This window comes from Streptomyces kunmingensis, from assembly GCF_039533535.1.
Lineage (GTDB): Bacteria > Actinomycetota > Actinomycetes > Streptomycetales > Streptomycetaceae > Streptomyces > Streptomyces kunmingensis.
In genome coordinates this window covers 331,885-381,503 of sequence record NZ_BAAATS010000018.1, presented here as the reverse complement: position 1 = coordinate 381,503, position 49,619 = coordinate 331,885, and the positions used below count along the sequence as shown (strand labels likewise).

At 70.4% G+C, this 49,619-nt stretch carries 39 protein-coding genes and 2 pseudogenes; 20 read left to right on the top strand and 21 right to left on the bottom strand.

The genetic code is table 11. The annotated features are described in order from the left end of the window. Window positions 1-41: 41 nt before the first annotated feature. The 5 genes and pseudogenes from ABD366_RS23335 to ABD366_RS23315 form a co-directional block, all read right to left on the bottom strand. Entirely contained in the window at window positions 42-2,051 is a 2,010-nt protein-coding gene (locus ABD366_RS23335; protein ID WP_324771735.1) for an ATP-binding SpoIIE family protein phosphatase, read from the bottom strand. Between the two features lie 37 nt (window positions 2,052-2,088). After that, window positions 2,089-2,319, bottom strand: a pseudogene (locus ABD366_RS23330) (SAM-dependent methyltransferase); the annotation flags it as partial. Between the two features lie 247 nt (window positions 2,320-2,566). Further along, entirely contained in the window at window positions 2,567-3,247 is a 681-nt protein-coding gene (gene fomD, locus ABD366_RS23325) for a cytidylyl-2-hydroxypropylphosphonate hydrolase (RefSeq protein ID WP_324771734.1), read from the bottom strand. Between the two features lie 73 nt (window positions 3,248-3,320). Beyond that, on the bottom strand, window positions 3,321-4,706 hold the full coding sequence (locus ABD366_RS23320) for a class II fumarate hydratase (protein ID WP_324771733.1): 1,386 nt from the start codon (window positions 4,704-4,706) through the stop codon (window positions 3,321-3,323). Window positions 4,707-4,791: 85 nt separating this feature from the next. Further along, on the bottom strand, window positions 4,792-6,462 hold the full coding sequence (locus ABD366_RS23315) for a fumarate hydratase (RefSeq protein ID WP_324771732.1): 1,671 nt from the start codon (window positions 6,460-6,462) through the stop codon (window positions 4,792-4,794). 188 nt (window positions 6,463-6,650) lie between these two features. On the opposite strand from ABD366_RS23315, the gene ABD366_RS23310 reads away from it, so the two are divergent. Together ABD366_RS23310 and ABD366_RS23305 are read left to right on the top strand one after the other, a co-directional pair. Beyond that, window positions 6,651-7,349, top strand: a complete 699-nt coding sequence (locus ABD366_RS23310) for a DUF1707 SHOCT-like domain-containing protein (protein WP_324771731.1) — start codon at window positions 6,651-6,653, stop codon at window positions 7,347-7,349. Window positions 7,350-7,498: 149 nt separating this feature from the next. Continuing rightward, window positions 7,499-7,867: a WhiB family transcriptional regulator gene (locus tag ABD366_RS23305; RefSeq protein ID WP_324771730.1), complete on the top strand. Its 369-nt coding sequence runs from the start codon at window positions 7,499-7,501 to the stop codon at window positions 7,865-7,867. 84 nt (window positions 7,868-7,951) lie between these two features. Here ABD366_RS23305 and glpX read toward each other — a convergent pair whose 3' ends face one another. Beyond that, window positions 7,952-8,986: a class II fructose-bisphosphatase gene (gene glpX, locus ABD366_RS23300; protein WP_324771729.1), complete on the bottom strand. Its 1,035-nt coding sequence runs from the start codon at window positions 8,984-8,986 to the stop codon at window positions 7,952-7,954. A gap of 245 nt (window positions 8,987-9,231) precedes the next feature. Here glpX and ABD366_RS23295 point away from each other — a divergent pair, with 245 nt between their 5' ends. Next, window positions 9,232-9,768 carry a DUF4245 domain-containing protein gene (locus ABD366_RS23295; RefSeq protein ID WP_324771728.1) on the top strand — a complete coding sequence of 179 codons (537 nt, stop codon included), beginning with the start codon at window positions 9,232-9,234 and terminating at the stop codon, window positions 9,766-9,768. An 81-nt stretch (window positions 9,769-9,849) separates the two neighbouring features. Here ABD366_RS23295 and ABD366_RS23290 read toward each other — a convergent pair whose 3' ends face one another. From ABD366_RS23290 to xseA, 3 genes are all read right to left on the bottom strand, one after another. Then, the gene (locus ABD366_RS23290) at window positions 9,850-10,440 is read right to left on the bottom strand and encodes a malonic semialdehyde reductase (RefSeq protein ID WP_324771727.1); all 591 of its coding nucleotides are present in this window, start codon (window positions 10,438-10,440) and stop codon (window positions 9,850-9,852) included. A 119-nt stretch (window positions 10,441-10,559) separates the two neighbouring features. Continuing rightward, on the bottom strand, window positions 10,560-10,808 hold the full coding sequence (locus tag ABD366_RS23285) for an exodeoxyribonuclease VII small subunit (RefSeq protein ID WP_324771726.1): 249 nt from the start codon (window positions 10,806-10,808) through the stop codon (window positions 10,560-10,562). Beyond that, window positions 10,805-12,067, bottom strand: coding sequence for an exodeoxyribonuclease VII large subunit (gene xseA / locus ABD366_RS23280; RefSeq protein WP_324771725.1), 1,263 nt, complete (start codon window positions 12,065-12,067; stop codon window positions 10,805-10,807). The genes ABD366_RS23285 and xseA overlap by 4 nt, the downstream gene beginning before the upstream one ends. Window positions 12,068-12,181: 114 nt before the next feature. Here xseA and ABD366_RS23275 point away from each other — a divergent pair, with 114 nt between their 5' ends. Then, complete coding sequence (locus tag ABD366_RS23275; RefSeq protein WP_324771724.1) at window positions 12,182-13,591, top strand: collagen-binding domain-containing protein; 1,410 nt, start codon at window positions 12,182-12,184, stop codon at window positions 13,589-13,591. Between the two features lie 38 nt (window positions 13,592-13,629). Here ABD366_RS23275 and ABD366_RS23270 read toward each other — a convergent pair whose 3' ends face one another. After that, window positions 13,630-14,985 (bottom strand): APC family permease, encoded by a 1,356-nt coding sequence (locus ABD366_RS23270; protein ID WP_324771723.1) that lies wholly within the window; start codon window positions 14,983-14,985, stop codon window positions 13,630-13,632. Between the two features lie 82 nt (window positions 14,986-15,067). On the opposite strand from ABD366_RS23270, the gene ABD366_RS23265 reads away from it, so the two are divergent. Together ABD366_RS23265 and ppgK are read left to right on the top strand one after the other, a co-directional pair. Beyond that, a complete protein-coding gene (locus ABD366_RS23265) occupies window positions 15,068-16,066 on the top strand; it encodes a 4-hydroxy-3-methylbut-2-enyl diphosphate reductase (RefSeq protein ID WP_324771722.1) in 999 nt (332 codons plus the stop codon). Window positions 16,067-16,096: 30 nt separating this feature from the next. After that, on the top strand, window positions 16,097-16,843 hold the full coding sequence (gene ppgK / locus ABD366_RS23260; RefSeq protein WP_324771721.1) for a polyphosphate--glucose phosphotransferase: 747 nt from the start codon (window positions 16,097-16,099) through the stop codon (window positions 16,841-16,843). A 27-nt stretch (window positions 16,844-16,870) separates the two neighbouring features. On the opposite strand, the gene ABD366_RS23255 is transcribed toward ppgK, so the two are convergent. Beyond that, on the bottom strand, window positions 16,871-17,491 hold the full coding sequence (locus tag ABD366_RS23255) for a DUF6542 domain-containing protein (RefSeq protein ID WP_324771720.1): 621 nt from the start codon (window positions 17,489-17,491) through the stop codon (window positions 16,871-16,873). Between the two features lie 225 nt (window positions 17,492-17,716). Here ABD366_RS23255 and ychF point away from each other — a divergent pair, with 225 nt between their 5' ends. Beyond that, window positions 17,717-18,805, top strand: a complete 1,089-nt coding sequence (ychF, locus tag ABD366_RS23250; RefSeq protein WP_324771719.1) for a redox-regulated ATPase YchF — start codon at window positions 17,717-17,719, stop codon at window positions 18,803-18,805. A 98-nt stretch (window positions 18,806-18,903) separates the two neighbouring features. Here the strand turns inward: ychF and ABD366_RS23245 are convergent, their stop codons facing one another. Further along, window positions 18,904-19,923 (bottom strand): ABC transporter permease, encoded by a 1,020-nt coding sequence (locus ABD366_RS23245; RefSeq protein WP_324771718.1) that lies wholly within the window; start codon window positions 19,921-19,923, stop codon window positions 18,904-18,906. Then, window positions 19,920-20,945 carry an ABC transporter ATP-binding protein gene (locus tag ABD366_RS23240; protein WP_324771717.1) on the bottom strand — a complete coding sequence of 342 codons (1,026 nt, stop codon included), beginning with the start codon at window positions 20,943-20,945 and terminating at the stop codon, window positions 19,920-19,922. Before ABD366_RS23240 ends, ABD366_RS23245 begins: the two co-directional genes overlap by 4 nt. Window positions 20,946-21,204: 259 nt before the next feature. Here ABD366_RS23240 and ABD366_RS23235 point away from each other — a divergent pair, with 259 nt between their 5' ends. Further along, window positions 21,205-22,443 (top strand): sensor histidine kinase, encoded by a 1,239-nt coding sequence (locus tag ABD366_RS23235; protein WP_324771874.1) that lies wholly within the window; start codon window positions 21,205-21,207, stop codon window positions 22,441-22,443. Then, window positions 22,440-23,096: a response regulator transcription factor gene (locus ABD366_RS23230; protein ID WP_324771716.1), complete on the top strand. Its 657-nt coding sequence runs from the start codon at window positions 22,440-22,442 to the stop codon at window positions 23,094-23,096. The genes ABD366_RS23235 and ABD366_RS23230 overlap by 4 nt, the downstream gene beginning before the upstream one ends. Before the next feature lie 30 nt (window positions 23,097-23,126). Here ABD366_RS23230 and ABD366_RS23225 read toward each other — a convergent pair whose 3' ends face one another. Both ABD366_RS23225 and ABD366_RS23220 read right to left on the bottom strand, forming a co-directional pair. Beyond that, on the bottom strand, window positions 23,127-23,930 hold the full coding sequence (locus ABD366_RS23225) for a hypothetical protein (protein ID WP_324771715.1): 804 nt from the start codon (window positions 23,928-23,930) through the stop codon (window positions 23,127-23,129). A gap of 100 nt (window positions 23,931-24,030) precedes the next feature. After that, entirely contained in the window at window positions 24,031-26,706 is a 2,676-nt protein-coding gene (locus ABD366_RS23220) for a glycosyl hydrolase family 65 domain-containing protein (protein WP_344442375.1), read from the bottom strand. A 345-nt stretch (window positions 26,707-27,051) separates the two neighbouring features. On the opposite strand from ABD366_RS23220, the gene ABD366_RS23215 reads away from it, so the two are divergent. The 7 genes from ABD366_RS23215 (at window position 27,052) to ABD366_RS23185 (ending at window position 35,254) form a co-directional block, all read left to right on the top strand. Further along, complete coding sequence (locus ABD366_RS23215; protein WP_324769809.1) at window positions 27,052-28,185, top strand: pyridoxal-phosphate dependent enzyme; 1,134 nt, start codon at window positions 27,052-27,054, stop codon at window positions 28,183-28,185. A gap of 192 nt (window positions 28,186-28,377) precedes the next feature. Beyond that, window positions 28,378-29,130: a GntR family transcriptional regulator gene (locus ABD366_RS23210; protein WP_324769808.1), complete on the top strand. Its 753-nt coding sequence runs from the start codon at window positions 28,378-28,380 to the stop codon at window positions 29,128-29,130. A gap of 121 nt (window positions 29,131-29,251) precedes the next feature. Next, entirely contained in the window at window positions 29,252-30,961 is a 1,710-nt protein-coding gene (locus ABD366_RS23205) for a purine-cytosine permease family protein (RefSeq protein ID WP_324769806.1), read from the top strand. A 219-nt stretch (window positions 30,962-31,180) separates the two neighbouring features. Further along, complete coding sequence (locus ABD366_RS23200) at window positions 31,181-31,390, top strand: SPOR domain-containing protein (RefSeq protein ID WP_324769804.1); 210 nt, start codon at window positions 31,181-31,183, stop codon at window positions 31,388-31,390. A 21-nt stretch (window positions 31,391-31,411) separates the two neighbouring features. Then, window positions 31,412-31,828 carry a (deoxy)nucleoside triphosphate pyrophosphohydrolase gene (locus tag ABD366_RS23195; RefSeq protein WP_324769803.1) on the top strand — a complete coding sequence of 139 codons (417 nt, stop codon included), beginning with the start codon at window positions 31,412-31,414 and terminating at the stop codon, window positions 31,826-31,828. A 161-nt stretch (window positions 31,829-31,989) separates the two neighbouring features. After that, complete coding sequence (locus ABD366_RS23190; protein WP_324769801.1) at window positions 31,990-32,415, top strand: ATP-binding protein; 426 nt, start codon at window positions 31,990-31,992, stop codon at window positions 32,413-32,415. A 208-nt stretch (window positions 32,416-32,623) separates the two neighbouring features. Continuing rightward, window positions 32,624-35,254 (top strand): SpoIIE family protein phosphatase, encoded by a 2,631-nt coding sequence (locus ABD366_RS23185; protein ID WP_324769799.1) that lies wholly within the window; start codon window positions 32,624-32,626, stop codon window positions 35,252-35,254. Between the two features lie 14 nt (window positions 35,255-35,268). Here the strand turns inward: ABD366_RS23185 and ABD366_RS23180 are convergent, their stop codons facing one another. The 6 genes from ABD366_RS23180 to ABD366_RS23155 all read right to left on the bottom strand — a co-directional run bounded on the left by ABD366_RS23180 (window position 35,269) and on the right by ABD366_RS23155 (window position 42,246). Further along, window positions 35,269-35,979, bottom strand: coding sequence for a PspA/IM30 family protein (locus ABD366_RS23180; protein WP_324769798.1), 711 nt, complete (start codon window positions 35,977-35,979; stop codon window positions 35,269-35,271). Between the two features lie 50 nt (window positions 35,980-36,029). After that, complete coding sequence (locus ABD366_RS23175) at window positions 36,030-38,126, bottom strand: TPM domain-containing protein (RefSeq protein ID WP_344442371.1); 2,097 nt, start codon at window positions 38,124-38,126, stop codon at window positions 36,030-36,032. Window positions 38,127-38,351: 225 nt separating this feature from the next. Continuing rightward, the gene (locus ABD366_RS23170; protein WP_324773879.1) at window positions 38,352-39,125 is read right to left on the bottom strand and encodes a succinate dehydrogenase/fumarate reductase iron-sulfur subunit; all 774 of its coding nucleotides are present in this window, start codon (window positions 39,123-39,125) and stop codon (window positions 38,352-38,354) included. Then, the gene (locus ABD366_RS23165; RefSeq protein WP_324773881.1) at window positions 39,122-41,056 is read right to left on the bottom strand and encodes a fumarate reductase/succinate dehydrogenase flavoprotein subunit; all 1,935 of its coding nucleotides are present in this window, start codon (window positions 41,054-41,056) and stop codon (window positions 39,122-39,124) included. Before ABD366_RS23165 ends, ABD366_RS23170 begins: the two co-directional genes overlap by 4 nt. A gap of 25 nt (window positions 41,057-41,081) precedes the next feature. Beyond that, a complete protein-coding gene (locus tag ABD366_RS23160; protein ID WP_324773883.1) occupies window positions 41,082-41,918 on the bottom strand; it encodes a hypothetical protein in 837 nt (278 codons plus the stop codon). Between the two features lie 34 nt (window positions 41,919-41,952). Then, window positions 41,953-42,246, bottom strand: coding sequence for a hypothetical protein (locus tag ABD366_RS23155; protein ID WP_324773958.1), 294 nt, complete (start codon window positions 42,244-42,246; stop codon window positions 41,953-41,955). A 745-nt stretch (window positions 42,247-42,991) separates the two neighbouring features. Here ABD366_RS23155 and ABD366_RS23150 point away from each other — a divergent pair. From ABD366_RS23150 to ABD366_RS23135, 4 genes and pseudogenes are all read left to right on the top strand, one after another. Continuing rightward, window positions 42,992-45,244 carry an ABC transporter family substrate-binding protein gene (locus ABD366_RS23150; protein ID WP_324773960.1) on the top strand — a complete coding sequence of 751 codons (2,253 nt, stop codon included), beginning with the start codon at window positions 42,992-42,994 and terminating at the stop codon, window positions 45,242-45,244. 271 nt (window positions 45,245-45,515) lie between these two features. After that, the gene (gene typA / locus ABD366_RS23145) at window positions 45,516-47,423 is read left to right on the top strand and encodes a translational GTPase TypA (RefSeq protein WP_324773885.1); all 1,908 of its coding nucleotides are present in this window, start codon (window positions 45,516-45,518) and stop codon (window positions 47,421-47,423) included. A 780-nt stretch (window positions 47,424-48,203) separates the two neighbouring features. Beyond that, on the top strand, window positions 48,204-49,235 hold the full coding sequence (locus tag ABD366_RS23140) for an ABC transporter permease (protein ID WP_324773887.1): 1,032 nt from the start codon (window positions 48,204-48,206) through the stop codon (window positions 49,233-49,235). Between the two features lie 106 nt (window positions 49,236-49,341). Then, window positions 49,342-49,619 (top strand): annotated as a pseudogene (locus ABD366_RS23135) (ABC transporter substrate-binding protein); the annotation flags it as partial.

Sequence of the window (49,619 nt, the reverse complement as noted above, 5' to 3'; positions counted from 1 at the left end):
AGGTTCCCGGCGCCCCTCACGCGTACGTTCCGCCTCTGCGGCTAGCCCGCGGGCCGGGCCAGTTCGAACCAGACGACCTTGCCGGTCGAGAGCCGTGTCGCTCCCCACCGCCGGGCCAGCCGGTTCACCAGGAACAGGCCGCGCCCGCCCTCGTCGGTGGCCCGGGCCTGGCGCTGGCGCGGCAACTGCGGCACGTCGTCGCCGACCTCGCAGCGCAGCACATCGGTGCGCAGCAGACGCAGCGTCACCGGCTTGGAGGCGTAGCGCACCGCGTTGGTGACGACCTCGCTCACCAGCAGCTCGACGGAGTCCGTCATCTCCTCGAGTCCCCAACGGGACAGGGCGCTGCGGGCGAGGCGGCGCGCCCGGCCCGGCGCCGCGTCCTCCGGGTCCAGGAACCAGTACGCGACATCGCTCGGCGCGATCCCGTCGAAGCGGGCCGCGAGCAGCGCGATGTCGTCGTCCCGGTCGCCGGGGCCGAGCATGTCGAGCACGTCGTCGCAGAGCGCCTCCAGCGGCGGCGAATGGTCCGGCCCGGTCAGCTGCGCGGTCGCGGCGAGCCGCTCCCGCAGCTGCTCTATACCGGTCCACACGTCACGCAGCCGCGATTCGACCAGGCCGTCGGTGTACAACAGCAGCGTGGCGCCCGCCGGGGCGTCCAGCTCGACCGCCTCGAAGTCGACGCCGCCCACCCCGATCGGCGCCCCCGGCGGGACGCGCAGCACCTCGGCGCGGCCGCCCAGGTGCAGCAGAACGGGCGGCGGATGCCCGGCGTTGGCGATGGTGATGCGATGCGCGACCGGGTCGTACACGGCGTACAGGCAGGTCGCCATCCGGTCCGTGCCGAGCCGCTGAGCCTGCTCGTCGAGGTGGTGCAGGACCTCCTGCGGCGGCAGGTCGAGGCCGGCCAGCGTCTGCGCGGTCGTACGCAGCTGGCCCATGATCGCGGCCGAGGTCATCGAGTGCCCCATGACATCGCCGACGACGAGGGCGACCCGGCTGCCCGGCAGCGGGATCGCGTCGTACCAGTCGCCGCCGACCCGCGCCGTCTCCGCCGCCGGCAGATAGCGCGAGGCGAGCCGCACCCCGGTCGGGCGCGGCAGCGTCTCGGGGAGCATCGTGCGCTGCAACTCGTCCGCGATGTACGCCTCGCGCCCGTACAGCACCGCCTTGTCGATGCCCAGCGCGCTGTGCGTGGCGAGCTGTCCGGCGACCAGCAGATCGTCCCCGTCGAACGCCGCCCGGTTCGCGTGCCGCAGGAAGACCGCCGCGCCGATCACCCGGCGGCGTCCCCGCAGCGGCGCCAGGATCGCGCGGCGCCCGGTCGGCACCGCCCGGTCGCCGCCGAGCAGTTCGGGCAGCGCGGCCTGGGCCGCGGGCGAGTCCGCGAAGACGGGCCGTACCCCGCGCAGCACCTCGGCGAGCGCGCCACCGGCCCGTACCTCGCACAACTCGATGCTGTCCGGAGCCAGTTCGATCGGCGGGATGATGACGGTCGCCGCGGGGACGGCGTCCGACTCCGGATCGTCGACGGCGTCGGGGATCCGGTCGCTGCGGCGCAGCCGCAGCACCATCGGACCGGCCGGGCGCTCGTCACCGACCGGAAGGGGCTCGCGCAGATAGACCAGTATCGCGTCCGAGAACGTCGGCACCGTCGCCCGGCACAGCCCCATCACGATCTCGTCGAGGTCGATACCGCGCGCGATCCGCCGGGTCGCCGCCCCGACGAAGCGCAGCCGGTCACCGTCGCGGCGCATCGCCGTCGGCTGTCCGGCCGGACGCGGCTGTCCGGAGCGCCGGTCGCCGTCCGGCGGACCCGGAGGGCGCACCGGCTCGGGTGAGGGCGACTGCGGCTGTGAGTGCTCCGCGTCCGCCGAGGCCGAGGCCGAGGCCGGGGTGGGGGCGGGGGTGCGGCGCGGCTGCTGCGGTAAACCGTCGCCGGCGGGGGCCACGGAGGCCTGCGGGGTACGCCTGAGAGCCCCGCGGGGATCGGCGGGGCGGGCCGCCGTGCCGTGGTGGCGGCCTTCGTGGGAGGTCGGGTGCTCCGTCACGCGTGTCGAATCCGTCCGTCCGGGGCTGCGCGCCGTGTCACTGGCCAGTGCGTCGGCAGTTGAGGAACAGCTGGTACTCGGGTGGGGCGTCGGCGCTCGCGGGAGCGTACGCCTCCGTCTCCTCCCCGGTGATCTCGAAGTCCGCGTCGCGCGTGACCTGGCGCAGTTCGTCCCGCAGAAAACCCGATACCCGGATTGTGTGCCCCGGGAACGGAATTTCCGCGTCGGCCGGTCCGGCCCCGACCATGGACAGCGCCAACCAGCCACCAAGTCACGGCGGTGAGCGCGGCAGCCGCAGCACGCCCGGGACCGGACACGTCCGACCCGCTCGTTGCCTGCGCTCCACCCACGTTCACGGTCCCGCCGCCCCTCAATGACCACGTTGACATCGTGTCAGACCTATTGAGTACGCGAAGAGTTGCAGTTGAAGAAGGTTTTTGTACGTCTCTTCGCGTCACTGTGCGCTGTTGCGGAGGACGATCCTACGTTTTCCCCCCGGGGGCGCATCAAGGGTCTCATGACGACACGTGCGCGGGCGTACGGTCCCAGTCCGCGGGCAGCTCCGGGACCGGCCACGCCGGGTCGGGCCGCCAGTGCTCCCAGCCGTCCGAGAACGGCTGCCCCCACTCCTCGATGACCTCGACCGCCCGGCGTCCGGCGGCCCGCACCCCGGCCGCCCGCGCGGCGCTCATCAGGCCCGCGGCCTGCGCCTGGGCGAACTCGTCCTCGTCGTGCCAGCGCCAGCTGCGGTCCTGGTACACCGACAGGTCCAGGAAGTGGTCCTCGGAGTCGACGCCCCCGGACCACCGCGCGCGGGGCTCCTCCAGGTTCACGTACCAGTTGCGGAACGACCAGTCCGGCTCCCAGAACAGCCACACCGACCAGGGCTCGCCCGGCCGCGCCAGCTTCAGCACGCCCGCGCCGGTCCAGCGGTCGCGGCGCAGGGCGCGCGGTTTGGTGTAGCGGGTGGCGAGTGGCTCGCGGTGCACCGGGGTGCCGTCCGCGATGACCGGTTTCACGCACTCGGTGCCCGGCGCCATCCACACGGCGAGCAGCTCGGCCGTGTCCTGGACGACGGTGACGGGACGACAGATGTGAAAGCCTTCGCTCCCGTTGGCGCGATAGCGCCACAGGATCGGCTCCCCGGGCATCCATCGCCCGCCACTCCCGCCGTCGGTCCGGCCGTCGTCTGTCATGCGCAGATATTAGGTGCCAGTGGCATACGACGCTGCGGTACGGGGCGTGAATACGTCATCCGGCCATGTCTTGTCAGGGGCGGGTCATCCGCAGGACATTTAGCGCCTCGTCGAGCTGTTCCTCCGTCAGATCGCCGCGCTCCACATAGCCGCCCTCGAGTACGACTTCACGGATCGTCCGGCGTTCCGCGAGCGACTTCTTGGCGACCTTGGCGGCCTCCTCGTAGCCGATGTACTTATTCAGCGGTGTGACGACGGACGGGGAGGACTCGGCGTACTCGCGGGCCCGCTCGCGGTTGGCGGTGATGCCGTCGACCGTGCGGTCGGCCAGCAGCCGGGACACGTTGGAGAGCAGCCGGATCGACTCCAGGACGTTCTTGGCGATGACCGGCAGCATCACGTTAAGCTCGAAGTTGCCCGCCGCGCCCGCCGTGGCCACCGTCGCGTCGTTGCCGATGACCTGCGCCGCGGCCATCAGGGTGGCCTCGGGGATCACCGGGTTCACCTTGCCCGGCATGATCGACGAGCCGGGCTGCAGGTCAGGCAGGTTGATCTCGGCCAGTCCCGTGCGCGGACCCGACGCCGCCCAGCGCAGATCGTTGGAGATCTTGGTCAGGCCGACCGCGATGGTCCGCAGCTGCCCGCTGGTCTCCACGATCCCGTCGCGCGCGCCCTGCGCCTCGAAGTGGTCGCGGGCCTCGGTCAGCGGCAGCCCCGTGGCCCGTGCGACCTCGGCGATGACGGCGGCCGAGAAGCCCGCGGGGGTGTTGATCCCGGTGCCGACCGCCGTGCCGCCCAGCGGGAGTTCGGCCAGCCGGGGCAGCGAGGCGGTGAGCCGCTCCACGCCGTAGCGGACCTGCGCCGCATAGCCCCCGAACTCCTGGCCGAGAGTCACCGGCGTCGCGTCCATCAGGTGCGTGCGCCCGGACTTCACGACATCGGAGAACTCGGCCGACTTGCGCTCCAGGGACGCCGCGAGATGCTCCAGGGCGGGGATCAGATCGTGGGTCACGGCGGCCGTGGCCGCGATGTGGATCGACGAAGGGAAGACGTCGTTCGACGACTGCGAGGCGTTGACGTGGTCGTTCGGGTGGACGGACCGGCCGAGGCGCTCGGTGGCGAGGGTGGCGAGCACCTCGTTGGCGTTCATGTTGGAGGAGGTGCCGGATCCTGTCTGAAAAACGTCTACCGGGAACTGCTCGTCCCAGCGGCCCTCGGCGACCTCGGCGGCCGCGTCGGCGATCGCCCGGGCGATGTCCTTGTCGAGGACGCCAAGGTCCGCGTTGACATGGGCGGCCGCCGCCTTGATACGGGCGAGCGCCTCGATGTGGGCGCGCTCGAGGCGCTGCCCGGAGACGGGGAAGTTCTCCACCGCGCGCTGCGTCTGGGCCCGCCACTTGGCGTCGGCGGGCACCCGCACCTCGCCCATGGAGTCGTGTTCGATCCGGTAGTCGCTCATACCCCGTACAGCACGGGGGAGCGCGAGGGTGTTCCCGGAGAAACGCCGGACGGGCCGAGAGATTCAGCCCGTCCGGCGGGTACGGCTACTGCAGGCCGGGGCCGCGCACGGGGATGTGCGTGAACGTCGGCTCGGGCGCCGGGTTCTGGAAGAAGTCGTTGCCCTTGTCGTCGACGACGACGAACGCCGGGAAGTTCTCGACCTCGATCTTCCAGACGGCCTCCATGCCGAGCTCCTCGTACTCGACGACCTCGACCTTCTTGATGCAGTCCTGGGCGAGGCGCGCGGCCGGGCCGCCGATGGAGCCGAGGTAGAAGCCGCCGTGCGCGTCACAGGCGTCGGTGACCTGCTGCGAGCGGTTGCCCTTGGCGAGCATCACCTTGGAGCCGCCCGCGGCCTGGAACTGCTCGACGTAGGAGTCCATGCGGCCGGCCGTCGTCGGGCCGAACGAGCCCGACGCGTACCCCTCCGGCGTCTTGGCCGGACCGGCGTAGTACACCGGGTGGTTTTTCAGGTACTGCGGCATCTCCTCGCCCGCGTCGAGCCGCTCCTTGATCTTGGCGTGCGCGATGTCGCGGGCCACGACCAGCGGGCCGGTCAGCGAGAGGCGGGTCTTCACCGGGTACTTGGTGAGCTCGGCGAGGATCACGTCCATCGGCTGGTTGAGGTCGATGTTCACGACGTCGCCGGCCTCATCGAGGTGCTCGTCGGTGGTCTCGGGGAGGAAGCGCGCCGGGTCCCTCTCCAGCTGCTCAAGGAAGACGCCCTCGGCGGTGATCTTCGCGACGGCCTGGCGGTCGGCCGAGCAGGACACGGCGATGGCCACCGGGCAGGACGCGCCGTGCCGCGGCAGCCGCACCACGCGTACGTCGTGGCAGAAGTACTTGCCGCCGAACTGCGCGCCGATCCCGATCTTCTGGGTCAGCTCGAAGACCTTCTCCTCCAGATCCTTGTCACGGAAGCCGTGGCCGAGCTCGGAGCCCTCGGAGGGGATCTCGTCGTAGTAGTGCGCGGAGGCGTACTTCGCGGTCTTCAGCGCGTACTCGGCGGACGTACCGCCCACCACGATCGCCAGGTGGTACGGCGGGCACGCGGCCGTGCCCAGCGAACGGATCTTCTGCTCCAGGAACTTCATCATGGAGGACTCGTTCAGAACGGCCTTCGTCTCCTGGTACAGGAACGACTTGTTGGCCGAGCCGCCGCCCTTCGCCATGAAGAGGAACTTGTAGGCGCCGCCGTCGGTCGCGTACAGCTCGATCTGGGCCGGGAGGTTCGAGCCGGTGTTCTTCTCGTCCCACATGGTCAGCGGGGCCATCTGCGAGTACCGCAGGTTCAGGTTCTTGTACGCGTCGTAGATGCCCTTGGAGAGCGCCTTCTCGTCCTCGCCTTCGGTGAGGACGTTCTGGCCGCGCTTGCCCATCACGATCGCCGTGCCCGTGTCCTGGCACATCGGGAGCACACCGGCCGCCGCGATGTTCGCGTTCTTCAGCAGGTCGAGCGCGACGAACTTGTCGTTGCTCGACGCCTCCGGGTCGTCCACGATGCGGCGCAGCTGCGCGAGGTGGGCCGGGCGCAGGTAGTGCTGGATGTCGTGGATGGCCTCCGCGGCGAGCGCGCGCAGCGCCTCCGGCTCGACCTTCAGGAACGTACGGCCGTCCGGCCCCTCGGCGGTGGAGACACCCTCCGAGGTCACCAGGCGGTACGGCGTGGTGTCCTCGCCCTGGGGGAGCAGATCGGTGTACGCGAACTCAGGCATCTCGCCCATTCCTCACTCGACAGACAGCGGCTGGCATTCGTTGGCAGCGCCGACCAGCGTAGAACCTGGTGACACGGGCGCCGCTGTGAGGTAAGGCTCACTTCGCCGACGTCGGTGTCCACATCGGTGTCCACATCGATGTCCACAGGGCCTAGTCGCGATCTATCGCGTTTGGGTACGCTGCTGTCGTGGACCTTGAGAAGCGCCCCCAGCAGAGCGCCCCCGCGGCGGAGCCGGCCGACCTGCGCGCCTCCGACGCCGATCGCGACCGCATCGCGGACATCCTGCGCGAGGCGCTCGCCGAGGGCCGGCTCGACGCGGAGGAGCACGCCGAGCGGATCGACGGTGTGTACCGCGCCAAGACGCTGGGCGAGCTGGAGCCGCTGGTCAGGGACCTGCCCGGCGCGCAGTCGCCCCGCCCCGCGGCCACCGCGGGCCCCTCGCCCGACCAGCCGGCGCCGGGCACCATCCCGGCCGTCCCCGGCGAGAACCTGGTGGCGGTGTTCAGCTCCACCACCCGCAGAGGCCGCTGGCGCGTGGGCCGCCGCACGCACGCGTACGCCGTGTTCGGCAACATCGAGATCGACCTCAGCGAGGCGATCTTCGAGCACCCGCAGGTCTACATCCGGGCGGTCTCGGTCTTCGGCAACGTCGAGATCCGCGTCCCCGAGAACATCTCGCTGCGCGGCAGCGGCGGCGGCGTCCTCGGCAACTTCGAGGTGGACACCCTGGACGCCACGGAACCGGCGGCGCCCGTCGTCTACGTGGACGGCGTCGCGGTCCTCGGCAACATCGAGGCGAAGCCCAAGCGCGGGAAGATCATCCAGGACCTGCACAAGTACGTCGGCAGATACGTCGACAAACGTTTGCGGAAGCACCTCGACTGACCGCACGCGCACCGACGGCGAACTCCCGTGCGCGGGTGGGCACTTCCGCGCTTCGGAACTCAGTGCATAGGCGTCGACACAGCGGGTAGAGCTTGCTGCATCGTCTCTCGCTCGCGAAAGCCGTCGTAAGCCGTCGTCAGGAGTAGACCGTGCTGCATCCGCCGCATCAGTCCCTGCAGGTCGCCGCTGTACCGCCCCAGCGGGTGCCGGTGCAGGACAGGGACCAGGACGCACCATGGCACACGGAGGCCGTGTGCAGGCGCGACGAGGCGGGACTCTTCTTCGCCCCATCCAAAGAGCCGACCGCCGCGCGACTGTCGCGCGAGGAGGCGGCCAAGCGGGTCTGTGCCCGCTGCCCGGTGATGGTCGAATGCCGCGAGCACGCCCTGCTCCAGCCGGAGCCGTACGGGGTGTGGGGCGGGCTCACCGCCGCCGAGCGCCGCGTGGTCCTCGCGCGCAGGCGCCGCCGCGAGGTCGAGCTGCAGAAGTCGGCCCGTACGGTGGCGGCCGCCGGATAGTTCTTGCGCGTGTACGAGACCGGGGGCGCCCCTGCGCAAGGGGCGCCCCCGATCACGTACCCACGAAGAACCGCTCGCCGGCGGCTACTTGGCCCGGTCGAAGTCGACCGCGCTGTACGCCCGGAGCTTGCTCAGCCGGTGCTGGGAGTCGATCTGCCGGATCGTGCCGGACTTGGACCGCATCACCAGGGACGACGTGATCGCCGTCTCGGAGCTGTAGCGCACCCCGCGCAGCAGTTCGCCGTCGGTGATGCCGGTGGCGACGAAGAACACGTTCTCCCCGGAGACCAGGTCGTCCGTGGACAGGACGCGGTCCAGGTCGTGCCCGGCGTCGAGCGCCCGCTGCCGCTCCGCGTCGTCCTTCGGCCACAGCTTGCCCTGGATGACACCGCCCAGGCACTTGATCGCGCAGGCCGAGATGATGCCCTCGGGGGTGCCTCCGATGCCCAGGAGCAGGTCGACGCCGGAGTCCTCGCGCACCGCGAGCACCGAGCCCGCGACGTCGCCGTCGGAGATCAGCTTGATCCGGGCGCCGGTCTCCCGGACCTCCTTGATGATGCCCTCGTGGCGCGGCCGGTCGAGGATGACGACGGTGACGTCCTCGGGCGCGGCCTTCTTCGCCTTGGCGACCCGGCGGATGTTCACCGACACCGGCGCGTTGATGTCCACGTAGTCGGCGGCCTCGGGCCCGGCCACCAGCTTGTCCATGTAGAAGACGGCGGACGGGTCGAACATCGTGCCGCGGTCGGCGGCGGCGAGCACGGCGATCGCGTTCGGCATGCCCTTCGCGCAGAGCGTCGTGCCGTCGATCGGGTCGACGGCGATGTCGCACTCGGCGCCCGTGCCGTCCCCCACCTGCTCGCCGTTGAACAGCATCGGCGCCTCGTCCTTCTCGCCCTCGCCGATGACGACGACGCCGTCCATCGACACGGTGGAGACGAGGGTGCGCATGGCCCGCACGGCCGCGCCGTCCGCGCCGTTCTTGTCGCCGCGGCCGACCCAGCGGCCGGCGGCCATGGCCGCGGCCTCGGTGACGCGGACGAGCTCCAGGGCGAGGTTGCGGTCCGGGGCCTCGGAGGGGACCTCGAGTTCGGACGGAAGCTGGTGATGCTCGGTCATCGAGACGCACCTTTCTGTTCCGGATTTCACCGGGATACGACAAATAAGGAGGGGCGCCCGAAGGGCTCTTCGGAAGGGCGGGGGCGGGAGACGGGCGGGCGGATGAGGGTTGACAGGGGCGACTCTATCGCCAGTACGACAATCTGAGCAGAGCACCCCACGGATGAGCGGACCTGTCCGTGTCGGGCGGCGCATACCGGGACCTCACGGCGGAGATCATTCGGCGACCTGCGACGATGGGGCGCGTGGCAGGAAGAAATGGCAAGAAGACGGTCGGCAGCCTGGTCCTCTCGCTCGGCGTCTGCGTCGTCGCGGCCGGTGTCGCGTACGCGTTCATCCCGCACGACGCCTCCAAGGAGACGCCGGTCAAGCGCGTGGACTACCGGATCGAGCTGCTGACGGCCCGGCGCGCGGCCTCGTACCCGGTGGCCGCCCCCACGGGGCTGCCGAAGGCCTGGAAGCCGACGTCCGTGCGCTACCAGGGCGAGCCGAACGAGGCCTGGCACCTCGGTTTCCTCGACCCCGACGGCGAGTACGTCGCGGTCGAGCAGTCGACCGACAAGCCGGTCCGGTTCATCGACGACGCGAGCCAGGGCGCCGAGGAGACCAACCGCACGCAGACCATCGGCGGCGAGAAGTGGCAGCGCTACGAGGGCGAGAAGTACGACGCCCTGGTGCTGAAGAGCAAGGGCTCCACGACCCTGGTGACCGGCACGGCCGGCTTCGGGCAGCTGGCGAAGATGGCCGGGGCGCTGGAGATGAAGCAGGACGAGAGCGCATAGCGGCGTCCCTGCGCATACGCCCGTAATACGCGAAAGGGCCCCGGCGGATGCCGGGGCCCTTTCACCTGCGTGCGGGGGAACTCAGACGGTCGTGATGACCTGGTCGAGCTCGAGGCGCGGGGAGCGCGGGAACCAGGCGTCCTCGCCCGGCTTGCCGATGTTGATGACCATCAGCGGGGTGTGGTCGTCGTCCAGGAACTCCTTCTGGACACCGGCGAAGTCGAACCCGGTCATCGGGCCCGCGGCCAGACCGGCGGCGCGCACGCCGACGATGAAGTAGCCGGCCTGCAGCGTGGCGTTGACCAGCGCGGCCTGCTCACGGACCGGGCGCTCGGAGAAGAAGGCGTCCTTGGCGGCCGGGAAGTGCGGGAGGAGCGCCGGGAGCTCCTCGTGGAACTCGTTGTCCGCGGAGAGGATCGCGACCAGCGGGGCGGCGGCGGTCTTCGGCCGGTTGCCCTCGGCCATGTGCGCCACGAGGCGCTCGCGGGCCTCGGGGGAGCGGACCAGCGTGATGCGCAGCGGCGACTGGTTGAAGGCGGTCGGGCCGTACTTGACCAGGTCGTAGATCGCCTGAACCTGCTCGTCGGTCACCGGCTCGTCGGTGAAGGTGTTCGCGGTGCGGGCCTCACGGAAGAGCAGGTCCTGGGCGGCGGGGTCAAGAACGAGAGACATCGATCAACCTTCTCGGTACGGACGTACGGCTGCGGTGATCCGATCCGTCCGGATCAGCCGGTACCCACGACAGTACGCGGATGAGGTTCAACTTTCAACCAAACCCTTCGTGACCCTGTTCACTCCTCTTCCGGGTCGGCCTCCTCGGCCAGCGCCGCGTCGAGCCTGGCCCGCGCGCCGTCAAGCCAGCGGCGGCACACCTTCGCCAGCTCCTCGCCGCGCTCCCACAGAGCGAGGGACTCCTCCAGAGAGGTGCCGCCGGTCTCCAACCGCCGTACGACATCGATCAGTTCGTCCCGCGCCTGCTCATAGCCGAGGGTCTCGTCGGCCGTCTTCGTCGTCGTCATCGTGGTCTCGTCCGTCCTCATGCTTCGTTGTCCGTGGCTGGTGCCGGGGCTGCGGCTTCTTCCGCGGCGGCTTCTTCTGCGACTTCTACGGTGAACTCGCCTTCGGAGACCCGGGCCCGCAGCCGCTCGCCGGGCGGCGCCTCGTCCGGGGCGCGGACCACATGGCCGTCCGCCTTCTGAAGGACCGCGTACCCGCGCTTGAGCGTGGCCGCGGGGGAGAGGGCGACCACGCGCGCGTGCGTGTGCGTCAGGTCCGACTCGGCGCGGTCCAGCAGATGGCCGAGCGTGCGACGGGCCCGCTCGGTGAGCGCCGCGACCTGCTCCTCGCGCTCGTCGACCATGCGGTGCGGGTCCTCTATCGACGGCCGGGAGAGCGCCGCGGCCAGGCCCCGCTCCTCGCGGTCCAGGAACGCCTCGACGCTGCGCCGGGCCCGGTCGCGCAACCAGCGCACCCGCTCGTACTCCTCACCGACGTCCGGCACGACCTTCTTCGCCGCGTCGGTCGGTGTCGAGGCGCGCAGATCGGCGACCAGGTCGAGCAGCGGACTGTCCGGCTCATGGCCGATCGCCGAGACGACCGGGGTACGGCAGGCGGCGACCGCCCGCACCAGCTGCTCGTCGGAGAACGGCAGCAGATCCTCCACGCTGCCGCCGCCGCGCGCGACGATGATCACGTCCACGTCGTCCAGCGCGTCCAGCTCCTTGACCGCCTGGACCACCTGCGGCACGGCGTGCACCCCCTGCACCGGCACGTTGCGCACCTCGAAGCGGACGGCGGGCCAGCGGTGCCGCGCGTTCTCCAGCACGTCACGCTCAGCCGCCGACGCCCGCCCGCAGACCAGGCCGACGAGCTGCGGCAAAAACGGCAACGGTTTCTTGCGGTCGGCCGCGAAGAGCCCCTCCTGCGCGAGCGACTTCTTCAGCTGCTCCAGGCGCGCGAGCAGTTCACCGACGCCGACCGGGCGGATCTCCGCCGCGCGCAGGGAGAGCTGCCCGCGCGGCGCGTACCACTCCGGCTTCGCGTGCACGACGACCCGGGAGCCCTCGCGCACCACGTCCGCCACCGCCTCGAACACCTGCCGGTAGCAGGTGACCGCGACCGAGATGTCGTGCGAGGGATCGCGCAGCGTCAGGAACACCAGGCCGGCGCCGGGTCTGCGGGACAGCTGGGTGATCTGGCCCTCGACCCACACGGCGCCGAGCCGCTCGATCCATCCGCCGATCAGGCGGGAGACCTCGCCCACGGGGAGCGGGGCGTCCGGGGACGTGTTGGCAGCCATGCCGCGAGGGTAGCCGCCGCCACCGACAGTCATGTGGGGCAGTTGGGTAGTTCTGCCTCGGGCGGCGGCGTGACCTCCCCGGCTCCGGGAGCGGCGTCCCTAGCCTCAACCGGTATGACAAAAGTGATCAAAACAGCATTTCCGGTCGCGGCGACCTGTGCCGCGTGCGCGGGCGGGCTGCTGCTGACGGCGGGCCCGGTGAGCTCCGCGCCCGTCGCCGCCCCGCGCGCCGCCGTGGTCATCGGCAACCCCGTCGCCGGCAACAACGGCTTCGGCGTCGTCACCGAGGAGGACGCCCACCTCGGCAGCACCGAATCGGAGGGCCCGGTCGCGGTCGGCGGCGACCTGCGCTTCGGCGCCGGCTACAACGTCTCCCTGAACACCCCCGGCACCTTCACCGCCCCTGGCGACTCCCGGCCCACGGCGCTGCTCGTCGGCGGCCGGGTCCGTTACGACGAGAGCGACCCGGCCGGGGTCCTCAAGGTCCTGCAGAACGGGTACGTGAAGATCGGCGACATGGCCGGCGGCCACGCCCTCGACACCGACAGCAACGGCGCCACCGTCAATACACGCGTCGTCCCGGCCACCGATCCCTACGACACCACGCCCCGGATCGAGCTGAGCACGCACCAGGACGCCGGGAACGTCGGACCGGCCAACCTGATGGACTTCCCCGGCCTGTTCACGACGTACCGGGACCGCGCACAGCAGATGGCGACCTGCGCGAACAACGTCACCCTGCTCGACGGCAACGGCGACCCGCTGCCCGACCAGACGACCGTCGCGCCGAACTCCCAGATCAAGCTCCGCCTGGACCTCGGCCGCACCAACGTGGTGCATCTCACCGGCGAGATGCTGGACAACATCTCGACCCTGACGCTGCTCGACCAGCCCACGGCCGCCGCCCCCCTGGTGTTCGTGGTCGACACCAGCGCCGAGGGCGGGGACCACACCTGGCACGCGCCGACGATGGCCGGGGTCGGCAGCTCCCAGACGCACATCCTGTGGGACTTCCCCGACGCCACCCGGATCACCAACCCCGACGGCGACCAGATCGAGGGCACGGTCTACGCGCCGAGCGCGGAGTTCATCGACCTCGACCCGTCGAACATCGAGGGCGACGTCATCGTGAAATCGCTGGTCCAGGGCTCGACGGCAGCCGTCGGGGGCGACGCGACGAACGCGGGGGAGATCCACTACCACCCGTTCGACGGCAATGTTCAGTGCGACGACGAGCCATCACCGACGCCCACACCCACGCCTTCGCCGACGAAGTCGCCGACGCCGACTCCGACCCCCACGCCGACACGCAGCGGGGGAACGCCCACGTCGCCCGCACCCTCCTCCACGACCCCCGCCCCGACGAAGCCGGCCAGTCCCAGCCCCAGCGGTCCGGGACTCGCCGACACCGGCTCCGACCGGCGGACCTACGAGCTCCTCGGCGGCATCGCCGCGGCCCTCATGGCCACGGGCGCCGGAGCCGTCGCCTTCGGCCGGCTGCGCAGGAACGGACGCCACCGCTGACCCGCTGACCCGCACGGGGTGGACGGGCGGCGGTCGCGTCACGCCGGGTCCGCCGCCCGTCCCCGCTGCGCCACCAGCACCACGAGCCCCACGACCAGCCAGATCGCGCCGACCACCTGCGCCGCGCCCGACGCCTCCACGATCACCGCGACCGTGATCGCCGCGCCGAGCACCGGGATCAGGAGGTGCCGCCACCAGCTCACGGCCTCTCCCCGACGACGTACCGCGAAATAGCCGACGACGCTGGCGTGCAGCAGCGTGAACGCGGTGAGGGCGCCGATGTCGACGACCGAGACCAGATGGTCCATGCCGTCGTCGCGCCGCGCCGCCCACACCGCCGCGACCAGCGTGATCACCGCCGCGATGAGCAGCGCCGCACGCGGGACACCCGAGTTCGTCCGCGACAGGGCCTTCGGCAGCCGCCGGTCGCGGGCCATCGCGAACAGCAGCCGGCCCGCCGCGGCCTGCCCGGCCAGCGCCGCGAACGCCGCGCCGATCGCCTTGCTCACCGCCACCAGATCGTGCAGCCACCCGCCGACCGACACGTCCACGGCGTCGTAGAACGCGGACCCCTGCTTGCCCGGATCGGCCGCCAGCTGCGCCGAGGTCGTCGGTTCGAGGAGCGCCACCAGATACGTCTGCACGACGAACAGCACACCCGTGAACGCCAGACAGAACAGCACCGCCCGCGCCACCTTCGCCGAGCCGCCCGTCACCTCCTCGGCGAACGTGGCGATCGCGTCGAAGCCCAGATACGACAGGACCGCCACCGACACCGCGCCGAGCACCGCCGACAGGGCGAACGCGCCCTGCGTCCCGTCACCCGTCAGCGGCGACAGCCAGTCCCGCTGCGCGCCGTCCCTGGCAAGCACCACGATCGCGGAGACCACGAAGACCAGCAGCACCACGATCTCCAGCGCCAGGACCGCGAAGCCGACCCGGGCCGCCGCCCGCACGCCCCACAGGTTCAGCAGCGTCGTGATCAGCACCGCGAGCGCCGTCCACACCCAGCGCGACACCGAGGGCACCAGCGCGTTCATGGCGATGCCCGAGAAGAGGTAGGCCACCGCCGGGATCAGCAGATAGTCCAGCATCGCCATCCAGCCCGCGATGAAACCCGGCCCCTTGCCGAGCCCCACGCGCGCGTAGGCGTACACGGAGCCCGCCCGTGGAGCTACCCGCACCATCTGCGCGTAGCTGAAAGCGGTGAACGCCATCGCGACGGTCGCCACGAGATAGACGAGCGCGACCGCGCCGTGCGATTTCGCGTCCAGGGTGCCGAAGACGCCGACCGGCGCCATGGGGGCGATGAAGAGCAGCCCGTAGACGACGAGGTCCCGGAAGTCGAGACTGCGCCGCAGTCCCGCCTCTTCATGCGTGATCTCGGCGGACATCCTGCCTCCGTGGGTCGCGGGGTACCCAGTCTTCCCAGACGGCGGATCTTCGGCCTCCCGGACGCGCCCTTACGATGGAGGCATGACTGCTACGACTGGCTCCCGCCGCGTCCTGCTCGCCGCCCCCCGTGGCTACTGCGCCGGTGTGGACCGTGCCGTGATCGCCGTCGAGAAAGCCCTGGAGCAGTACGGCGCCCCGATCTATGTCCGCCACGAGATCGTGCACAACAAGTACGTCGTGCAGACCCTGGAGCGGAAGGGCGCGGTCTTCGTCGAGCAGACGGAGGAAGTGCCGGAGGGCGCCATCGTGATGTTCTCCGCGCACGGCGTCGCCCCGACCGTGCACGAGGAGGCCGAGCGCGGCAGGCTCGCCACCATCGACGCGACCTGCCCCCTGGTCACCAAGGTCCACAAGGAAGCGATCCGCTACGCCAACGACGACTTCGACATCCTCCTGATCGGCCACGAGGGCCACGAGGAGGTCATCGGCACCTCCGGCGAGGCCCCCGACCACATCACGCTGGTCGACGGACCCGAGGACGTCGCCAAGGTCGAGGTCCGCGACCCGTCCAAGGTCGTCTGGCTCTCCCAGACCACGCTCTCCGTCGACGAGACGATGGAGACGGTCGACGCCCTGAAGACCAAGTTCCCCGGCCTCGTCTCGCCGCCCAGCGACGACATCTGCTACGCCACGCAGAACCGTCAGCTCGCCGTGAAGCAGATGGGCGCCGAGTCGGAGCTCGTCATCGTCGTCGGCTCGCGCAACTCCTCGAACTCGGTGCGCCTCGTCGAGGTCGCCAAGCTGGCCGGCGCGAAGGACGCGTACCTCGTGGACTTCGCCTCCGAGATCGACGAGGCCTGGCTGGACGGCGTCACGACCGTCGGCGTCACCTCGGGCGCCTCCGTCCCCGACGTCCTCGTCGAGGAGGTCCTGGAGTACCTGTCGCAGCGCGGCTACGCGGACGTGGAGATCGTCAAGGCGGCCGAGGAGTCCATCACCTTCTCGCTGCCCAAGGAGCTCCGCCGCGATCTGCGCGCCGAGGCCGCCGCTCTGATGCAGGGTTCCCGCGTCGAGAAGTGACCCGGCCCCCGGCGTCGTACGGTGGTGCCCATGCAGATCTTCGGTGTGGACATCGGCGGATCCGGGATCAAGGGCGCCCCGGTCGATCTGGAGCGCGGTGATCTCGCGCAGGAGCGGTTCAAGGTGCTGACCCCGCAACCGGCCACGCCCGACGCGGTGGCCAAGGGCGTCAAGGAGGTCGTCGACAGCTTCGGCGCCCGCCCCGACCGGGTCGGCATCACCTTCCCCGGCGTGGTCACCGGCGGCTCGACGATCCGGACCGCCGCCAACGTCGACAAGAGCTGGGTCGACGTGGACGCGCGCGCCCTGCTCGGCGCGGAGCTCGACGGCCTGCCCGTCACGGTCCTCAACGACGCGGACGCGGCCGGCGTCGCCGAGATGCAGTTCGGCGCGGGCCGCGACCACAAGGGCACGGTGCTGCTGCTCACCTTCGGCACCGGCATCGGCAGCGCCCTGTTCAGCGACGGCGTCCTCGTGCCCAACACCGAGCTGGGCCACCTCGAGCTCGACGGGCACGACGCCGAGCACCGCGCCTCCACCAAGGCCAAGGAGGACCACGACATGAGCTGGGAACACTGGGCACGCCGCGTCCAGAAGTACCTGGCCCACGTGGAGATGCTGTTCTCGCCCGACCTGTTCGTCATCGGCGGCGGCGTCAGCCGCAAGGCGCACAAGTTCCTGCCGCTGATCGAAGGCATCAAGGCGGAGATCGTTCCGGCGCAGCTGCAGAACAACGCGGGGATCGTGGGAGCGGCGATGGCGGCATCGCGCGCGTAGCCGCCTGCCGCATCTCTCGTAGCTGTCCTACGCGGTACGCCCGCGGGGCGCCGGGGCGGCGGACGACGACACAGACTGACCGGCCCGCCGCTGCGCCGCCCGGCGGGCCATCAGCCGCACCTTGCGCACGGTCACGACGAGGCCGGCGAGGAGCGTGCCGGCGTACAGCCAGCCCGCGTTCAGGGCGAGCATGGTGAAGACCCCCATCAGCTGCGCGCCGGGCCCGCCGGACCCACCCCCGATCGGCATCGCCCCGACGGCGAACGAGATGGGCACCGCGACCGGCGCCGTCACCAGGTCCGCCTTCCGCACCCACCCGGCCGTGAGACCGCTGACCAGCAGGAACAGCACGCCGTACACGGCCGCCGCCCCGTCGAACAGCAGCAGGTCCAGGAAGCCGGCCAGCAGCATCGCGACGGTGCAGAACAACCCGCTGCCGAGCCCCGTCAGCCGCGGGTTCGGGAACCGGAACCGGCGCAGTGCATGCACGATCGGCGGCAGCCGGCGGCCCTGGCGGGCGGCACCGTAGACAGCGGCGGACCCGGCGGCCGTGCCGGCCCGCGCGTCTCTGCCGCCCTGCGCCTGCGGCGGCAGCGGGGCCGTGCGGCGGGGGCGGGGTTGCGGGGAACGCGTCCTGGGTTGCTCCACCCGCCCAACATAGGTGGGCTTATGTGCGGAATAGGCCGTGGGACACGCGCTTTGACCGAGCTTGACTGTCGGGTCGCACATTCTGGCTCGTCCGTGGCCGGGAGTGGCTGGTCGGGTGTTCGATACGTCGCCGGGCGGGGTGAGGCCAGGCCGTAGACTGGTGGACTGCCCACCCCCATAACCATCCATGGCCATCAGCGCCCACCACGTACGGGAAGTCGCAACGTGTCGCTCACGATCGGAATCGTCGGTCTGCCGAATGTCGGCAAGTCGACCCTGTTCAACGCCCTGACCAAGAACGACGTGCTCGCGGCCAACTACCCGTTCGCCACGATCGAGCCGAACGTGGGCGTGGTCGGTGTCCCCGACACCCGCCTCACCAAGCTGGCCGAGATCTTCAGCTCGCAGAAGATCCTCCCGGCGACGGTCGACTTCGTCGACATCGCGGGCATCGTGCGGGGAGCCTCCGAGGGCGAGGGCCTGGGCAACAAGTTCCTGGCGAACATCCGTGAGTCCGACGCGATCTGCCAGGTCATCCGTGCCTTCAAGGACGAGAACGTCGTGCACGTCGACGGCAAGGTCTCGCCCAAGGACGACATCGAGACGATCAACACCGAGCTGATCCTCGCCGACCTCCAGACCATCGAGAAGGTCCTGCCGCGCCTCCAGAAGGAGTCGCGCATCAAGAAGGACGTCGGGCCGAAGGTGAAGGCGATCGAGGAGGCCCAGGCGATCCTGGAGAAGGGCGACACCCTCTTCTCCCAGGGCATCGTCCAGGGCTCCGGCAACGAGGAGCTCCTACACGACCTGCACCTCCTCACCACCAAGCCCTTCCTCTACGTCTTCAACGTGGACGAGGACGAGCTGGTCGACGAGACCTTCAAGACCGAGCAGCGCGCCCTGGTCGCCCCGGCCGAGGCGATCTTCCTCAACGCCAAGCTGGAGCAGGACCTCGCCGAGCTCGACGAGGCCGACGCCATGGAACTCCTGGAGTCGGTCGGCGCCGAGGAGCCCGGCCTCGCCACCCTCGCCCGCGTCGGCTTCAACACGCTCGGCCTCCAGACCTACCTGACGGCCGGCCCCAAGGAATCCCGCGCCTGGACCATCAAGAAGGGCGCCACGGCCCCCGAGGCGGCCGGCGTCATCCACACCGACTTCCAAAAGGGCTTCATCAAGGCGGAGGTCATCTCCTTCGACGACCTGGTCGAAACGGGCTCGGTCGCGGACGCCCGCTCGGCGGGCAAGGCCCGCATGGAGGGCAAGGAGTATGTGATGCAGGACGGGGACGTGGTGGAGTTCAGGTTCAACGTGTAGCGGCTGACACGCCACCACGCGCCTGACCTCGTAACCACGCAGGTCATCAGGGGCCCGACCACCAAAGGTCGGGCCCCTCGCCTTTTCGTGTCGGGCTGTCACAGCAGACGCTTGCGGCCCCAGAGCATGATGAAGGTGACGACGGCCGCCGTCAGCGCGAGCATGATGCCCGCTCCCAGCCACTGCATCGTGTGCATCTGGGAGAGCGGGAGGTAGTCCATGGACCGGCCGATGACGTGCTGGGACTCGAGGCAGGCGGTGTGCGCCCGGTCGTTGTCGATCGTGTCGAGGCAGGTGGTCCAGTCCAGGCGGGCTCCGGAGTCGGTGAGGAAGTAGGTGCCCTGGCCCTGCTGCACCGCTCCGGCGGGCAGCTCCGGCAGTGTCGCGTCGGGGCCGACGCCGTTGTCGGTGCTGACCGACTGGATGTTCCCGAGGCTCAGCCGGAACCGGTCCCAGACGACCTGGATCGCCACGACGATGCCGAGCGTGACCACCATCGACACCAGCGTGCGGCGCAGCAGCATGCCGGCCGCCGCGCCCACGGCGAACGTGAGCAGGGCGTAGGCGACGGGCATGACCCACGTGACGTCGAAGAACATGCCGCTGGTCCACTCCAGCGTCTCGCCGCGCCCCTTGATCGGGCTCCACCACCAGTCGAAGACGGCGGCGAGCACCGCGGTGGACAGGGCGATCAGCGCGGCGGGCATGGCCAGCTTCATGGTGAGCCAGCGCAGCCGGCTGACGGACTGCGAGGTCACCAGCTTGGCCGTGCCGGTCTCCAGGTCGCCCGCGACGAGCGGGGCGCCGAGCAGGACGCCCGTGAGGAGAGGGACGTAGCCGAGGTATCCGCCGAAGCTGGAGAGCCGGTCGATGTACCCCTCGAAGTCGGGCGGCAGGCTGCCGGACTTGTGCGGGGTCGAGTCCAGGTAGTCCGTCATCTGGCCGCGCAGGTAGACCATGACGAGCACGCACAGGGCGGTCAGGGCGATCAGGGTCCAGAACGCGGCGCGGTGCTGGCGCCAGACGAGCCAGGCCGGGCCGCCGAGGCGGGGACCCCGGGCGCCGCGCGGCTGCTCTTCGGGCGTCGTACGGGCCGGGTCGTAAGTGAGCGTCGTCATGCCGTCACAGCCTTCTGCCGGTCGCGGGTGAGGATGTCGTGGATGTCGCCGACCCGGGCACCGGGGGCGATCAGCGCGGGCGCGTCGGGCGAGCGCAGATAGGCGAGCAGCAGCTCCTCCAGGGTGGGCGGCTCGGCCGGGCCGCCGTACTGGATCGGCGCGCCGAGACGCACCAGGACGCCCGGCCGGCCCTCGCCGCGGTGGGCCTCGATGACCGTGTGCGGGGCGACGTCGGGGACCGGGCCGGGGGCGGAACCGCCATGGGGGAGGTCGAGCAGGGCGTGTGCGGCGCGCAGCTCGTTCACCTCGCCCGCGAGTCGCAGACCGCCGTTGGCGATGACGAGGAGGAAGTCGCAGATGTACTCCAGCTCGGCGAGCATGTGCGACGACACCAGGACCGTCGTGCCGTGCTGCGCGGCCTCCTCCCGCAGCGTGGTCATCAGCTCCCGGCGGACCAGCGGGTCCAGATCGGACATCGGCTCGTCCAGGATCAGCAGATCGGGCCGCTTGCCGAAAGCCAGCGCGAAGGCGACGCGGGTGCGCTGCCCGCCGGAGAGCGTGCCGATCTTCGCGTGCAGCGGCACCTGGCCCGCGTGGACGATCCCCTCGGCGACCGCCTGGTCCCAGCGGGGGTTGAGCTCCCGGCCGAGGCGCAGCGTCTCGGCCACGGTGAAGCGCCGGAACAGCGGCTTCTCCTGGGTGAGGAACGCCGTGTGCAGCACCGCCTCCATCGACCCGGGTGCGCTGCCGAATACGCGCAGGGCGCCGGTCGTCGGCCGGATCATATGGGTGGCCAGGCCCATCAGCGTGCTCTTGCCGGCGCCGTTCGGCCCGACCAGGCCGCACACCCGCCCGGCCGACAGCCGGAACGAGACGTCCCGCAGCGCCCAGCCCCGCCGGTACTTCTTGCCGAGACCCTGGGCCTCGATCGCCGATGCACCCGTGGCGTGCGCCGGGTGCGCGGGCCGCGCGAAGCCCGCTCCGCCACCGCCGTGGCCGTATCGGGTCTCTGCGTCGTCCATGTGTGGCTCCTGTACGTGTGGAGGGCGGGCCGTGTAGGGGAGAGCGGCCTCGCCGACGTGGGGGCCGGAGCCTCCGAAAGACCGCACTAAGGTGACGTGGACCGTGATCGGGACGAGGTTCTCGACCGATGCACGGTGAGCGCCGCCCGGTGGACACCACTCTGTCCGCGCCGCACCCCGCGGCGGATCGGGCGAAAGACAGATCATGCGCGGCCGGCTCCGACTTTCGGCCGGTCGGGCCGGAGGGACGGTGACAGAGATGCTGGAGGCGGCGAAAGCGGCGGCCACGGCCACAGCCAGGGCCACAGCCACGGCCACGGAGGGGAAGGGCCTGTCGCGGAACCTGCCCAGATCGGTGTGGCTGCTGCTGTTCGGGGGCCTGGCCGGCCTCGTCCTGCTCGACTCGGTGGGCGGTCTCTACTACATCGAGGCCTTCGGCCCCGGCAAGCTGATCGGCGCTCTGGTGGCCGTCGGGTTCGTCGCCGCTTCGCCCCGGCTCGACAGCCGGGCGCTGCCGATGGCCGCCTGCGTACTCGCGGGCGTCTCGCTGTGCGTGTCGTTCTGGATGCACCTGGAGATGCGGGCGAGCGGCCTTGCGATGGGATTCGCCGAACTGGCCGCGCTGACATGGCTCCTGCTGGTGGTCGCCCGGCGGGGCAAGCCGTCGTGGGCGGCGCTCGCCGTCCCTCTGCTGGGTATGGCGATCATCGTGCGGCCGGTGTCGACCTCGACGCGGCAGTCCACCATCATCATGGCGCTCCTCTGGGCCCTGGCAGCCGTCACCGCGCTCGGCATCGGCCTCGGGATGCGCCTGCTCCTGGCGGACCGGCGCCGGCAGGCCGCGGCCCTGCGCCTCGAGCAGCGGACGGAGTTCGCCCGCGACCTGCACGACTTCGTCGCCCACCACGTGACCGGCATCGTCGTCCAGGCGCAGGGAGCCCAGGCGATGGCGGGCCGCAAGCCCGAACTGGTACCGCCCGCGCTGCAACGGATCGAACAGGCCGGCTCGGAGGCGCTGACCTCCATGCGGCACATGGTGGGAATGCTGCGCGACGCCGACGGAGAAGTGACCCTGACACCGCTGGCGGGAATCGGCGAAGTACGCACGCTCGTCGAGGAGTTCGCGGCCGTCGGCGGCGCCCGGGCCCGGCTCGAACTGGAAGGGACCTTCGACGACCTGCCGGTGGAGGTGTCCACCACCGCGCACCGGGTCGTGATGGAAGCCCTCACCAACGTACGCAAACACGCCCAGGGTTGCTCCGAGGTGCGGGTGCGCGTGGAGCGCTCGGGGGACCGGCTCACCGTGCGGGTCAGTGACGACGGACGGCCGCGGCACGTCTCCCAGAGCGGCTTCGGGCTGAAGGGCCTGGCGGAGCGGGTGGGGCTGATCGGCGGAAGCGTCCAGGCGGGACCGGCGACGGGCGGCGGCTGGGGCGTCGAGGCGACGCTTCCCGTGGCCCCGGCGAAGGTGCTCACCGCGAAGGGGGCCGCCTCATGACCATCCGGGTACTGATCGCCGACGACCAGGCCATGGTCCGCGCCGGGTTCACGATGATCCTCGGCGCGGAGGACGACATCGACGTCGTCGCCGAGGCCGCGGACGGGGTGCAGGCCGTGGAACTCGCCGAACTCCACCGGCCCGACGTCGTGCTCATGGACATCCGCATGCCCCGTATGGACGGGCTCGAGGCGCTGCGCAGACTGACGCGGCCCGGCACCGTGAACCCGCCGAAGGTCGTCGTGGTGACGACCTTCGACGACGACGAGTACGTGCAGCGCGCCCTCGGCGAAGGCGCCTCCGGGTTCCTGATCAAGGACTCCGGGCCCGCCCTGCTGGTCGAGGCCATCAGGGCGGCCGCCTCCGGCGAGGCGCTGGTCAGCCCCGCCATCACCGTCCGGCTGCTGCGGCATCTGCACAGCACCGCGCCCACGAGCCGGGAGCCGCACACCGCGCTCTCCGCGCGGGAGGAGGACCTGGTGCGCCTTGTGGCCAGGGGGCTGACCAACGCCGAGATCGCCGGCGAACTCGTCATCTCGGTGGGCACGGTCAAGACCCATCTCGGCAACGTGCAGAGCAAGCTGTCCGCCCGCAACCGCGTGGAGATCGCCGCCTGGGCCTGGGAGTCCGGACTCGTCGACGGGCGGGGCTGAGGTCTGCTCGTCGGCTGGGGGCGGACGGGGTCAGCCCAGCTTGGCGGCCTGGGCATCGATGACCGCCGTCGGCTGCTCGTACTTCTCGCCCCGGGTGACCGACGCGATGTTGAAGGACGAGAACCCGGCGAGCGTGTTGCCCTCCCGGAACACGACGACCTTGGTGTCGGCCTCGGTGCCGTCCTGCTTGGTCCCCACCGTCCAGGCGACCGCGTCCTGACCGGCCGAGATCTTCTCCTCGCTGACCTTCGTGACCTGCTGCTTCTCCCCGTCGGTCGTCACGGTGAAGCCGCCCGCGCACTTCTTCGCGGACTCGCGCAGAGCCGTCAGGGACTGCTCGGCGCCCTCGGCGTCGTAGGACCAGAGGGACACGAGGGTCTTGGTGATGTCGAGGGAGTCGATCGTCGCCTCCTCGACCTCCTTCTCCGTCATCTCCCCCATCTCCTCCACCGAGGGCATGCCCTTCTTGGCCGCCGCGGACTCCTCGACGACGAGCCGCTGGACCGTCGCCGCCGGCTTGCCCGTCGCCAGGGCCGACAACGCCTGCGCCACGGGCTCGCACTCGGACTTGTCGACGCTGAACGCACCCGGCTCCTGGACGTCGTCCTTGCCCGGCTTCTTGATCTCCTGGCCCTTGACGTCGCCCTGGGCGATCATGCGCTTCTCCAGCTCGGCCGCGGTGAGCGTCTTCGCCGCGGGCTTGTCGGACTTCGCGGCGCCACCCGCCTTCTTGTCCTCGCCGTCCTGGTCACCGCCGCCGCACGCGGTGACCAGAAGAGCGAGGGAGACCGCGGAGACGGTCAGGGCGGAACGACGGACGGCGGTGGCTCGCACGGTGCTACTTCTCCTCAAGATCAACGCCCGGCGACCGAGGGAGGGGGCCGGGTATGTGATCAAGACCGTTGTGGGGGGCCGAAGGTTGTACGCCGCGTTGTCATCGGACCGTCAGTTCTCCGATCGGCTCCGCCGCCTTCCCGGTCTCCGTCACCCGTACGAAGCGCCCCGGCCCGCCCGCCGCCAACGGCCGCCAGTCGTACCCGTCCGTCGAGGTGCGGACCCGGTACGACCGCGCACCCGACACCGTCACCCGGGACAACGGCAGCTCCGCGCCCAGGTCCACCGTCAGCGCTGCTCCGGGACGCGCCGGCAGCCATGTCGTCGCCGGGTTGCCGTCGACCGCCGCGCCCGCGTACTGGCCCGGATCCTCGGACGTCGCCGTCGCCGGGCGGCAGCGCGCCAGATCGGACGTCGGGGTGAGGTCCGGGCGCCGGGTCCGCAGCGTGACACCTGCCTCCGTCACCGTCCCGCGGCCCTGGGGCGTGTCCACTGTGAACGGAGCACCCGACGTGAGCCGCACCGTCGTCCGCTCCGCGCCGATCGCCACGTCGTAGGTGCGGCCGCGCCACCGAAGTCCCCTGACCTTGACGCCCGTCGAGAGCTGCGGCGGCAGCATCGGATCCAGGTGCACCGCGTCGTCGTCCCTGAGCCGGAGACCCGTCAGGCCGTGCGTGAAGACCTGGAGAAAGCCGCCCTTGCCGGTCAGGAAGTCCTGCGCCGGTGACCCCGCCAGCGCGTCCCCGGCACCCGCCTTCGTACCGCGCGCCTCCGAGAACGTACCGAACGGGCCGCGGAAGAACGGCCGCGACGCCCTCTCCAGGAACGTGTACGCCGCACAGCCCGGCTCGCCGATCGCCGCCGCCGCGACCGCGTGCACCGAGTCCGTCATCGCCGGGCCGTCCCGGTCCGTGTGCGCCGCGTAGTGGTCGAGCGTCGCGGCAGCCGCGCCCCGCGGCATCGGGCGCCAGTCCAGGGGGTACAGCAGCAGGACGGCGTCCGCCTGCTTGATGTCGCCGGCCTTGCCGTCGAGGTCGTAGCCCTCGTACTGGAGGAAGACCTTGCGGCGTGCGTCGTACGGGATGCGGAGGCCGTCGGCGATGCGGGGCCAGGCCGGGTCCGGGTGTTCGCCGAGGAGGCGGGCCGCATTGGACGCCGCGCGTAGTGACATCGCTGCCACCGCGTTCGTGTAGACGCCGTCGTCCACGCCGTTGCTGTATTCGTCCGGGCCCGCGATGTCTTTGATCGAATAGCTGGTTCGTCCGTGAGGATCCGTGGAATGCTTGGTTTCGCTGGTGTTCCGCGTGACTCTTGAAGTCCAGTACTTGGCCAGGCCCTTGAGCAGCGGCCAGCCCCTTTCCCGTAGCCATGTGCGGTCGCCCGTCGCCTGGTAGTACTGCCAGGCCGCCAGCGCGATATCACCCTGTAGGTGGTTCTGGGTCACGCAGTGCGGTGGGTTCCAGCTTTGGCATTCGCTCCAGAGTCTGCCCGAACTCGCGCTGGTCCATGGGTACATGAGGCCGCCCACGGACGTTTTGCGGGCGTTTTCCGCTGCCGCCGCGCGGGTGCGGTAGCGGTATTCCAGGATGGGTTCCGCCAGGTGCGGGCGGGTGGCCAGGAGCGCCGGGAACATCCATGTCTCCGCGTCCCAGAACACCATGCCCGCGTAGTTGTCGCTGCTCAGGCCCGTCGGCGCGATGCTGTTCGCCGTGCCGCGGCGGAGGGAGGCCAGCAGGCCGTACTGCGCCGCGCGTACCTGTTTCTGGAGGGTTGCGTTTCCCGGGAGTTCGATGTCCGATGCCCAGAGCTTTTGCCAGGCATTGGTGTGTTCGGAATTCAGGGTGGGCCAGCCTGCTGCCGCGGCGCGTTGGGATGCCGTGGTCGCGTCCGCTTGGGGAGCCTTTGAGGTCAGGGTCGTGTCTACGCCTACGTATTTGGTTACTTCGTAGGTGGTGTTTCGCGTGGCGTTGAAGTCCGCCGTTTGGTGTGTTGACAGTTGCGTCGTGCGGGCTGCCGGGTGGGTTCGGCCCGGGGCGATGAGGGTGGATGCCACTGTGCCGGTTGTATTCGGGCCGGTCGTGGTGAAGTTTGTTCTCGTTGTCTTTTTGCCTGCCGGGCCCGAACCCGTCGGGGTGAGGCGGCGGGCGCCTCTCGCGTCGATGCGGTCGGTGATTCTGACCTTGCCGGTCCAGTGCGGGGTCACCCGTAGGCGGACCGCTCCTACGTGTGGGCGTGCCCTGTCCGTGAGTACCTCGTACGTCAGGTCTGTGCTGCCGCCGTTCCTGTGCAGCCAGGTGAGTGAGGTGGTGATGGTGCCGCAGCGTAGGTCGAGGCTCTGGTTGTAGTTCTTGATGCGGCTGGTCGGGCCGTACGTTTCGCCGTTCGCCGTCACGTCCAGGGTCGTCCAGGTGGGGAGGGCGGCCAGGGCCTCGCGGTGGGCGGTGTGGGCGGGGCCGCGGGCGTAGAGGCCGGAGACGAAGGCGCCGTCGTACGGGGGTGTGTACAGCGGCCAGCCCGTTTTGGCGTCCGGGGCGCCGGGGGTGGCGTAGCCGGTGCCGGGCGGGGGGACGCGGACTCCCAGGTAGCCGTTGGCCGTGTAGGCGTGGAACGGGTCCTTGGGCGGGGCGGGGGTGTGGGTCGAGAGGGTCCAGGCGGGGGCGTTGCAGGGTGGGGTGGTGGGGCGGGATGTGGCCGAGGCGGGTGGGGGAGTCAGTAGGGGGGTGAGCAGGGCGGAGGTGAGGGTGAGGGTGGTGAGGAGGTGGGGGGCCGGGGTCATGCGTTGAGGGTGCTGCGTGGGAGGTGCGGTGTGTCGCATGCGCGCCGGGGGGGCGAGTGGGTATGCCCTGAAGGGAGGGTGGCCGTCCGGTTTTCGTTGGCGGCTTTCCGTTGAGTCCTACAGGTGTGTGGGTGGGTGCGGGGCCGGTCGGGGTATGTCCGTGCTCGCCATCTTGTAGGCGTCCATCGTTGCGTCGGGTGCCGTCGCTTTGCGCAGGGGTGCTGCGCGCGGACATACCCCGACCGGCCCCTCCCGTCGTCTCGTACCTGACTGAACGGTGGTGGCGCCTTGGAAACGCCGCTCTCGCGGCGGGGCGGGCGTCCTCTGTGTGTCTAGGGTGCCCTCATGAGCGTCCTTCCCGACTGTTACTGCCCCGTCGACGGGACCCGCGTTCCCTCCGGGGCGCTCGACTGGTGTTGTCCCGCCTGCCGGGGGCCGCTCGATCTCGATTACTCGCCCACTCCCGCGCCGCTCAAGTCCCTTGCCGGGCGCGTCAATTCGTTGTGGCGATACGCGGAATGCCTGCCGCTGGGCGAGGCGGAGTGCACTTTGGGGGAAGGGCGTACTCCGGTGGTGCGGCTGACCGAGAAGGTGTCGGCCAAGCTGGATTTCCTGATGCCCACCTTGTCTTTCAAGGATCGTGGGGCCGTCATGCTTGCCGCTCTTGCCGGACGGCTGCGGCCCGAGCGGGTTGTCGCCGACAGCAGTGGGAATGCCGGGGCCGCCGTTGCGGCCTACTGCGCTCGCGCTCAGTTGCCGTGCACTGTTTTTGTTCCTGAGGGGACGTCGGCGAAGAAGCTCGAGCAGATCGGGGCGCATGGTGCCCGGCTGGAAGTCGTCGCCGGGGATCGTGAGGCCGCGGCGGTGGCGGCTCGGGCGGTGGCGGACGAGAGTGGCGTTTTTTATGCCAGTCACGTTCACAATCCGTATTTCTTGCATGGCACCAAGACCTATGTGCATGAGCTTTGGGAGGATCTCGGGGGGCGGCTTCCCGATGTTCTGGTCGTGCCTGTCGGCAACGGCACGCTTCTTCTCGGTGCCGCTCTTGCCGTCGCCGAACTGCACACCGCGGGGCTGATCGACCGGCGGCCCGCGCTGCATGCTGTACAGGCCGCCGCGGTTGCGCCGCTGGCCGCCGCCTGGCAGGCCGGAGCGGATGATCTGGGCGATGACGTGGTTGCTGTGGTTCCTACGTTCGCCGAGGGCATCGCCATTCCCCGGCCTCCTCGGGCCCGGCAGATCCTCCGGGCCGTACGGGAATCGGGTGGGGCCTTCCATACGGTGAGCGAGGATCAGATCCGGCACGCTCAACTCGATCTGGCGTCGCGGGGGTTGTACGTCGAGTCGACCGGCGTCGCCTGCTGGGCGGCGACGCGTGAGGGCGGGTCCGTCGCCGCGGTCCTCAACGGGCGGGCCGCGGTCGTCCCGCTGTGCGGTGCAGGTGCGAAGACGGGACTGGCGGTCTCACGCTCTGTGTGACCTCGTGCGCGTACTCGATCTACCTCTCGATGTGTGAAGAGTGCACTACCTGGAGAAAGTTGCTGCGTGAAGGCCTCGTGCATGGACTGTCATCACTTCGAGTGATTCCGTGGCCTTTGCTTGCACCGCTCAACCCACGGTTGCCACGCTGTCGCTATCTGTCAATCGATGGGGATCCGAGGGGAAGTACAAGTGACATTCGGGGAGCAGCCGGCGTACCTGCGCGTTGCGGGAGACCTGCGCAGGAAGATCGTCAATGGCTCGCTGCCGCCGCTCACACGTCTCCCCTCACAGGCCAGGATCCGTGAGGAGTACGGGGTTTCGGACACGGTCGCCCTGGAGGCGCGCAAGGTCCTCATGGCCGAGGGGCTCGTCGAGGGCCGGTCCGGGTCGGGGACGTATGTGCGCGAGCGACCCGTGCCGCGCCGTGTGGCCCGCTCCGGATATCAGGCGGGCGGGGGCTCCACTCCGTTCCGCCAGGAGCAGTCCGATCCCGCCGCCCGTGGCACCTGGGAGTCGCGCAGCGAGCAGGCCGACGCGGACGGCGACGTCGCCGAGCGGCTCGGTGTCCGCGTCGGCGACCGCGTGATGTGTACGAGATACGTGTACCGGGACGCGGGCGAGACGGTGATGCTGGCGACATCGTGGGAGCCGCTGGCCGTCACGGGCCGCACTCCGGTGATGCTCCCCGAAGAGGGACCGCTGGGCGGCTGCGGCGTCGTCGAGCGCATGGCGGCGATCGACGTGATCGTGGACAACGTGACGGAGGAGGTCGCCGCCCGCCCCGGCCTCGCCGAGGAGTTGAGCGCGCTCGGGGGCGTCCCTGGCCATGTCGTCCTCGTCATCCACCGGACCTTCTTCGCCTCGGGCAGGCCCGTGGAGACGGCCGATGTCGTGGTTCCCGCCGATCGTTACCGCATCGCGTACCACTTGCCGGTGAAGTGAGTTCTTCGTAACCCTCAGGCAATCCCGCGCTGCAACGACTTGTCATGTACGGCTCCTACCTTCCGTCTGCGTACCGGCCGCACCGGTATTCCGCTGACGGATGGACGAACGGACGCCGACGATGACCGACACCGCCCTGCCCACCGCCGAACCGGCGGCCCCCGAGCCTCCCGACGGGAGTGCGCCCCAGCGCAGTTACGCCAGGCTGGCGGCCGACGAGTCCCGTGAGGACTTCTCGCTGCGCTACGCCCCGCACTCCTACCGGCGCTGGTCGCCGACGATGGTCGCGTCCACCGCGCTCGGCGGCATCGCCTACCTCGCCGACTTCGCGATCGGGGCGTCGATCGTGTTCACGTACGGGTTCACCAGCGGTCTCGCCTCGATCCTGTGCGCGGCGACGATCATCTTCCTGACCGGCATCCCGATCGCCCGGGCCTGTGCCAAGTACGGCCTGGACATGGACCTCATCACGCGCGGCGCGGGCTTCGGCTACTTCGGTTCGACGCTCACCTCGCTGATCTACGCCTCGTTCACGTTCATCTTCTTCGCGCTCGAAGGCTCGATCATGGCGCAGGCCATGCACGAGGTCGTCGGACTGCCGCTGCCCGTCGGGTACTTGCTGACGACGCTCATCGTCATCCCGATCGTGTTCCGCGGCATGGGCGCGCTCGCCAAGGTGCAGGCGTGGACGCAGCCGGTCTGGCTGATCGGCCTCGTCCTGCCGTTCCTGATCCTGCTGTTCCACTCGCCGGGCTCCTTCGGCGACTTCACGCACTTCGGCGGCGTCGAGGGCGCGGGCAGCGGCTTCGACTGGCTCGGCTTCGGGCTCGGTACCGGCGTGGCGCTCTCCCTCATCGCGCAGATCGGCGAGCAGGCGGACTATTTGCGCTTCATGCCGGCGAAGACGGAGGCGAACAGAAAGCGGTGGAATCTGGCCGTTCTCGCCGCGGGGCCCGGCTGGGTGGTCATCGGCGCCGCCAAGCAGCTCGGCGGCGCGCTCCTCGCCTTCGTGGCGCTGGAGGCGGTCGGCACGACGCACGCGCTCGAACCCATCGCCCCGCAGGTGGAGGCGCTCAAGCCGTGGCTCGGCTCGGTGGCGCTGCCGGTCGCGGCGCTGTTCGTCGTCGTGTCACAGATCAAGATCAACGTCACGAACGCATACAGCGGCTCGCTGTCCTGGTCGAACTTCTTCTCCCGCGTGACCCACCGCCACCCGGGACGGGTCTGGTACATCTTCCTCAACCTCGCCATCGCGCTGACGCTGATGGAGATGAACATGTTCGCCGCGCTCAACAAGCTGCTCGGCTTCTACTCGAACGTGGGCATCGCCTGGATCGCGGCCGTCGCCGCCGACCTCGTCATCAACAAGCGGGTCGGCTGGAGCCCCAAGTACATCGAGTTCAAACGCGCCTATCTGTATGCCGTGAACCCGGCCGGGTTCGGCGCGATGGTGATCGCGTCGGTCGTCTCCATCCTCGCCTTCTTCGGGCTCTTCGGGGCGTACGCGGAAGCGTTCTCGACCTTCATCGCCGCAGGCCTCGCAGTGACCCTGTGCCCCCTCATCGCCTGGGCGACGAAGGGGAAGTACTACCTGGCCCGCCCGAACCCGGTGAACGGTCCGGACGCCGACGTACCGGACGTCACCGCGACGCACACGTGCGGCGTCTGCGAGACCGCGTACGAACTCCCGGACATCGCCGACTGCCCCGTCCAGGCCGGGCCGATCTGCTCGCTGTGCTGCTCACTGGACGCGACGTGTGGCGACGTCTGCACGAAAGCGCCCGCCGGTGAGGCCGTTCTGATGCCGATTCCCATGGTGCGCGTGAGCTGACACGGCACTTCTGGGAAACGAGAGGCGCATCTATGCGGGTGCGCCTCTTCGCCGTGGTCGCAAGAGGACGGCGCGGTGGCTTGTTGCGTATCTCTTTGTGCTAATCCGTATCCGCTCCGTAAAGGTCAGGCGTAGGCTCGGGCATATGCGGAATGAGGTTTCCTCGGAATTCTTAGGGGGCGGGGCATGCGAGCCGGTGTCGGGGAGTGGAGGGGCGCGATGACTGACAGCACGACCACGCTTCCGTGGCTTGTCATCCGCGAGGACGACAACGGCAACCGCTACCGCGTCGGCAGGTACGCCACGAGGGCCGAGGCTCAGCGCACCGCCGACAGCTTCGACAGCCGCGGCCACAAGCAGCTCTACTGGGTCGAGCGCCTCGTCCCGTATCCGGGACCGGGACCGGAGCAGAACGGATCGGTGCGCTGACGGGGCCGTAGGCTCCGGCACATGCCCACTGCATCTTCTCCGTCCGACCCCGTCGTGGTGGTCGCCGCCGCCCTGTACGACGACGGGGGCCGCCTCCTCGCCGCGCGACGGAGTGCGCCCCCCGACCTCGCGGGCCGCTGGGAGTTGCCCGGCGGAAAAGTGGAGCCGGGCGAGAGCCCCGAGCACGCCCTGGCGCGCGAACTGCGCGAAGAGCTGGGCATCGCGGCCGTCCCCGTCGACCGCGTGCCGGGCGAGTGGCCCCTGAAGCCCGGCTACGTCCTGCAAGTGTGGCGCTCCCGCGTCCTCTCCGGCACTCCGCGCCCGCTCCAGGACCACGACGAGCTGCGCTGGCTCACGCCGGACGAGATCTGGTCGGTCGACTGGCTGGATCAGGACGTCCCCGCGGTGAAAGAAGTGCTCGGGCGGGAGACCTCCTGAGCCCGGCCCGGCGCGCGGGCGTTCGGCCGCGCGCCGGCGGCGACTCGCGTACGCCGTCCGTACCACCACACACCCCCTGACGCGATAGCACCACGCTCCGCCCGGGTATATGCCGATTAACCCTCAAAAACCGGACAGAGCTACCTCCTCGGGTCAGGGAAGTGATCGGCGTGCTCCACACCGAAGGCGACTACGCCGAGTGGGCCTTCCCAGCCGACCCGACCGCGGTCCGCAGGGCCCGCGCGGCGGTCCGGACGCAGCTCGCCGAATGGGACCTCGACGAAGTCGGCGACATCACGACACTGCTGGTCAGTGAGCTGGTCACCAATTCCCTGCGGCACGCCTCGGGCCCGATCGGGGTACGCCTCTGCCGCCCGGCCGACCCCTGCGGCGCCCCCGGCACCCTCCTCGTCGAGGTCTCCGACCCGCTCCCCGATCCGCCCCGCGCCCGCGCCGCCACCGCCGACGACGAGGGCGGCCGGGGCCTCCAACTGGTGGCCGGCGCGTCCCGGCGCTGGGGCACCAGGCTGGGGGACCCCCGGTCGGGTGGCAAAACGGTGTGGTTCGAGCTGGCCCTGCCCGGTTAGACGAAGATCAGAACAGTGGGTGCGGGTCGCTGTGTGTGGGCGTACCTCCACCCTGGGTACGGAAACAATCGGCCCCGACGGGCCAAAAAGCGTCGGGAGCGTGGTGTGATCGTGAACACCGTGTTGTGCGGCTCCGTAGTGCTGGATACTGCGGGCAGCCGCCCCGGTGACCGGTGCCGGACGTGGTGAGCTGGAGGGGACGGTTCGCGTGAGCGAGATACCAGCGAAGGCCAACATGTCCGAGGGTCTCTCGGGCACGGCGTCGGCGCGGGATGCGGACCGCACGCCGCAGGGCGGTATCGGTACGAATGCGCCCGACGGCTGGCAGTCGAACCCGCCCGGTTCGATCTACGACTACATCAAGGTCGCCTCCTTCTCCATCGGGCCCGACGGGCTGATCGACCAGTGGAGCCTGCGCGCCGCGCAGATCTTCGGCGTCGCGGCCGAGTCCGCCGTGGGCAGGGACCCGATCGAGGCGTTCGTCCCCGCGGATCTCCGCGAGCGCGGGCACCGCAAGATGGCGGAGATCCTGGACGGCCGCGAGTGGACGGGCAGCGTCCCCTTCCGGATGCCGCCCGCGGAGGGCGCGCAGGCGTCGTCCGACCGGCCCACCGGCCGCGCCGAGGTCTATGTCATGCCGACCACCACCGAGTCCGGCGAGCGCGCCGCCGTCTGCATCGTCGTGGACGTACGGACCCTGCGGCGCATCGAGACGGACCTCGCCGCCTCGCAGGCGATTTTCGGTCAATCTCCCTTCGGCTTCCTGCTGTTCGACACGGACCTCAGGGTGCGGCGGACCAACCGCACGTTCACCTCGGTCTTCGGCGGCAAGACCGACGACCACCGCGGCCGCACCGTCCACGACTACCTGCCGCGGCACGAGGCCGACCGGGTGCAGGGCGCGCTGCGCCGGGTCCTGGAGACCGGCGACGCCGTCACCGACATGCAGCTGGTGGGGACCGTCCCGAACTCCTCCGAGCGCCGCCACTGGTCCATCAACCTGTACCGCGTGCACAGCGGTTCCGGCCGGCCCATCGGTATCGCCGGGCTCTCCACCGACGTCACCCGGCGCCACGCCGCCGCCCGCGAGGCCGCGCACGCCCGCCGCAACCTGGCGCTCCTGAACGAGGCGGGCGCCCGTATCGGCAACTCGCTCGACCTGGAGGCGACCTCCCGTGAACTCCTCGACGTCGTCGTCCCCGGCTTCTGCGACCTGGCCTCCGTCGACCTGTACCAGGGACTGCTCGCGGGCGACGAGGCGGCGCTCGGCAGCCACAGTCTCGCCGACGGCAGCGCCGAGCTGCGCCGGGTCGCCGCCGCCAGCGCCGTCGCGGACGTCCCCTTCCTCGACCTGGGCGGCGAGGCCCCCGTCAGCGTCGGAGCGAAGCACCGCTTCCCGTTCAACTCGGCCTGCGCGGACGCCCTGCGCACCGCGCGCCCCCAGCTGCTGCCCGCCGAGCCGGGCGGCCTCGTACAGTCCACGCTCGCGGTGCCCATGGTCGCCCACGACACGGTCGTCGGGCTCGTGCAGTTCTCCCGTACGAAGGGCAGCGAGCCGTTCAACGACCGGGACCGCTCGCTCGCGATCGATCTGGCGGCACGCGCCGCGGTCTCCATCGACAACGCGCGCCTGTACCGCCGCGAGCACGAGCGCGCCCTGATTCTGCAGCGCTCGCTGCTGCCGCCCGACAACCCCGAGGCGTCCGGCCTCGACATCGCGTGTCGCTACCTGCCGGGGAACGCGGCGACGGAGGTCGGCGGCGACTGGTTCGACGTCATCGAGCTGCCGGGCCATCGCACCGCGCTCGTCATCGGCGACGTCATGGGGCGCGGACTTCGCGCCGCCGTCGCCATGGGAGAACTGCGCACCGCCGTGCGGACGTTGGCCCTGCTCGACCTCGAACCCGCCGAAGTGCTCAGCGCGCTCGACGAGATCGCGCGCGGCCTCGGCACACCCGGCGGCGTCCAGCAGGCGACCCGCTCGGCCCGCAGCAAGCCCTCCGACGCCGACCTGTCCGAGGTCTACCTCGCGACCTGCGTCTACGCGGTCTACGACGCGGTCACGCGCCGCTGCACCTTCGCCAACGCCGGGCACCTGCCGCCCGTGCTCGTCGCGCCCGGCGACGGAGCCCTCATGCTCGACGTGCCGCCCGGGATGCCGCTCGGCGTGGGCGGCGAGCCGTTCGAGGAGGTGGAGGTCGAGCTGCCGGAGGGTTCGCTCCTCGCGCTCTACACGGACGGCCTCGTCGAGTCCCGCGACCACCCGCTGGACGAGGGACTCTCCGCGTTCCGCGCCGTGCTCGACGACCCGGCCCCGGCCCTGGAGGACGTCTGCGACCACGTCCTCACCACGCTCGACACGCACCACGGCGAGGACGACATCGCCCTGCTCATGGCCCGCGTCGAGGGCCTGCCGAGCGAGAACGTCGGGGACTGGACGCTGCCGCGCGAACCGAAGTCCGTGGGCCGGGCCCGCGAGCTCGCCCGCGAGCAGCTGACCTCCTGGGACCTCGAACCCCTCGCCGACACCACCGAACTGCTCGTCAGCGAGCTGGTCACCAACGCCCTGCGCTACGGCGAGGGGGACATCAGGCTCCGGCTGCTGCTCGACCGCACGCTGGTGTGCGAGGTGTGGGACGCGGGGCTCGTGCAGCCGCGCCGCCGCCGCGCCCGTGACACCGACGAGGGCGGCCGCGGCCTCCAGCTCGTCGGCCTGCTCAGCGCCGCCTGGGGCTCGCGCCGCACCCCGCGCGGCAAGACGGTCTGGTTCGAACTCGCGCTGCCCGACGGCGGCACGGGCCTGGTGGATCCGACGGAGGCGCTGCTCAGCCTCTTCTGACCGAGCCGAGGATGCTACGCGCCCTTGAGCGCGGCGAGCCGTGCCTCGATCTCGGCGTCGTCGCCCAGCGCGTCCAGCTGCTCGAACTGCGCGTCCAGCGAGGAATCGGCCAGCTCCTGCTTGCCGAGCGCCCTGGCCTCCTCGCGGCGCACCTTCTCCTCGAAGCGGCTCAGCTCGCTCGTGGGGTCGAGGACGTCGATGTTCTTCGCGGCGTCCATCATCTGGTTCTGCGCCTGCGCGGTCTTCGCGCGCGCCACCAACTGGTCGCGCTTGGACCGGAGTTCCGCCAGCTTCGTCTTCATCTGGGCGAGACCGGACTTCAGCTTGTCGACCACCTCGGTCTGCGAGGCGATCGTCGGCTCGGCGTCCCTGGCCTCCTTCTCGGACTGCAACTGCCGCCCGAGAGCGACCTTCGCGAGGCCGTCGAACTTGTCGGCCTCCGCCGTCGTCCCGCCGGCCCGCAGCTCGTCCGCCTTCTTGCTGGCGGCGAGCGCCTTCGTGCCCCATTCGGCGGCCGCGTCCACGTCCTCCTTGTGGTCCTGCTCCATCAGCCGCAGATTGCCGATGGTCGTCGACACGGCGTCCTCGGCCTCCCTGATGTTGTTCGTGTAGTCGCGGATGAGCTGGTCGAGCATCTTCTGGGGGTCCTCGGCGCTGTCGAGCAGGGCGTTGATGTTCGCCTTCGCGAGGGTGGCGACCCGGCTGAAAATGGTCTGCTTCGTCATGGTCACGCTCTCCAGAACGTAGGGGGAGTATCAGGAATCCGGCGTGCCGCTCAAAAGCGTCCGCCGCCGCCTCTGCGACCGCGGGTCCCGCCGCCGCCGAAGCTGCCGGGTCCGCCCCCGCCGCCGAACCCGCCGCCGCCCATGCCGCGTCCGCCGCCCATGCCGCGTCGCCCGCCGCCGAGGAGCTGGCCGAGGAGGATCCCGCCGAGCACGGCGCCGCCCGAGCCCCCGCCGCCGCGTCCGCCGCCCCCGTACGGATCGCCGTACGAGCGCACGTCGCGCTCGGCGAGCGCCTGCGCCTGCCGGGCCAGCGCGTCGGCCTGCTGCGCCTCGGCGAGCGCCGCCGCCGGGTCGCTCTGCTCGGCGCCCTGCGCGTTCGCCAGATGCCGCTGGGCCTCGGCGAGCCGGGTGCGGGCCTCGCTGCCGACGGCGCCACGGTGCGTCGTGACGAAGTCGGCCGCCGCGCCGGTGCTGCTGCGCGCGGCGAGCAGGGCCTGGCCGAGGAGTGAACGGGCGCGCGTGGTCCCGGCCTCGCGCTCCCGTGCCGCCGCGAGCGCCTCGTCGAGCGCCGCGTCCGCCTCCTCGACGCGGCGCAGCGCGTCGATCGGGTCGTACGGGCCCGCGGCCCGCTCCTTCTGTACGTCGCCGACGACGGACTCGGCGCGGGCGATGCGGCCCTGAAGATCGGCGGTGGAGACGCCCTGCGCGGTGCCTTCGAGGAGGCCGCGCGCGTCGGCGAGATCGGCCTCGGACTCGGTGAGCGCGGCGGGCAGTTTGTCCTTCGCCTCGGCGAGTTCCCCGGCGAGGCGCTCGACCGCGGCCACGAACGTGTCGGCCTGGTCGATGGCGCCCTCAGCGACGCGCAGGTGCACGGCGGCCCGGCCGTTGTCGCCGGTGTCGACGGACTGACGGGCCTGGCCGAGATGGGTCGTGGCGAACGCGAGCCGGTCCCTGGCCTGCTCGACATGGCCCGCGACGGAGACGAGCGCGGAGGGCGCGTACTGCCTGCCGAGCGCGGTCAGTGTCTCCTGCGCGCGGTCGGTGTGCGCCGCCAGCTCCTGCGCGGCGCGTTCGGCGTTCGCGAGCGCCTCGGGCGCCGCCTGCTCCAGGGACCGCAGCCGGTCGAAGTCCCCGGACTCCTGGTCGAGCCGGCGCCCCGCCTCGGTGCAGCGGCTGATGATCTCGTCGAGCATGCGCCGCTTCGTCGGATCGTCCTCGGGGAACGCGTCGTCGAGCTGCTGGCGCAGCTTGAACGCCGCGGTCAGCTCCGTCTGCGCGTACGCGAGCGCCTCGCTGAACGGTTTGACCGCCTCCTCACCGAACTGGGCGGTGGCGAAGCCGAGTTCCTCGGTGCTGGTGCGTACCGCGTCGTCGGTCTCCACCAGCAGGTGACGGGCTTGCGTGTCGAGCTCGGGGAGCGGAGCGACCTGCGACTTCCCCCAGCCGGCGGCGCCCGCCCCACGTCCCCGGCCGGGGGTGGTGCGCTCGCTCATCCGCCTCTTGCGCCGGGTGTACGAGTACACGGCCACGGCACCCGCGGCGCCGACGGCGATGAGGGGGAGCACGAGATCGCCGGTGCCCGTGCCGTCGCCCGCTCCGGGGTCGGCCTCGCCGGGCGTGATCGCCGGGGTGGGCACGGGCCGGCCGGCGACGACGGCGTCGATGCCGTGCGCGGCACCGATCGCGGCACCGGGCCAGTCGTTCTTGCGCAGGGCGGGTTCGACGCCGGCCTGCGTGATGTCCTCGATCTGCGCGTCGGTGAGCCGGGAGTCCTGGTCGACCGAGAGCGCGTACTGGCGGTCGTGCGTGGCGACGGCGAGCAGTACGTCGTTCAGGCCGAGCCCGTTCTTGTCGGCGGTGGCGTCGGCCCAGTTCTGGGCGGAGCGGCCGGAGAAGTCCCGCACGTAGGTGACGAAGAGCTGGATGCCGCGCTCGTCGTCGAGCTCGCCGAGTGCGGTGGCGACGGCGTCCTCGCGGTCGCCCAGGGCGGCCACCTTGTCGGTGATCTGTCCGGTGCGGGAGAGGGCGACCGGGTCGTCGGCGTGGGCGGTGGTGGCGGGGGGCAGCAGTAGCCAGAGCAGCGTGAGGAGGGCTGCCGCGGCTGTGCGGGTGGTTATCTGTAGCGGGGTTGGGCGGGGCTCGGGCACATTTTGGAGCGTATGTCTGGGGGCGGGGTGTCGCGACCGGGCGGGGTTGTTGCCCTGCCGGCCGTAGCCCGCGCCCCGGGGTTCGCGCGGAGCCCCGGGGCTCCGCCCCGGCCCCCGCTCCTCAATCGCCGGAGGGGCTGGAATGGGGTGCTGCTCGATCCCCGGAGGGGGTGGGTGGGGTTCTCCTCAATCACCGGAGGGGCTGGAATGGGGTGCTGAATGGGGTCAGGGTGATTGCCTTCGGCGGATTTTGTTGCCCAGCCAGACCACCGGGTCGTACTTGCGGTCCACGGCGCGTTCCTTCAGGGGGATCAGCGCGTTGTCCGTGATCTTGATGCCTTCGGGGCACACCTCTGTGCAGCACTTCGTGATGTTGCAGTAGCCGAGGCCGTGTTCGTCCTGGGCGGTGCGTTTGCGGTCGAGGCCGTTCTCGGAGGCCTCGTCCAGGGGATGCATGTCGAGTTCGGCGACGCGCATCAGGAAGCGCGGGCCCGCGAAGGCGGCCTTGTTCTCCTCGTGGTCGCGCACCACATGGCACGTGTCCTGGCACAGGAAGCACTCGATGCACTTGCGGAACTCCTGCGAGCGGTCGACGTCCTCCTGCATCATCCGGTACTCGCCGGGCCCCAGTCCGGCGGGAGGCACGAACGCCGGGACCTCGCGCGCCTTCGCGTAGTTGAACCCGACGTCGGTGACCAGGTCCCGGACGACCGGGAACGCGCGCAGCGGCGTCACGGTGATGACGTCGTCCCGGTCGAAGACGGACATCCGCGTCATACACATCAGCCGCGGCCGCCCGTTGACCTCCGCGGAGCACGAACCGCACTTGCCCGCCTTGCAGTTCCAGCGAACCGCCAGGTCAGGGGCCTGGGTCGCCTGCAAGCGGTGGATGATGTCGAGGACGACCTCGCCGTCGTTCACCTCGACGGAGAAGTCCTCCAGGTCACCGCCCCCGGTGTCCCCGCGCCATACCTTGAACCGGGCCTCATACGCGCTCACTCGTACAGCTCCTCTTCGGCCAGGTACTTGACCAGCTCCTCTTTCTCGAAGAGGGCCAGCAGGTCGGGGCGGATGGGTTCGGTGGTCTCGCGGGCGAGGCTGATCTGGCCGCGGACCGGATCGGTCGCGGCAAGGCCCCCGCTGGGATCGCGGAGCCGGCACAGCAGGTTCACCCGCCGCCACTCCCGGTCCATCGCCGGATGGTCCTCGCGGGTGTGGCCGCCGCGCGACTCCTGGCGCTCCAGGGCGGCGCGGGCGATGCACTCGCTGACGAGCAGCATGTTGCGCAGGTCGAGCGCGAGGTGCCAGCCGGGGTTGAACTGCCGGTGCCCCTCGACGCCGGCCCGGCGGGCCCGTACCCGCAGATCGGCGAGTTTGCGCAGGGCCTGCTCCATCTCGGGCTCCCGGCGGATGATGCCGACGAGGTCGTTCATCGTCTGCTGGAGTTCCTGGTGCAGGGTGTACGGGTTCTCGGGGACGGTGCCGTCCTCCTGGCCCTCGGCGGAGAAGGGACGCAGCGCCTCGGCGGCGGCGGTGTCGAGCTGAAGGTCGGCCACGGCGGGCCGGTCCGTCAGCCCCTGCGCGTACGTGGCCGCGTGCAGCCCCGCACGGCGGCCGAAGACGAGCAGGTCGGAGAGCGAGTTGCCGCCGAGCCGGTTCGAGCCGTGCATGCCGCCGGCCACCTCGCCGGCCGCGAAGAGACCGGGTACGCCGCGGGCCGCCGCCGTGTCCGAGTCGACGGCGATGCCGCCCATCACGTAGTGGCAGGTCGGTCCGACCTCCATGGCCTCCGCGGTGATGTCGACGTCCGCCAGCTCCTTGAACTGGTGGTACATCGAAGGCAGCCGGCGCCGGATGACCTCGGCGGGCATCCGGGTCGAGACATCGAGGAACACCCCGCCGTGCGGGGAGCCGCGGCCCGCCTTGACCTCGGAGTTGATGGCGCGGGCCACCTCGTCCCTGGGCAGGAGTTCGGGCGGGCGCCGGTTGTTGTCCGGGTCCTCGTACCAGCGGTCGCCCTCGGCCTCGGACTCGGCGTACTTCTCCTTGAAGACGTCGGGGATGTAGTCGAACATGAAGCGTTTGCCCTCGGAGTTCCTGAGCACTCCGCCGTCGCCGCGGACCGACTCCGTGACGAGGATGCCCTTCACCGACGGGGGCCAGACCATCCCGGTCGGATGGAACTGCACGAACTCCATGTTGAGCAGTGGCGCGCCCGCGAGGAGGGCGAGGGCGTGGCCGTCGCCGGTGTACTCCCACGAGTTCGACGTCACCTTGAAGGACTTGCCGACGCCGCCGGTGGCGAGGACGACGCTGGGCGCGTCCAGGACGAAGAAGCGCCCGCTCTCGCGTTCGTAGCAGAACGCGCCGGAGACGCGGTTCTCGTCCTCGTCCTTCAGTACACGGGTGACCGTGCACTCCTGGAAGACCTTCAGCCGCGCCTCGTAGTCACCGAACTCCTCCTTGTCCTGCTGCTGGAGCTGGACGATCTTCTGCTGGAGGGTGCGGATGAGTTCGAGTCCCGTACGGTCGCCGACGTGGGCGAGGCGTGGATACTCGTGCCCGCCGAAGTTGCGCTGCGAGATCCGCCCGTCGCGCGTACGGTCGAAGAGGGCGCCCCAGGTCTCCAACTCCCAGACGCGGGCCGGGGCTTCACTCGCGTGCAGCTCGGCCATCCGCCACTGGTTGAGGAACTTGCCGCCGCGCATCGTGTCGCGGAAGTGGACCTGCCAGTTGTCGCCGGAGTTCACATTGCCCATGGCGGCCGCGATGCCGCCCTCGGCCATCACCGTATGGGCCTTGCCGAACAGGGACTTGCAGATCACCGCCGTACGCGCCCCTTGCTCACGCGCCTCGATCGCGGCCCGCAGCCCGGCGCCGCCCGCGCCCACCACGACAACATCCCACTGCTGCCGCTGCACCACACTCATCGTCGAGCTCCCACCGTCGAATGCATCAGAAGAACCGCGGATCGTCGAAGACGCCGGACGCGACCAGGTACACGTAGAAGTCGGCGAGCGCGACGCTCACCAACGAGGCCCAGGCCAGCAGCATGTGACGGGCATTCAGCTTGCCGACCCAGCCCCACAGGCGGTAGCGCACGGGGTGCTTCGAGAAGTGCTTGAGGCGGCCGCCGATGATGTGCCGGCACGAGTGGCAGGAGATCGTGTACGCCCAGATCAGCGCGATGTTCAGCAGGAACACCAGGGTGCCCAGGCCCATGTGGCCCCAGGCGTAGGTCTCGTCGCGGAAGGCCAGCACGGTGTCGTAGCTGAGGATGCAGGCGACGAGTACGGCCGCGTAGAAGAAGTACCGGTGGATGTTCTGGAGGATGAGCGGGAAACGGGTCTCGCCGCTGTACTTCTTGTGCGGCTCGGCCACCGCGCAGGCCGGCGGCGACGCCCAGAAGCCGCGGTAGTAGGCCTTGCGGTAGTAGTAGCAGGTCAGCCGGAAGCCGAGCGGGAAGATCAGGATGAGCAGGGCGGGGGAGAGGCCCCACCAGGAACCGAAGATCTCCCAGTTCGGGCCGTGCCGCATCGGTTCGCAGTTCTCGGCGATGCACGGCGAGTAGAACGGGGAGACGTACGGGGCCGCGTAGTAGTCCGCGTTGGCGAAGGCCCGCCAGGTCGAGTAGACGACGAAGGCGAACAGGCCCGCCGCGGTGGCGGCCGGGGCCAGCCACCAGCGGTCCGTGCGCAGATGGGGCGCGGCGATCGCGGCACGGGTCCGGCCTCGGACGCCGGTGCCGCCGTCGGTATGGGGTTCGGTACTGGGTTCCGTGCCGGTGGCCAACGAAGCCTCCGCTCGAAGGGACGGGGTGGATCGTTCAGGGGGCGTGCCTGTTGCGTGCGCCGAGTCCCTCGTCGTCCGAATCGGTCCACAGGGTGCTGTCGTACGGGGTGTCGGGGATCGGTACGAGGCCCTGCGGGCGGGGCGGGTCCGGGTGCCCGGGGGGCGCTGCCGAGGCGCGCAGCAGGGCCACGCTCTCGCGCAGGTGGTCCGTGTCGGCGCGGACCCGGCGCAGGTCCGGGCCCGTGAGTTCGGGTTGGAGCCTGGACACGGCGCGGGCGAGCTCGTCCACGCAGCGCTGAATGACCGTCAGGTCGTTGTTCAGGGACATGACTTGCCTCGCTTCCGCGGGTGCGGCGGAGATGCTCATGCGCCTGCGAGTGTCGCGCGTCACATTGCCGTTTGTGAAGGCCGCGGGGCGGATTGCCGGGTGCGCTTGTTTGTGCGCCCCCCTCATTTTCGAGCCGCGCCGGCGCGCCGCGCCTCTCGGCGCCGAGAGCGTCTACCCGGTGGGCGGGGCCCGATCGCGCAGTTCCCCGCGCCCCTGGGGAGTTCTCCGTCTGCGAGCCGGTAGGGCTGATCGCGCCGTTCCCCGCGCCCCCGAGATGCGCACTTCGTGCGGCATCTCATGTGGCGCGTCCCCGCGCCCCCTGGGAATGGGGCTGCGGCGAAGCCGCACGCCCCAGGGGCGCGGGGAACGGCGCGATCAGCCCCCACCGGCCGTCAGACGCATGCGACCCGTAAGGGGCGCGGGGAACTGCGCGAGAAGCCCCACCGGCCGGCAGCCGCTCTCGGCCTTCGGGGGCGCGGGGTACGGCGCGAGAAGCCCCACCGGCCGTCAGACGCATGCGACCCGTAGGGGGCGCGGGGAACGGCGCGGCTGAGCCTCGAAAACCGGGCCGCGCCCGATCCACCGCACCCAACGGACGTTGCGCCGCACGGGTGGGGTTCGGGGGGATTCACGCCGTGTCGCCGGGCGCGGAGGGCCGGATCCCCTTCAGTGGGCCGATAGATGTGATCAGCGACATATACCGCCAAACGTGATCAACCGGCCCGCACCGGAGGTAGACGCCGAGATGCTCCACAACCCCAGGCGCCCAGGCGCAGCCACCCGCTCGGCCGCGTTCCTCGTGAGCGGCGCGCTCGCGGTGACCGCCCTCGCGGGGTGCGGCTCCGACGACGACGAGGCGGGTACCCCCTCCGCCGGTCAGGACATCGCACCCGCCGCCCGCGACCGGATCGAGGACGGCGGCAGCCTGCGCTGGGCGATCGACTCCATGCCGGGGACCCTCAACACTTTCCAGGCGGACGCCGACCGGACGACCGGCCGGATCGCGGGCGCGGTGCTGCCGTCGATGTTCCGGCTGGACGCGCAGGGACGCCCGCAGCGCGACGCCGACTACCTGGAGAAGGCCGAGGTCATCGAGACCGAGCCCAAACAGGTCGTGCAGTACAAGCTGAACCAGAAGGCCGTCTGGAGCGACGGCCGCGAGATCGGGGCCCCCGACTTCGCCGCGCAGTGGCGCGCCCTGTCCGGCAAGGACAGCGCGTTCTGGACCGCGCACAACGCGGGCTACGACCGCATCGAGAAGATCGAGCGCGGCGCCGACGACCTCGAGGTGCGGGTCACGTTCTCCAAGCCGTACGCGGACTGGCGGGCCCTGTTCTCGCCGCTGTACCCCAAGGACGTCATGGGGACGCCGGACAGCTTCAACGACGGCGCCCGCCGCAGGCTCAAGGTCACCGCGGGCCCCTTCGACCTCGACTCGGTCGACCGGGACGCCAAGAAGGTCACCCTCGAGCGCAACCTGCGCTGGTGGGGCCGGGGCGCCAAGCTCGACAAGGTCGTCCTCACCGCGGTGCCGCGCGCCAAGCGGGCCACGGCCCTCGCCGCCGGCCGGCTCGATCTGGCCGGACTCGACCTGGGCGGCGCCGAGCGCCTCGCCCACGCCGCCCGCGACCAGGGCGCCTCCGGCCCGCTCACCCACGGCCCGGGCTCCGCCCTCACCCCCGCCAAGGCGCTGCGCTCCTGGGCGATCGCGCACGGCGAGGACGAGGAGGCGGCGGACGAGGAGATCGCCGCCCGCGAGAAGACCCGTAAGGCGGTGAAGAAGTACGCCAAGGAGCAGGCGAACCTGCACGGCTTCGAGGTCCGCAAATCCCTCGAACCGGCCTTCACACAGCTCGCGCTGAACGGCGCCGAGGGGCCGCTCGCCGACGAGCGCGTGCGCCGCGCCGTGGCCCGCGCCCTCGACCGCAGGCACCTCGCCGAGGTGGCCCTCAAGCCGCTCGGCCTGCCGGTGACCACCGTCGACAACCATCTCGCCCTGGCCGGGCAGTCCGCGTACTCCGACAACAGCAACGCGCTCGGCGACCAGGACACCGCCGAGGCCCAGGCGCTGCTCGCCGAGGCGGGCTGGGTGCCCGGCGGCCCGGTCGAGGAGAAGAAGGAGAAGCCGAAGACGGCGGGCGGCCAGGCCGACGGGGACGCGCAGGGCGACGGCGAGGACGGCAAGCCCGGCGATCACGCGCCCCTGCTCGGCCCGGGCCCGGTCGCCGCGGCCCAGCACACCGCGCTCCTGCACCAGGCCGACGCCGTACAGCTGCGCGCCGCCGACAAGGAGAAGAAGAAGCACCCGGGCGGGCACCATAAGAAGAGCGGCCACGGCGAGCACACCGCCGAGAGCCTCGGGAAGAGCACCGCGCGGTACGGCAGCCAGGGCGGCGCCCCCGGCGCGTACGCCCCGATGGGGACCGCAGCACCGGGCGGCGCCGCAGCGGGCGCGCTCGCCAAGGACGGCAAACCGCTCACGCTGCGCTTCGTGCTCCCCTCGGGACCGGGCTCGGAGCAGCTGCGCTCCGTCGCGGACGAGATCACGCGCATGCTGCGGAAGATCGGCGTGCGCACGGACGTCATGAAGGTCGACGACGAGAGCTACTTCAAGGACCACATCGCGTCCGGCGAGTACGACCTCGCGCTCTACACGTGGCCCGCCTCCGCCTATCCGGCCACCGACGGCCGCCCCATCTACGCCAAGCCGGTCCCGGCCGCGGACGGGTCGCTCACCGTCGAGCAGAACTACACCCGGGTCGGCACGGACCACATCGACCAGCTCTTCGACCAGGCCATCGGTGAGCTCGACGCCGACGAGGAACGGTCCCTGATGAAGCAGGCCGACGCCCAGATCTGGGCCGCGGCAGGATCGATTCCTCTCTATCAGCGCCCCGAGCTGGTGGCGGCCCGCCCGGACCTCGCCAACGCCGGCGCCTTCGGTTTCCAGGAGCCGGAGTACGAGGACATCGGCTACCTGAAGAAGAGCCGGAAGTGAGCCGGAAGTAAGCCGAAAAGAATCTTTAGCTCAGATCGAGCTCAACTCCCTTGCCCGCGGGACTGCCCTGCGGGCAAGGTTCGTTATACCCATTGACCTGCAGTTTTCCCCGATCGACCGCTGATTCCGGCCCTCCCCGACAGGGCCGGAAGCGCCCCCACCCGTCAAGCCCCGTACCATGGGGTGAGGCCGTGGCGTGTCCAGCCCGGCAGGGCGCGCGTATCACTGATGTACGCGCAGCCGTCCACTCACTCCGGGAGTACGCCGCAATATGGCCACGCGCCACGACATCCGAAACGTCGCTATCGTCGCCCACGTCGACCACGGCAAGACGACCATCGTCGACGCCATGCTCAAGCAGGCCGGCTCGTTCGCCGCGCACGCAGCCGAGTCCCTCGACGATCGCATGATGGACTCGAATGACCTGGAGCGTGAGAAGGGCATCACGATCCTCGCCAAGAACACGGCGGTGAAGTACCACCCGAAGGATGGCGGAGACGTCATCACGATCAACATCATCGACACCCCGGGCCACGCCGACTTCGGTGGCGAGGTCGAGCGTGGTCTGTCGATGGTCGACGCCGTCGTTCTGCTGGTCGACGCCTCCGAGGGCCCGCTCCCGCAGACCCGCTTCGTGCTGCGCAAGGCGCTCCAGCAGCGCCTCCCCGTCATCCTGTGCATCAACAAGACGGACCGGCCCGACTCGCGTATCGACGAGGTCGTCAACGAGACGTACGACCTCTTCCTCGACCTGGACGCGGACGAGGAGCAGATCGAGTTCCCGATCGTCTACGCGTGCGGCCGTGACGGCATCGCGTCGCTGACCAAGCCGGAGAACGGCACGGTCCCGGCGGACTCCACCAGCCTGGAGCCGTTCTTCTCCACGATCCTGGAGCACGTCCCGGCCCCGACGTTCGACGAGGAGGCCCCGCTCCAGGCGCACGTGACGAACCTGGACGCCGACAACTTCCTCGGCCGTATCGCGCTGCTCCGTGTCGAGCAGGGCGAGCTGCGCAAGGGCCAGACCGTGGCCTGGATCAAGCGCGACGGCACGATCCAGAACGTCCGCATCACCGAGCTGCTGATGACCGAGGCGCTCACCCGTAAGCCCGCCGAGGTCGCCGGTCCTGGCGACATCTGCGCCGTCGCCGGTATCCCCGACATCATGATCGGCGAGACGCTGGCCGACCCGGAGAACCCGGTCGCGCTGCCGCTGATCACGGTCGACCAGCCGGCCATCTCCATGACCATCGGTACGAACACCTCGCCGCTGGTCGGCCGCGGTGGTACCGGCAAGGGCGCGCAGGCGAAGTCCGCGGTCAAGGACCGCAAGGTCACCGCCCGTCAGGTCAAGGACCGCCTGGACCGCGAGCTGGTCGGTAACGTCTCGCTCCGTGTCCTGGACACCGAGCGTCCCGACGCCTGGGAGGTGCAGGGCCGCGGTGAGCTGGCCCTGGCGATCCTGGTCGAGCAGATGCGCCGTGAGGGCTTCGAGCTGACCATCGGCAAGCCGCAGGTCGTCACCAAGGAGGTCGACGGCAAGACGCACGAGCCCGTCGAGCGCCTGACGGTCGACGTGCCCGAGGAGCACATGGGCGCCGTCACGCAGCTCATGGGCGTCCGCAAGGGCCGCATGGACAACATGTCGAACCACGGCTCCGGCTGGGTCCGCATGGAGTTCGTCGTGCCGTCCCGCGGCCTGATCGGCTTCCGTACGGAGTTCCTGACGAGCACCCGCGGTACGGGTATCGCCCACTCCATCCACGAGGGCCACGAGCCGTGGTTCGGCGAGCTGAAGACCCGTAACAACGGCTCGCTCGTCGCGGACCGGGCCGGCGCCGTCACCGGGTTCGCCATGACGAACCTCCAGGAGCGCGGTGTGCTGTTCACCGACCCCGGCACCGAGGTGTACGAGGGCATGATCGTCGGCGAGAACTCGCGCGCCGACGACATGGACGTGAACATCACCAAGGAGAAGAAGCTCACCAACATGCGCTCCGCCTCCGCCGACTCCTTCGAGGCGATCGTCCCGCCCCGCAAGCTGTCCCTGGAGCAGTCCCTGGAGTTCTGCCGCGACGACGAGTGCGTCGAGGTGACCCCGGAGGCCGTGCGCATCCGCAAGGTCGTCCTGGACCAGAAGGAGCGCGGCCGCTCCGCCTCGCGCGCCAAGCACGGCTGACGCGCCTGTAGTTGACGCGAACGCCCGGTGCCCCGAAAGGGGTGCCGGGCGCTTTGCGTTGGCGCTAATCTGCCCTTGTCTACGCGGATTGACAACGACGGACCTCGGGCTTTGCCCAACAACGGGTCAAAATCCGTCCGGACGCAAGTGATTAAGTCCACCTCGGTGTCCGCTATCCGGGCACCAATGGTCGATAGATATGTAACACGTCCGTTTCGTGTCCCTCTATCTCGGATCTGTTTGTCCGGATTTTGGGCAATGTACGCATCAGGTGTGATCGAACCGAGACCAAAAGAGTGTGGTCGACGAAGGCCGCGTGGCTAATAGTTGACGGCGTAGAGCTCGGGTCAATGGGTCACGCGCTGTGGGGAGCGCCGACTCGCGAGCACACTGGGGCACTGAACCTTCGCCGTCAGGGGTGTCGGCTCGGTTACTTGTGCCCCCACTTGTAGTGAACAAAGTGGACTCATGAGGAGGAACCCATGCGAGGTGCCACAAGCGCCATATGGGTCGCGTCGTCCCCGATGACAGGTGTAGGTCCCGCGGGCACGTCTCGTCCCGTCCCCGTGGTGGACGAGGTAACGATCCAGCGTCGCGCACGCTCTTGACGGCTCGGCTCCGTGGTCCGGCAGCCGCCGACCGCGGGTCAGGGTTCCTCAGGGGTGGGTTCACCCCAGTCGTTGTTCCCCTCGCGCGCTCCGTATGACGTACGCCGTGCGAAGGCCGTCGCTCACCGGTTACCCGGCCGACGACCTCCAACACCTGTGAAATGGACGAATCATGACGAGTCCAATCGAGATTGAGGGCGCCGAGACCTCTTCCGCCTTGGACAAAGAGAGCGCGCCGCAGGGTGACGCGAAGGAGCCCAAGAAGCTGGAGGGGCGCAGCCCCGGCCAGATGATGTGGCGCCGCTTCAAGCGGGACAAGACGGGCATCGTGTCGGCCTGTGTCGTCATCTTCTTCTTCCTGATAGCCGCCCTCGCCCCGGTCATCACGAAGCTGTACGGCAAGGACCCGTACACCTTCTACGGCCAGGACGACCCCACGCTCCTCAACGAGTTCAACCTGCCGGCCGGGCCCAACGGCGGTATGTCGCCGGAGCACTGGTTCGGCATCGACCCGAACTACGGCCGCGACGTGCTCGCGTACCTGCTGTACGGCATCCGTACGTCGCTGTTCACCGCCCTGCTCGCCACGATCGGCATGGTGCTCATCGGCATCGTCATCGGTCTGACCGCGGGCTACTTCGGCGGCAAGATCGACTACTGGCTGGGCCGGCTCATCGACTTCATGCTCGCGCTGCCCAGCCAGCTGTTCATGGTCGCGGTCATGCCCGTCGTCGTCACGGTCTTCGTCGCGCCCGACGAGGAGACGCCGACCTACGTCCGCTTCCTCGCCATCACCGGCGTGATGTGGCTGCTGACCTGGATGAGCCTGGCGCGTCTGATCCGCGCCGCGACCCTCTCCCTGCGCGAGCGGGAGTTCGTCGAGGCGGCGAAGGTCGCGGGCGCCTCGCCCTGGCGGATCGTCCGCAAGGAGCTGCTGCCCAACCTGGTGACGCCGATCATCGTGCAGGGCACCTATCTGCTCCCCAGCACCATCCTCTCGGTCGCCTTCCTCTCCTTCGTCGGCGTGGGCTATCAGGACCCCACCCCCGACTGGGGGCTGATGTTCGCCACGGCCGCGAACATCTACGAGCAGGACCCGACCTACATGTTCTTCCCGGGTATCGCCATGGTCGTCTTCGTCGTGGCGTTCAACCTCCTGGGTGACTCGGTCCGGGACGCCTTCGATCCCAAGACCGGACGCTAGCCAGCACCACCCAGGGGGCAGCTGCCACCCGGGCGCCGGACGACCAGGCCGGATGCGCCAGGCAGCACCGCAGGATCACTACTCACAGGCAGGTGGACTCGACTCCATGAGCATCCTTCGATCGCGCACGGCGCAGGCAACGGTCGCCGCGGCGGCTGTCGGCGCCCTCGCGCTGACCGGCTGCAGCAGCGGCAGCAAGAGCAGCAACAAGCCCGTCGGCAAGACCCAGGAAGACGCCAAGGCCCAGGCCAAGCCCGTCACCATGGGTACCGCCCAGGACTCCGTCGGCCCGGCGAAGCCTGTTGCCGGTGCCAAGAAGGGCGGCACGGTCCAGGTCTACCAGGAGGCGGACTTCTCGCACCTGGACCCGGGGCAGATCTACGT

What these genes read in the sequence shown, in the direction of transcription:
- fomD (WP_324771734.1), bottom strand. Translation starts at nt 3,247, where the DNA reads ATGACAGACGACGGCCGGACCGACGGCGGGAGTGGCGGGCGATGGATG.
- ABD366_RS23320 (WP_324771733.1), bottom strand. Translation starts at nt 4,706, where the DNA reads ATGAGCGACTACCGGATCGAACACGACTCCATGGGCGAGGTGCGGGTG.
- ABD366_RS23315 (WP_324771732.1), bottom strand. Translation starts at nt 6,462, where the DNA reads ATGCCTGAGTTCGCGTACACCGATCTGCTCCCCCAGGGCGAGGACACC.
- glpX (WP_324771729.1), bottom strand. Translation starts at nt 8,986, where the DNA reads ATGACCGAGCATCACCAGCTTCCGTCCGAACTCGAGGTCCCCTCCGAG.
- ABD366_RS23290 (WP_324771727.1), bottom strand. Translation starts at nt 10,440, where the DNA reads ATGTCTCTCGTTCTTGACCCCGCCGCCCAGGACCTGCTCTTCCGTGAG.
- ABD366_RS23285 (WP_324771726.1), bottom strand. Translation starts at nt 10,808, where the DNA reads ATGAGGACGGACGAGACCACGATGACGACGACGAAGACGGCCGACGAG.
- xseA (WP_324771725.1), bottom strand. Translation starts at nt 12,067, where the DNA reads ATGGCTGCCAACACGTCCCCGGACGCCCCGCTCCCCGTGGGCGAGGTC.
- ABD366_RS23275 (WP_324771724.1), top strand. Translation starts at nt 12,182, where the DNA reads ATGACAAAAGTGATCAAAACAGCATTTCCGGTCGCGGCGACCTGTGCC.
- ABD366_RS23270 (WP_324771723.1), bottom strand. Translation starts at nt 14,985, where the DNA reads ATGTCCGCCGAGATCACGCATGAAGAGGCGGGACTGCGGCGCAGTCTC.
- ABD366_RS23265 (WP_324771722.1), top strand. Translation starts at nt 15,068, where the DNA reads ATGACTGCTACGACTGGCTCCCGCCGCGTCCTGCTCGCCGCCCCCCGT.
- ppgK (WP_324771721.1), top strand. Translation starts at nt 16,097, where the DNA reads ATGCAGATCTTCGGTGTGGACATCGGCGGATCCGGGATCAAGGGCGCC.
- ABD366_RS23245 (WP_324771718.1), bottom strand. Translation starts at nt 19,923, where the DNA reads ATGACGACGCTCACTTACGACCCGGCCCGTACGACGCCCGAAGAGCAG.
- ABD366_RS23240 (WP_324771717.1), bottom strand. Translation starts at nt 20,945, where the DNA reads ATGGACGACGCAGAGACCCGATACGGCCACGGCGGTGGCGGAGCGGGC.
- ABD366_RS23235 (WP_324771874.1), top strand. Translation starts at nt 21,205, where the DNA reads ATGCTGGAGGCGGCGAAAGCGGCGGCCACGGCCACAGCCAGGGCCACA.
- ABD366_RS23230 (WP_324771716.1), top strand. Translation starts at nt 22,440, where the DNA reads ATGACCATCCGGGTACTGATCGCCGACGACCAGGCCATGGTCCGCGCC.
- ABD366_RS23220 (WP_344442375.1), bottom strand. Translation starts at nt 26,706, where the DNA reads ATGACCCCGGCCCCCCACCTCCTCACCACCCTCACCCTCACCTCCGCC.
- ABD366_RS23215 (WP_324769809.1), top strand. Translation starts at nt 27,052, where the DNA reads ATGAGCGTCCTTCCCGACTGTTACTGCCCCGTCGACGGGACCCGCGTT.
- ABD366_RS23205 (WP_324769806.1), top strand. Translation starts at nt 29,252, where the DNA reads ATGACCGACACCGCCCTGCCCACCGCCGAACCGGCGGCCCCCGAGCCT.
- ABD366_RS23200 (WP_324769804.1), top strand. Translation starts at nt 31,181, where the DNA reads ATGACTGACAGCACGACCACGCTTCCGTGGCTTGTCATCCGCGAGGAC.
- ABD366_RS23195 (WP_324769803.1), top strand. Translation starts at nt 31,412, where the DNA reads ATGCCCACTGCATCTTCTCCGTCCGACCCCGTCGTGGTGGTCGCCGCC.
- ABD366_RS23180 (WP_324769798.1), bottom strand. Translation starts at nt 35,979, where the DNA reads ATGACGAAGCAGACCATTTTCAGCCGGGTCGCCACCCTCGCGAAGGCG.
- ABD366_RS23165 (WP_324773881.1), bottom strand. Translation starts at nt 41,056, where the DNA reads ATGAGTGTGGTGCAGCGGCAGCAGTGGGATGTTGTCGTGGTGGGCGCG.
- ABD366_RS23155 (WP_324773958.1), bottom strand. Translation starts at nt 42,246, where the DNA reads ATGTCCCTGAACAACGACCTGACGGTCATTCAGCGCTGCGTGGACGAG.
- ABD366_RS23150 (WP_324773960.1), top strand. Translation starts at nt 42,992, where the DNA reads ATGCTCCACAACCCCAGGCGCCCAGGCGCAGCCACCCGCTCGGCCGCG.
- typA (WP_324773885.1), top strand. Translation starts at nt 45,516, where the DNA reads ATGGCCACGCGCCACGACATCCGAAACGTCGCTATCGTCGCCCACGTC.
- ABD366_RS23140 (WP_324773887.1), top strand. Translation starts at nt 48,204, where the DNA reads ATGACGAGTCCAATCGAGATTGAGGGCGCCGAGACCTCTTCCGCCTTG.